This window comes from Actinokineospora sp. NBRC 105648 (assembly GCF_030269645.1).
GTDB lineage: Bacteria > Actinomycetota > Actinomycetes > Mycobacteriales > Pseudonocardiaceae > Actinokineospora.
In genome coordinates this window covers 1-57,344 of sequence record NZ_BSTR01000008.1, presented here as the reverse complement: position 1 = coordinate 57,344, position 57,344 = coordinate 1, and the positions used below count along the sequence as shown (strand labels likewise).

Sequence of the window (57,344 nt, the reverse complement as noted above, 5' to 3'; positions counted from 1 at the left end):
CTCGTGCTGGCCGCCCTCAGCGGTGGGCGCAGCACCGTGTCGGGCGCGCTGGAGGGCCGCGACGCCGATCTGATGACCGGCGCCCTGCGCGCGCTCGGCGTGCCGGTCGAGGTCGACGGTGCCACGGTCCGCGTCGGCGCCCACGGCGGCTTCCGCGGCCCGGCGGAGGTCGACTGCGGCCTGGCGGGCACGGTCATGCGGTTCGTGCCGCCCGCCGCCGTCCTCGCCGACGGCGAGATCCGGTTCGACGGCGACCCGCGGGCCCGCGAGCGGCCGATGGACACCGTCCTGGACGCCCTGCGCGCCGTCGGCGCGGTGGTCGACGGCGACGCGCTCCCGTTCACCCTGCACGGCACCGGCGGGATCGCGGGCGGCACGGTCACCATCGATGCCTCCGCGTCGTCGCAGTTCGTCTCGGGCCTGCTGCTCTCGGGTGCCCGCTACGACAAGGGGTTGACCGTCCACCACGACGGGAAACCCGTGCCGTCCATGCCGCACATCGAGATGACCGTGCAGATGCTGCGCGCAGCGGGCGTCGAGGTGGACGACGCCGAGCCGCACACCTGGCGGGTCGAGCCGGGCCCGGTCGCCGCGGTCGACTGGGTCGTCGAGCCGGACCTGTCCAACGCGACGCCGTTCCTGGCCGCCGCCGCGGTCACCGGCGGCGAGGTGACGGTCACCGGCTGGCCCTCGGCCACCACGCAGCCCGGCGACGCCATCCGCGACATCCTGTCCCGGATGGGCGCCGAGGTCACCCTCGTCGACGGCGCGCTCACCGTGCGCGGCCCGGCCCGGCTGTCCGGTGTGGACATCGACCTGCACGACGTCGGCGAGCTCACCCCCACCGTCGCCGCGCTGGCCGCCCTGGCCGAGGGGCCGTCCCGGCTGCGCGGCGTCGCGCACCTGCGCGGGCACGAGACCGACCGGCTCGCCGCGCTGGCCGCCGAGATCAGCGCGCTCGGCGGCGACGCGACCGAGACCGAGGACGGGCTGGCGATCCGCCCGGTGCCACTGCACGGCGGCCCGTGGCGCGCCTACGCCGACCACCGGATGGCCACCGCCGGCGCGATCATCGGCCTGGTCGTCGAGGGTGTGGCCGTCGACGACATCGGCACCACCGCCAAGACGATGCCCGACTTCCCCGCCCGGTGGGCCGACATGCTCACCGAGACGCGCTGACGTGGGCTCCCGGCGCGGCGACTGGAGCAGGCTCGACGAGGCCGACGTCCGGGTGCGCCCGGGCAAGGGCACCCGGCCACGCAGCAAGCGCCGCCCGGAGCACGCGGACGCGGTCACCGGCATGGTGGTCGGCAAGGACCGGGGCCGCTGGACCTGCGCGGTCGACCGGGACCCCGGGCACCTGGTGGTCGCCATGCGGGCCCGCGAGCTGGGCCGCACCCCGGTCGTCATCGGCGACCAGGTGGACATCGTCGGCGACACCAGCGGCGACCCGGACACCCTCGCCCGGATCGTGCGGGTGGCCGACCGCGCGAGCGTGCTGCGCCGCACCGCCGACGACACCGACGCCTTCGAGCGGGTCGTGGTCGCCAACGCCGAGCAGCTGATGATCGTCTGCGCGCTGGCCGACCCGCCGCCGCGCACCGGGTTCATCGACCGCTGCCTGGTCGCGGCGTTCGCGGGCGGGCTGGCGCCGGTGCTCTGCCTGACCAAGTCCGACCTCGCCGACCCGGCGCCGCTGCTGGCCAAGTACGCCGAGCTGGACCTGCCGGTGGTGGTCACCCGGCGCGACACCGAGCCCGACGAACTGCGCGCGCGGCTCACCGACCGGGTTTCCGCGCTGGTGGGCCACTCCGGCGTCGGGAAGTCCACTTTGGTCAACCGGCTGGTGCCCGACGCCTTCCGCGCGACGGCCGCGGTGAGCGGTGTCGGCAAGGGGCGGCACACCTCGACCTCGGCGGTCGCGCTGCCGCTGCCGGGCGGCGGCTGGGTGGTGGACACCCCGGGCATCCGCTCGTTCGGCCTGGCCCACATCAAGCCGAACGACATCGTCTCGGCGTTCGAGGAGTTCGTGGCCGCGGCCGAGGAGTGCCCGCCCGGCTGCGGGCACCAGGGGCCGCCGGAGGACCCGGACTGCTACCTGGACACCATGGTCGCCGAGGGCACCGCCACCCCGGGCAGGCTGGAGTCCCTGCGCCGGTTGTTGGCCTCGAAGGCGGGGACCGAGGACTGACATGATGCGCTCGTGGAGATCCTGAGATACACGGCCTTCAGCGCCGACCCGGCAGGCGGCAACCCGGCGGGCGTGGTCCTGGACGCGACCGGCGTCCCGGACGCCGAGCTGCTGGCCGCCGCGGCGGAGGTGGGCTACTCCGAGTCGGCGTTCCTGGTGCCCCGCCCCGACGGTGACCTGGACGTGCGGTACTTCAGCCCGCTGGCGGAGGTCCCGTTCTGCGGCCACGCCACGATCGCCGCCTCGATCGCGTACGCCACCGCGCACGGCGCGGGCCCGCTGCGCCTGCGCACCCGCGCGGGGCTGGTCGAGGTGAGCACTAGCGAGACCGAGGGCGGGATCTACACGGCGACACTGGTGAGCGTGCCGCCCAAGACCAAGCCGTTGGACGCTCTCGCGGACCTCTTGGCCGCGTTGGGCTGGTCGGCGACGGACTTGGACCCGGCGCTGCCTCCGCGCGTCGCGTACGCGGGCGCGTGGCACCCGATCATCGCCGCGGGTTCTCGGGAACGGTTGGCGGACTTGGACTACGACTTCCCGGTACTCCAAGAGCTGATGGCCGCCCAGGACTGGACGACGATCCAGCTGGTCTACCGCGAGTCCGACACGGTGATCCACTCCCGCAACCCGTTCCCGCCCGGCGGGGTCGTCGAGGACCCGGCGACCGGCGCCGCCGCGGCGGCGTTGGGCGGGTACCTGCGCGAGCTGGGGCTCGTGGAGTCGCCCGCGGCGTTGACCATCCACCAGGGTGACGACATGGGCAGGCCGGGCGTGATCACGGTGACCATCCCGTCGGACCCGGGCTCGGGCATCCACGTGAGCGGCACGGCCGTCCCCCTCTGAGCCTGCTCTCGCCGAAGCGCGGGCCGGGCACCGCCATCGAGGAGGGCCGGGGCCCGTCCTCGATGAGCGGCGTCCTGGCAGGCAGCTCCTACCGGCTGCCTGCTTGGCGGACCGGCCTCACCTCAGGTGCCGGGCGAAGAACCGGTTCCCCTCGTCCCCCTCGAACTGCGGGACGCCGGTGTGCCCGCCCATGTTGGCGTGCAACGTCTTCTCCTTGGTACCGAAGGCGTCGAACAGGTCCAGGGCCATCTGCCGGTCGTTCCCCTCGTCGTCCCACTGCAGCAGGACCTGCAGCGGGATGGTGACCTGCCGGGCCTCGTCGAACGTGGCGCGGGGCACGAAACTCCCGGCGAAGAGCACGGCGGCGGCGATGCGCGGCTCGACCACCGCCAGCCGGACGGCGATGGCGATCACCCCACCCGCGAACCCGACCGGGCCGCCGATCTCGGGCAGCGCGAGGAGGGCGTCCAGGGTGACCCGCCACTCCGGGACCGCCTTGTCGACGAGCGGGAGGACGAGCCGGTCGACGATGTCGTCGGTGACCGTCTCGCCTGCTGCCAGCGCCCGGCGCAGGTCGGCGCGGGCCTCGTCGGTGGCGGGCGAACGGGGCCGGTCACCGCTGCCGGGGAGCTCGATGGTGGCCGCGGCGTAGCCCTCCGCCGCGGCGTGCCGGGCCCGGGCCGACAGCCGGGGGTACATCTTGGACAGTCCGCCGGGGTGGCCGAGCAGGATCAGCGGGGCGGGCGCGGAACCGGGCGTCCACAGGATGCCGGGGACGTCGCCGAGGGTGAACCCGCGTTCGAGGACACCGTCGTCGAAGCGCTGTTCGGAGGTGAATTCCATGGTCGTGCCTTTCGGGAGTGCGCGTTGACGGCGCTCCCGGACGACCTACCGCCCGGCCGTGACCCCGTGGGGGAGCACCCATGTCGATACGTTCACGGGTACCACCTCCTCGGTCTCCAGCACGGCTGCCGGAAAAGTAGCAGTGGCCGTCGTGGTCCGCCAACGAGTTTTCGCGGAGCGGCGCGGGTCGTGGAGCGCTCCGAGGGTCAGCGGGCGGCGATGTCGGCCGTGCTGCCGCCGACCAGGGTGACCAGGTCGTCCGCCGCCAGTTCGATCTCCAGCCCGCGCCGCCCGCCGGAGCAGAACATCGTCGGGAAGGCCTGGGCCGAGGTGTCCACCACCGTCCGCAAGCGTTTGCGCTGACCCAGCGGCGAGATGCCGCCCGCCACGTACCCCGTGGTGCGCTCGGCCACCGCCACGTCCGCCATCCGCGCCTTCTTGCCGCCGACCGCGGCCGCCAGCGCCTTCAGGTCCAGCTGGGCGTCGACCGGGACCACGCCCACGGTCAACACCCCGTCGACCTCGGCGAGCAGCGTCTTGAACACCCGATCGGGGGTGACGCCGAGCGCGGCGGCGGCCTCCAGGCCGAACGGCTGCCGGGGGTCGTGGTCGTAGGAGTGCAGCGTGTGGGCGACTTTCTGCTTGGCCAGCAGTGCCGTCGCCGGGGTTCCTCGTCCTGCCACGGGGACAGGCTAGAGGGGGAATGCCGATCGCGTCCGCCGTGTTCAAGCCAGTGTGCTCACCCAGGAGATCACCGAGACGAAGCGGCCGAGTTCACGTCGTGCGGGTGGTTCGGCCAACAGCCTGCCGCGCCCGATCCGCGTAAGCTCGGTGAAGCCCTATGCGCACCTCGACACGGGTGCGCGCGCACCCGAAAGGAGCGCGGTGCCCCGCACCGAAGCCAAGAGTGCCGAGTCCGCCGCCGCGCGCGGGGAGCGGTTCGAGCGCGACGCCATGCCGCTGCTCGACCAGCTCTACTCCGCCGCGCTGCGGATGACCCGCAACCCCGCCGACGCCGAGGACCTGGTCCAGGAGACCTACCTCAAGGCGTTCGCCGCCTTCGCGTCCTTCTCCGCGGGCACCAACCTCAAGGCCTGGCTCTACCGCATCCTCACCAACACCTACATCAACGGCTACCGCAAGCGGCAGCGCCAGCCGCTGCAGTCGCCGACCGACGAGATCACCGACTGGCAGCTGGCCAAGGCCGAGAGCCACACCTCCAGCGGGCTGCGCTCGGCCGAGGTCGAGGCGATGGACCTGCTGCCCGACGACGACGTCAAGCGGGCGCTGCAGCAGCTGCCCGAGGAGTTCCGGCTGGCGGTCTACCTCGCCGACGTCGAGGGATTCGCCTACAAGGAGATCGCCGAGATCATGGGCACGCCGATCGGCACCGTGATGTCCCGCCTGCACCGCGGCAGGCGCCAGCTGCGCGACCTGCTCGCCGGGGTGGCCCGCGAGCGCGGGTTCGTCCGGGAGGTGGCGGGGTCGTGAGCTGCGGCAACCACCACGAGACCGACTGCGGCGACGTGCTCGGCGAGGTGTGGCTCTTCCTCGACCAGGAGTGCGACCTCACCCGCCGCGCGACGCTGCAGCGGCACCTGGACGAGTGCAGCCCGTGCCTGGAGCAGTACGGCATCGAGGAGCACCTCAAGGTCCTGCTCGCCCGCAAGTGCGGCGGCGACCAGGCGCCGGAGGAGTTCCGCGACCGGCTGCGCGCCTCGATCCGCAAGACGGTCATCGAGCACGGCGGGGTGAACATCGAGATCACCCGCACCACCGTCGAGCGCGACTGACCAGCACGCCAGCCAGCCAATACGCGAACAGGCCCCGGCACGGGTGTGCCGGGGCCTGTTCGCGTACGCGGAGCTGGTGCTCAGGCGTTGGGGCGCTTGCCGTGGTTCGCGCCACCCTTCTTGCGGTCGCGACGCTTGCGGGCGCGCTTCGACATCGGTGCCTCCTGCTGGCTTTGGCTTGAGCCGACGATTTTGCCACGTCGTGGTTAGGGGTTTTGCCAGGCCCCGGTCGTGGTTGGATTGGATCGGGCAGCACCAGGGCGAAAAGGGGCAGCGGATGGCGCAGGAGATCCACGCCGAGATGGTGGCCAACGTGCTCAACGTGGTCGCGCGCGAGGGTGAGCGGTTAGCCGAGGGTGACACCGTGGTGATCCTCGAGTCGATGAAGATGGAGATCCCGGTGCTCACCGAGGGCGGTGGCAGGCTGACCAGGCTGGCCGTCAAAGAGGGCGACGTCGTGCAGGAGCACGACCTGATCGCCGTGCTGGAGTAGTAGCCGAACCCCTGGGAGTCGCGTGTCCACGCTCTCTGACCTGCTCGCCGAGCACACCGGGCTCTCCGGCGGTGCCGTCGACCACCTGCAGACCGTGGTCGCGGAGTGGCAGCTGCTCTCCGACCTGTCCTTCGCCGACTTCCTGCTCTGGGTCCCCGAGACCGCGGGCCAGGACGGCACGCCGCTGCCCCCGCAGGACGCCGGGCGGCGCTACATCTGCGTGGCGCAGGCGCGGCCGACGACCGGGCCCACCGCGCACCCCGAGGACGTCGTCGCCAGCCACACCGACGTCGACGAGCACCCGCAGCTGCGCCGGGCCACCGCCGAGCGGCGGATCTGCCGCGAGGAGGACCCGCGCTGGTACCTGGGGGTGCCGGTGCGCCGCGAGGCCATCCCGGTCACCTCCGGCGGCGAGGTCGTCGCGGTGCTGTCCCGGGAGACGAACCTGGCGGTGCCCCGGGTGCCCAGCGCGCTGGAGATCGCCTACCTGGGGATCGCGGGGGACCTGTGCCAGATGGTCGCCGACGGCACCTTCCCGACCACCGAGCCGTCACCGGACGTGCACACCAGTCCACGGGTGGGTGACGGCCTGATCCGGCTCGACCCCGCGGGCGCGGTGGTCTTCGCCAGCCCGAACGCGCTCTCGGCCTACCACCGGATGGGCCACGCCTCCGACCTGGTCGGGGTCCGGCTCGCGCCGCTGACCCGGTCGCTGATCGGCGACCCGTTCGACGCGACCGAGGTGGCGCAGCGGATCCTGCTGGCGCTCGACGGCCAGCCGAGCATGCGCACCGAGGCCGAGTCGCGGCGCGGGGCGGCGGTGCTGTTCCGCGCGCTGCCGCTGCGGCCCGGTGGCAAGGCGGCGGGGGCGCTGGTGCTCTGCCGCGACGTCACCGAGGTGCGCAGGCGTGACCGCGCGTTGCTGTCCAAGGACGCGACGATCCGCGAGATCCACCACCGGGTGAAGAACAACCTGCAGACCGTGGCCGCGCTGCTGCGGTTGCAGTCGCGCCGGACGAACAGCCCGGAGGCCAAGGAGGCGCTGGCCGAGTCGGTGCGCCGGGTGGCCGCGATCGCCATGGTGCACGAGACGCTGTCCACCTCTGTGGACGAGCGGGTCGACCTGGATGCCTTGGTGGACAAGGTGATCCCGATAGTCGGTGACGTCGCGGTGGCCGAGAGCCACGTGAAGGTCCGCAAGAGCGGGCAGTTCGGCGTGGTGGCCGCCGAGACGGCGACGCCGCTGGTGATGGTGCTGACCGAGCTCACCCAGAACGCCGTCGAGCACGCCTACCCGCCGGGCAACTCCGGCGAGGTCGTGGTCACCGCGACCCGCTCGGCCCGGTGGCTCGACGTGGTCGTCGCCGACGACGGGCGCGGCCTGCCCGCCGGGTTCTCGCTGGAGCGGACCAACGGGTTGGGCCTGCAGATCGTGCGGACCCTGGTCGAGTCGGAGCTGCGCGGCACGCTGTCACTGCGCAGGCGCGACGCGGGCGGAACCGAAGCGGTGTTGCGCGTTCCGCTGTCGCACCGGCGGTAAGCGATTGGTAAACAGCCAATACCATTGGTAAACGCAGAAGCCCGGCACCGAATCAATTCGGTGCCGGGCTTCCGCGGTCTTTACGCGGTTTTTAAGCTCAGGCGTTGCTGCGTGCCCGAGTGCGGGCGTTGCGGCGCTTCAGCGCGCGACGCTCGTCCTCACTCATACCGCCCCAAACGCCAGCGTCCTGGCCGCTCTCGAGCGCCCATGACAGGCAGTTGGAGGCGACGGGGCAGCGGTGGCAAACGGCCTTCGCCTCGGAGACCTGCAGGATCGCCGGACCGCTTGTCCCCACGGGGAAGAACAGCTCCGGGTCCTCGTCACGGCAGGCCGCGCGGTGGCGCCAGTCCATTTCTGCTTGCTCCTCGCATCGGGCGCGCTTAGACGCGCCACTAGTCGTCATCCGGTCGTCGGGGTGCTTGTGAATGCTTTCACGAACTGCGCGGATGTCAAGGGTTGTTCTCCGCCCGGTGAGTGACCTCACCCGAAAGTGACAGGTCAGCGCCCCGTGGCTGCGGAGGGCAACGATTTGATCACGGCCCCGACTGGTCTGGACCGCCCGCCTGGGTGCAGTGCGCTCACCCGTTCGGAACTGCGGTGATCAGAGTGCCACGGTCAGCGCGTCCGCGACGGCCGAGAACTCCACCCGGGTGCGCTCACCGATCAGATCCCCGTCGCACTGCAGGCGAATCGGCTCGGAAGAAGTGACCGTGATCTGCGCAACATCGTCGCGGCGGACCAGGTTGCGGCCCCGCTGGCGGCCGCTGTCGCTCAGCGCCTGCCGGAAGTGCCGGAGCACGGTGGGCACGCCGAGGGTCCGCAGGCCGAACAGGCCCAGGCCCTTCTCGAAGGAGCAGCCCGGGTTGAGGTGGATCGGGCGGGCGCCCAGGTAGGTCCACGGGTCGGTGTTGGACACGAAGGCCAGCCGCAGCCCGGTGATCGGGTCCTCGCCGGGGATCTCGACGGTCAGGTCCGGCCTGCGGTAGCCCGGTCGGGCGTAGCGGGCGACCGCCACCCGGGCGTAGAGCGACGGGCCGGTTCGCTTGCCGCGCTTGCGGTCCACGTCGGCGACCACGTCGGCGTCCCAGCCCATGCCCGCGTTGAAGGTGAACCAGCGGTGCGCGGCCTGGCCGCCGGAGTCGACCCGGCCCAGCCCGACCCGCCTGCCGCGGCCCTCCTCGAGCGCGCGCAGCAGCAGGTGCGTCGCCTCGACCGGGTTGCGCGGCAGGCCGAGCGCGCGGGCGAAGACGTTGGCCGAGCCGCCGGGCACCACACCGAGCATCGGCGTGACCGCCGAGGGGCCGGTGGCCAGCAGGCCGTTGACCACCTCGTTGACCGTGCCGTCGCCGCCGTGCGCGACGACCAGGTCGGCGCCGTCCACCGCGGCCTGCGCGGCGGCGGCCAGCGCGTGCCCCCGGTAGTCGGTCTCGACCACCTCGAGCTTCACCTGGCTGGCCAGCGCGTGCGCCAGCACGTCGCGACCGGCCGGGGTGGTCGCGGTCGCCTGCGGGTTCACCACGAGGACAGCGCGCATTACCCGAGGGTAAGCCGGCCGGTGGGCGGCTCTCGCCGTCGCCCTCCCCGAACGGGGGTCATCCGGTCGTGCGGGTCGAACCGGTCGTGATCGAGTTCCCTTCGGTCGGCCCCATCACGACGAGTGCACCCAGACGACCGTCTGTCCCGTCGATCCGCGAGGAAGTGACACCGCCGATCATGCACCGCTCGGCGACGCCGCACGACCGGCCGTCCGGGTGGCATACCATCGGCGGTGTGCACGCAGGGTCATCGTGCGCTAGCCAGCCGCCTCTGACGAAGGGCCGTCGTGCGACTCTCCTCCACCGCCCCGCGCACCGTCCTCGGCGCGGGCGCCCTGGTCGGGCTGCAGGGCCTGACCGCGCTCGGGTTCACGGTGTTGTTGCTGGTCAGGGGATTGGCCGGGGACGCGGTCACCGGCGGGAACGTCTACGGCGAGGCCGCGTACTTCGCCGTGCTGACCGCCGGGGTGCTCGCGTGCGGCATCGGGCTGCTGCTCGGCAAGCACTGGGCGCGCAGTCCGTCGATCGTCTTGCAGGTCCTGCTGTTAGGGGTGTCCTGGTACGCGATCGGGCCCTCGGGGCGCCCGGAGATCGGCGCGCCGGTGGCGGTCGTGTGCCTGGTGGTCCTGGTGCTGCTGCTGCGCCCGGCGACCAACGCGTGGGCCCAGGGCGAGGACTACCGGGGCGAGTAGTGCTGATCCGCGAGGCGTCGGCGGCGGACTGGCCGTTGATCTGGCCGCTGTGGCACCGGGTGGTGGCCACCGGCGAGACCTACATGTGGGACCCGGCCACCGACCAGGACGCCGCTGAGCGGGCCTGGATGGCGGGCGCGGTGTTCGTCGTCGAGGACGGCGGCGTGGTCGTGGGCACCGCGCTGCTGAAGCCGAACCAGCCCGGCTTGGGCGACCACGTCGCCAACGCGGGGTTCATGGTCGACCCGGACCACGCCGGGCGCGGCATCGGGCGCGCGCTGGCCGGGCACGTCCTCGACGCCGCGCGGGCCGCCGGGTACACGGGCATGCAGTTCAACGCGGTCGTCTCGACCAACACCGGCGCGGTCCGGCTGTGGCGGTCGCTGGGGTTCGAGGTGGTCGCGACCATCCCCGGCGCCTTCCGGCACGCGACCCTGGGCCGCGTGCCGGTGCACGTCATGTACCGGGACCTGTAGCCAGACCTCTAGCCGAGGGCCTTGAGGGCGCCGTCGGTGAGGCGGTAGACGGTCCACTCGTCCATCGGGATGGCGCCGAGGGAGCGGTAGAAGCCGATGGCGGGCTCGTTCCAGTCCAGCACGGACCACTCGAGGCGCTGGTAGCCGCGCCGCGCGCACTCCTCGGCCAGTTCGAGCAGCAACGCCTTGCCCAGGCCCGATCCGCGCGCGGCCGGGCTGACGAAGAGGTCTTCGAGGTAGATGCCGTGCGTGCCGCGCCAGGTGGAGAAGTTCAGGAACCACAGGGCGCAGCCGACGACCTGCCCGTCGAGCTCGGCCACGTGCCCGAACAGCGCGGGACTGCCGCCGAAGAGCGCCGCGTGCAGCTGGTCGGCGCTCAGGTGGCACTCCTGCGGTGCGCGCTCGTAGTCGGCGAGCTCGTGCACCAGGCCGACCACGGCGTCCACATCGGACTCGGTGATGCGGCGGACTCGCTGGTCTGGCACGGTGTTCTCCTCTAGTGCTGGTTGAGTCGGACGATCTGGGGCACCCCGCGCTCGTCGCCGAGGGTGCTCACCCCGGCGGCTTCGAGTCCGAAGTGGACACCGAACTCGGCGGCCTGGCCGATCCAGGCGGCGATCAGCACCCGGCTGAAGTGGCCGTGGCCCACCAGGATCGCGTCGTCGGTGATGTTGGCGATCACCCGGTTGGCCCGCTCGGTGATCTGCCCGGCGGTCTCGCCACCGGGGCAGGGGTGGGTCCAGACGGTCCAGTCCGGCACGGTCTCCCGGATCGTGGTGGTCGTCAGGCCCTCGTAGTCGCCGTAGTCCCACTCGGCGAGGTCCTCGGTGACCTCGTCCACGGTGAGCCCGGCCAGCTCGGCCGTGCGCAGCGCCCGGGTCCGCGGGCTGGCGTAGACCCGGCCCCGCGCGCCGAGGGCCCGCAGCACCGCACCGGCCTGTCTGGCCTTGTCCTCGCCGTCGGCGGTCAGCGGGAGGTCGGTGCGTCCGGTGTGCCGACCGTTCTCCGACCACTCGGTGGGCCCGTGGCGCAGCAGGTAGACCGTCATGCGCCGATCCTAGGTCTCCGGCCCGGCGCCGCTGGGGGTGCCCGGCGGGGATGCTGGGGGCATGCGACGACTCACCGTGCTCGGCAGTTGCGGGGCCTATCCGGAACCCGGGCGTGCCTGTAGCGGGTTCCTGCTCGAGTGGGATGGCTTCCGGGTCGTGCTCGACCTGGGGTATTCGACGTTGCCCCGGCTCTTGGCGCACGGGGTGCCGGACGCCGTGGTGATCACGCACGAGCACCCTGATCACTGCATCGACCTGCACGGGCTGTTCCGGATGCGGCTCTACGGCGGGATGCGGGAGCCGCGGTTGCCGTTGTACTGCCCGCCCGGGGTGTTGGAGCGGTTGGGTGGGTTGGAGCCCGAGGTTGATTTGCGCGCGGTCTTCGACGTGCGGGAATTGCCGGGTGATTATCAGGTGGGGCCGTTCGCGCTGACCAGCGTTTTGCTGCCGCATTATGTGCCCAATGCGGGGGTGCGTCTTGTCGCCGATGGGGTGGTGGTCGCCTATACGGGGGATACCGGGCCCACGCCGCTGTTGGCGGAGTTGGGTCGTGGTGCGGACCTGTTCATCGTGGAGGCGACTGATCGGCCCGGGCGGCCCGACGGGCAGTTGATGACCGCGGTCGAGGCTGGTCGGGCGGCTTCGGCGGCTGGGGCTCAGCGGTTGATGCTGACGCACTTCTGGCCGGGGAATGATCGTGGGTTGGCTGTCGCTGCTGCGGGTGGGGAGTTTTCGGGGGTGGTGTTGGCTGCTGGTGAGGGGGTGGTGGTGTCGTTGTGATCCTTTCTTGGTGTCGCTTGGGGTGTTCTTTGGTGCCGCCTGGGTGTTGTTGTCTGGGTGTTGCCGTCTGGGTGTTGCCGTCTGGGTTTAGCGGCGGGGGCTTCCCTCTGGCCGCGAGTGTTTAACGCGGGCAGGGCGCTGTCAAGGGCGCCTTCGGCGTCGCTGCGCGATTCCGCTGCGCTCCACCCTTGACAGCGCCCTGCCCGCGTTAAAGGCGGCCGGTATTGAGGGAAGGGGGCGAGTGGGCGCCGATGTGGTTGGGGAGCGTTGTCGGGCGGCGGTTGGGCGGGGATTGAGGGAATGAAAGAATTGAGGGAATGAAAGAGGTGGGGGTGTGAAGGGATGGAGGGTGCTGGCTGGGAGGTGCGAGGGGGAATAAGGGCCCGGCCGAGAGGTGTGAGGGGTGAGTCGGGGGCGGACCGGGAGGTGTGAGGCGTGAGTTGGGGGGGGGCGACCGGGAGGTGCGAAGGGTGAGCGGGGGGCGAGTGGAGGTGTGCGGGGTAAAGAAAAGCGCCGACCGGCGGAGGGGTCCGCTGGTCGGCGCCGTTCAGGCGACTGGTGCTCAGGCCTTCTTGGTCTCCCAGAAGATCTTGTCGATCTCGGCGATCAGGTCCAGCAGGGCCTGGCCGGTGGCCGGGTCCATCGAGCCCTTGGTGCCGCTGGCCCCGGCCGCCTTGGTGGCGCGGTTGAACAGGTCGTGCAGGTCCGGGTACTTCTCGAAGTGCGGGGGCTTGAAGTAGTCGGTCCACAGGACCCAGAGGTGGTGCTTGACCAGGTCGCTGCGCTGCTCCGCGATCAGGATGGCGCGGGTGCGGAACTCCGGGTCCTCGTTGTCCTGGTACTTCTGCTGGACCGCCTTGACCGACTCGGCCTCGATGCGGGCCTGCGCGGGGTCGTAGACGCCGCAGGGGAGGTCGCAGTGTGCGGTGGCCTGCAGGCGCGGGGCGAGAAAGCGCGACAACAGTCGCATTGTTCCTCCATGGCAAAACGGGATGCTCCGACGTGGCCGACCCTACTCCGGGCATGCTGTGGTGGCAGGTGGAGGTGATCGTGAACGCAGGACGTCCGTTGGGCGGGATGCCGGTGCGCCGGGTGGTGGTGCGGGGGCCGTCGATGTCGCCGGCGCTGGCCGACGGGGACACCGTGCTGGCCAGTCGGGGGGTCCCCCGGGTGGGTGACATCGTGCTGGTCACCTGGGACGCGCGGCCGGGGCAGCTCTCGGTCAAGCGCGCGGTGCGGCCCGTCGGCGGGGGGTGGCACGTGGAGGGGGACAACCGGTTCGGCTCGACCGACTCGCGGACGTTGGGGCCCGCGCGGGTGCACGCGGTCGTGCGGTGGCGGCTGTGGCCGCGGCCCCGGCGGCTCCAGGGCCTGAGGCAGGGGCCTAAGGCTCTTTAAGAGCCTGCTCGTAGCTTCTCGTAGTGCGCGGTGCACTCGGCGTAGGTGGGGAGCAGGCCTGCCGCGCGGGCCTCGGCCAGGGTGGGGGCCTCCTCGTCCTTTTCGGACAGCAGGGGCTCCAGCTCCGGCGCCCAGGGCAGGGCCAGCTCCGGGTCGAGCGGGTTGATGCCGTGCTCGGCGCTCGGGTTGTAGCCGGTCGAGCAGAGGTAGGAGATCACCGTGTCGTCCTCCAGCGCGACGAAGCCGTGGCCGATGCCTTCCGGCACGTACACCGCCCGGAAGTCCACCGCGTCCAGCCGGACCACGTCCCACGCGCCGAAGGTGGGGGAGCCGACGCGGATGTCCACGACGAAGTCGAGCAGCGCCCCCTGCGGGCAGTAGACGTACTTGGCCTGTCCGGGTGGGACGTCGGCGAAGTGCAGGCCGCGGATGGAACCCCGGCGGGACCTGCTGTGGTTCGTCTGCGCCACCGGCATCGGGTGGCCGACCGCCTTGGTGAACGCCTCGCCCTGGAAGGGGGAGACGAACACGCCCCGGCTGTCGGGGAAGGTTCTGGGGGTGAACTCGAACGCGTCGGGGACGCGAAGCTCTCTCGCCTGCACGGGTCCAAGAGTAGGGGGCACCCCTGGGCGCGGTCAGCGCGACAGGGGCAGCGTTGCCGAGCTGTGCCCACTCGCGTCGTCACGCAGCGAAAACGTTAGCGAGCGCTAGCACGAGCCTAGAAAACCGGACGGACGTCTTGGGAAACCGGCTCTGACCTGCGGAAAAAGGTGTCCGGTATGTGATCCCCACCGCAGACACGCGCGCGCGGTTGCTGCCAGACTGTGCCCACCGCCGCCGCCGCGGCCGCGCCCCCGCCACCCCTGGGGACCGGTCCGCACCGCGCCAGGCCCGCAGCCCGGGCAGCCCCAAGACCACCACCCGCCAGTCGCCGCCAGTCGTCGGACACCACCGTGTCAGCACTCCTAGCTACCGTCCGGCGAGGTATCGCCCGGCCACGCCACAGCCCGCCTGCCCCAGCGCAGCGCGCGACCCAGGAGGGACGTCCATGACCGCCCTGAACGAGCACCCGAGGACCGCAGACGTGAGCACCGAGCCCGTCACCGACGAGGAGATCTTCGCCGCGCACGAGGGCGGCAAGCTCGGGATCGCCGTCACCAAGCCGCTGGCCGACCCCCGCTCGCTGGCGATCGCCTACACCCCCGGGGTGGCCAAGGTGAGCCGCGCGATCGCCGAGGACGCCTCGCTCGCGGCCCGCTACACCTGGGCCTCGCGGCTGGTCGCGGTCGTCTCCGACGGCACCGCGGTGCTCGGCCTCGGCGACATCGGCGCCAGCGCGTCGCTGCCGGTCATGGAGGGCAAGGCGGCGCTGTTCAAGACCTTCGGCGGCCTGGACTCGATCCCGCTGGTGCTCGACACCACCGATGTGGACGAGATCGTCGAGACCCTGGTGCGGCTGCGGCCCTCGTTCGGCGCGGTCAACCTGGAGGACGTCTCGGCGCCGCGCTGCTTCGAGCTGGAGGAGCGGCTGATCGAGGCGCTGGACTGCCCGGTCATGCACGACGACCAGCACGGCACCGCGATCGTCCTGCTGGCCGCGCTGCGCGGGGCGAACAAGGTGCTGGACAAGGACATCGCGGGCCAGCGCGTGGTCATCGCGGGCGCGGGCGCGGCGGGCATCGCCTGCGCGAAGATCCTGCTGGCCGCGGGCGCGGGTGACATCACCCTGCTGGACTCGCGCGGGATCATCCACTCCGGCCGGGACAACCTGAACCCGATCAAGGCGCGGCTGGCCGAGGTGACCAACACCAGCGGCCTGCGCGGCGGCCAGGCCGAGGCGCTGCGCGGCGCCGACGTGTTCGTCGGGCTCTCGGCGGGCACCGTCCCCGAGGAACTGGTCGCCACCATGGGTCCCGACGCCATCGTCTTCGCGCTGTCGAACCCGGACCCGGAGATCCACCCGGAGGTCGCCGCCCGGCACGCCGCGATCGTGGCCACCGGCCGCAGCGACTTCCCGAACCAGATCAACAACGTGCTCGCCTTCCCCGGTATCTTCCGCGGCGCGCTGGACTCCGGTGCCCGCCGGATCACCGAGCGGATGAAGCTCGCCGCCGCGGACGCGATCGTCGCGGTGGCCGAGGACGACCTCGCCGCCGACCGGATCGTGCCCAGTGCCCTGGACCCGCGGGTCGCCCCCGAGGTCGCGGCGGCTGTCGCGCGGGCCGCGAAGGAGGACGGGGTAGCCTGAGAGCCGGCGGGATGCTCGGCAGCGTTGCCCCACCCGCCTACTCGAGGGTGGAGGGAACGCGCCGTGGCCGAGCATGTCGTGCGCGCCGGGCTACCCCGGGTCGGGCTGCCGACCGGCGGGTTCGACGTCGACGCCGGTCGTGTCCTGGCTCCCGACCTGGCCGAGCCGGACGCGGTCGAGGACGACCCGGCGGCCGAGCGCGCCCTGCTCCTCGAGGCCCAGCGGATCGCCCGGATGGGCAGCTGGACCCTCGACGTGCGCACCGGCCAGGCATACCTGTCGGACGGTTTGCGCAGGCTCTGCGGTCTGCCCGCGCGCGCCGCGCTGCCCGACCTGCTCTCCCTGGTGCACCCCGAGGACATCCCGGTCCTGACCGACTTCCGACTCCGGCTGGGCAGGCAGCGGTCCTCGCAGCCGGTCGAGCTGGAAGTGCGCGACGACACCGGTGAGCGCACCTACCTGGTGCGCGCCCGGCCGGAGTTCGACCAGGGTGGACAGGTCGTGCGGGTGCACGGCACGGTGCAGGACTTCACCAAGTTCCGCGCCCTGGAACGGCAGCTGAGCCAGGACGGCAGGCTCTTCCGCGAGGCGCAGCGGGTGGCCCGGCTGGGCACCTGGGAGTGGAACACCGAGACCGGCGACTGCCTGTGGTCCTCGATGCTCTACGAGCTCGGCGGCCTGGAGCCCGGTTCCAAGATCACCTACAGCGACTACCTGCGGCTGGTCCACCCGGACGACCGCGGCTGGGTCGACCAGCGCTGGCAGGAGCTGGCGAGCACCCGGCGGCCGGTGGAGTGCGAGCACCGGGTCATCCGCCCGGACGGCAAGCGCCGGGTGTTCCGGGTGCGCGGCGAGGCGGCCGGGCTCGACGGCGACCTGCACATCATGATCGGCACCGCGCAGGACGTCACCGAGCAGCGCTCGACCGAGACCCGGATGCAGCGCTCCAGCAAGCGGTTCACCGACCTGGTGGCGATCACCCCGGTCGGCATCGCGCTCTTCGACGACGCCGAGCGGTTGGTCGACGCCAACGACGCGCTCTGCTCGCTGCTGGGCATGGACCTGGAGCGGCTGCGCGGGACGACCGCCGAGCAGCTGACCCACCCGGACGACCGCGAGCACCGCCGGGTCCGCGAGTCGCACTCGTTCCACAGCGGCCAGCGGGTGCTGGCCACGGCCGCGGGCAAGCCGGTCTACTGCGAGCTCAACGCGACGGTGTCGGTCGCCGACGACGGCCAGCGGTTCTGGCTGGTGGTCTTCGCCGACGTCACCGACCGCAGGCGTGCCGCTGAGCGGTTGCGCTACCAGGCCACCCACGACGAGCTCACCGGGCTGCCCGGCCGGGCGGCGGTCAAGGAGCTGCTGGGCAAGCTGCTCGGCGGCCGCGACTACGAGCGGATCGCGCTGCTGTTCTGCGATGTGGACAACTTCAAGCGGGTCAACGACTCGCTCGGCCACGATGTCGGCGACGAGCTGATCACCGCACTGGCCCGGCGCCTGGAGCGCGGCCTGCCGCCGAGCTGCACGGTGGCCCGGATGTCCGGCGACGAGTACGTGGTGATCTGCTCCGACGTCGAGGAGGCGGGCGGGGTCGAGGCCCTGGCCAACCAGGCGGCGAGCCTGCTGCGCACCGCGGTCCCGGTCCGCGACCAGCTGCTGCGGGTGTCGGCCTGCATCGGCGCGGCGGTGCCCAGCGGCCCGGAGACCAGCGGCGCCGACCTGCTGCGCTACGCCGACGCGGCCATGTTCGCGGCCAAGGCGCGCGGCACCGGGCGGGTCTCGCTGGCCAGCGACAAACTGATCGCCTCGGCCAACAGCCAGATGCTGCTGGAGGGCCAGCTCCGCGAGGCGATCATGAACGACCAGCTGGTGCTGCACTACCAGCCGGTGGTGGGCCCGGACGGGACAGTGCTCTCGGCCGAGGCCCTGGTGCGCTGGCCGCACCCCGAGCGCGGATTGCTGGCACCGGGCGACTTCCTCCCGGTCGCCGAACAGGGCGACCTGCTCGGCGAACTGGACCGCTGGGTGCTGCGCGCGGCCTTCACCGAGGCGGCCGAGTGGCCACAGCTGTGCGGCGGGGTCCTCGGCGCGAGCGTCGGCATCGCGGTCAACCTGGCGGGCTTGGTGCCGGGCGACCCGGAGTTCGTCGACGTCGTCTCGGCCTGCGTCGCGGCCACCGGTATCGCCTGGGACCGGGTCGTGCTGGAACTGGTGGAGACCAGCCTGATCGACCTGCCCTCCCGCAGCCGTGAGGCGATGGCCGAACTGGTGGAACGCGGCGTCCGGTTCGCCGTGGACGACTTCGGCACCGGCTACTCGTCGCTGGCCCGGCTGAAGGAACTACCGGCCCAGATCATCAAGATCGACCGCCGATTCGTCTCCGGGGTGGCCACCGACGCCTCGGACTTCGCGGTCGCCCGCGCCCTGGTGGACATGGCCCGGGCCATGGGCCGCAGCTGCGTGGCCGAAGGCGTGGAGAACGCCACCCAGTTCCACGTCCTGCGTGGCGTCGGAGTGGACGCCTACCAGGGCTGGCTGTTGTCGAAGCCGTTGCCCGCACGGGAGTTCCGGGAGATCTTGAAGCTGGGCCCGGTGCACATCCCCAGCGGGGCCTAGGTTCCGGCTTGCCGCTGGTCCGAGCCCCAGCGTGGCCGGGCGGGCAGTTGGCTCCGGTCGCTGAGCTCCAGCTCGGGGCTGCCCGAACTCCGGCTGGTTGACTTCCACCTCGGGGGCGGTTGGGTTCCTGCGCGGGTGGCCGAACCCCCAGGGTGGACTTGGCCGACCCGAGGCCCGAGTGCTGGATTGGGTGGAGTGGCTTTGTTTGGGGAGAAAAGAGGCGCTAGCCTGGCCCAGGCGGTGGGTATCCCTTTCCCACCCGCTCTACCCACGGCGCCTCTTTTCTTAGGGGCCCCAAACAAAGCCACTCCACCCAATCCGGCCATTCGCTGGTACCCGGCCTCCATCACAGGGGGCTTCCGCCCAATCCGGCCCCGCGCCGGAACCCGGCCACCACCACAGCGGGCTTCCAGCGGATGGCCGGATTGGGTGGACCTGTTTTGCCTGGGGCCCCTAAGAAAAGAGGCGCCGGGGTGAAGCGGGTGGGGAAGGGATCACCCACGCCGGAACCAGGCTAGCGCCTCTTTTCTCCCCAGACAAAACAGGTCCACCCAATCCGGCACTTGGCGGGTTCGCGAGTTCACTGCTTCACCCTTGCTCGCAGGTCCACCGGTTCACCCTTGAGCGTCGCCACCCGGTTGAATCTTGTCCACTGTGGACAGGACGGCTTGGATCCGGTGCAGGGGCAGGTCGATCAGCCGCAGGTCCAGGTCTTTCGCGTGCGGTGCCGCCGCGGCCACCTGTTCCCGGGCCTCCCGCTTCGTCAGCCCCGGTGTCGTGGCGATCAGTGCCTCTCGCCAGACGTTCTCCAGTTTGCCGTGGACGCGGGACAGGATGGTCCCCCGAACCCCGTTGGTAGTGGGCTGCGCGATGACCACCGTGTGCTTGCCGTCGCCCACGCTGCGGTGGAAGGTCAGCGTGTACTTGCCCGCCACCAGGGACTTCAGTGCCAGTTGTCCGCGCTGGTCGGCGACGTCCGGGTGGGTGTTGGTGACCAGCGCGCCGATCGGGAAGGCGGGGCCCGCCAGCAGGACTCGGGCGAGCCAGGGGCCCGGGTCGGCGGTCAGGTCGTAGGCCGTGGGGCCGTTTGCGCGGATCGGGTCTGTCCACGATGGACTCGACAGGGCCGTGGCCGTGCTGAGGCGCAACAGGTCCGCGATTGCGGTCGCGGGGATTGCGCCGGACTCCACTGACTGGGGGCCGTGGGTGTAGATGCCCGCCACCACTTCGCGGACGGCTGCCTCGGCCAGGCGGGAGGAGCGGGCCGTTTGCTGCAGCACGTACAGGTCGCTGGCGCTGCCGACGGCCTGGGCGCCCAGGTATCTGTTGAAGCCGGGTAGCACGGCCTCGAACACCAGGCCCAGGCGCAGGATCTCCTGCTGGGTCTTCAGGCCCAGCACGGGATTGCGCTCGCTGTAGCCGTAGGCCACGGCGATGCGGCCGTCCGGGTCGCGCAGGGATTCCACGGCGCGGGCCAGGAACAGGCGCATGCCCTCCGGTGTGTAGGGCGGGTCGGTGAACACCAGGTCGGCGCTGCCGACCGCCGCCGGTGGCAGGCCGAAGCGGAAGTCCGCGTGCAGGCAGCGAATGTCCAGACCTTTTGCCTTCGCCTGGGCGTCGATGTAGGCCAACAGCCGGTCGTCCACGTCGACCACCGTCGCCGACAGGCCGGGGCGCCGGGTGCAGGCCGCCAGCGCGGTCAGGTCGTGGTCGCCGAGGCAGAGGAGGTGGGCGCCGGGGAGGTGGTAGGTCTCGTCGAGCCAGCGGGCGCGACGGAGCATGGTGTCGACGTCGGCCTGGACGTGGTCCAACGCGCGCGCCGGGCTGGGGACACCGGCGAGATAGGACTCGAAGACCGGTCGCAGGGTGTCGTCGGGGACCTCCGCGGGCGGGGTCGCCAGGTTCCGATATCCGTTCACCTTGGACGGCGCGACCCGCCACGAACCGCGGTCGCGCTCGATGTCCTGGCCGAACGACGCGAGCAGCTCCTCGACCGTCCTGCGCGGCACAGCGGACACCCTGACCAGCTCGTCGAGTGGTTGCCAGCCCGTGCAGAGCAATCCGACCAGGGTGCGCAGCGGTCGGGAGCGCGCCCGGCGGGCGGTGAGGAATTCTGTCACGGAGTCGGCCACAACCCAGGGAGCGTAGGCAGGGCAGTCGACCTGGTGGGCTCAGGGGTGCGCGCGGACGATATTCCGCCGGCCAGGTGAGCACGGTGGTGGCCGCACGCCCGATTCCGCACCGGTCAAAACCGCTCTGCCACGCGGTTCACCGGTGTGAGCGTTCGCACAACCGGGGTGTACCCCTGGTCAGCACCCGGTCATATGGTGGAACAGCCTGCCGGTGTCAGTCGTTCGGGCTAAGGTCGGGCGATCAACGGCTGGCAAGGAGCCGTCTCGACCCGGGGGGCCCGAGTGATCGAGTTCCAGGCCGTGACCAAGCGTTACGACGATGGCACGGTGGCGGTGGACCACCTCGACCTCACCATCGAGGACGGGCGCGTGACCGTTCTCGTCGGCCCGTCGGGGTGCGGCAAGACGACGTCCCTGCGCATGATCAACCGGATGGTCGAGGCCAGTTCCGGCACGATCCTGCTCGACGGCAAGGACATCCGCGACCAGCCCGCCGCGGCGCTGCGGCGCGGCATCGGCTACGTCATCCAGAACGCCGGGCTGTTCCCGCACCGCTCCGTGCTGGACAACGTGGCCACCGTGCCGATCCTGCTGGGCACCAAGAAGGCGGCCGCGCGCAAGCGGGCCGCCGAGCTGCTCGAGACGGTCGGACTGCCCGCCGAGATGGGCAAGCGCTATCCCGGGCAGCTCTCCGGCGGGCAGCAGCAGCGCGTCGGCGTGGCCCGGGCGCTCGCCGCCGACCCGCCGGTGCTGCTGATGGACGAGCCGTTCAGCGCCGTCGACCCGATCGTGCGCGACGACCTGCAGGACGAGCTGCTGCGGCTGCAGTCCGAGCTGGGCAAGACCATCGTGTTCGTCACCCACGACATCGACGAGGCGATCAAGCTCGGCGACAAGGTGGCGGTGCTGCGGGTCGGCGGGCAGCTGGCCCAGTACGACTCGCCCTCGGCGCTGCTGGCCAAGCCGGTCGACGACTTCGTCGCCTCCTTCGTCGGCCGCGACCGCGGCTACCGCGCGCTCGGATTCCTGTCCGCGCACGGGATCGAGGTCAAGCCGGTGGCCGCGGTCGCCCTCGGCGCCACAGTGGACGAAGCGCGCCGCGCCCTGGAAGGCGGCTGGGCGGTGGTGGTCGACGACACCCGCAGGCCGGTCGGCTGGGTGTCCGAAGTGTCCTTGTCCACTGTGGAGGGCCAGGTCCGGCGCGAGTGGCTGGTCTCCGGTGGCTCGCTCTACGTGGCCGACGCCGAGGGCAAGGCGGGCTCGCTGCGCACCGCGCTGGACGCGGCGCTGAGCTCGCCCGCCGCGCTGGGCATCACCGTCGACGGCGAGGGCGCGCTGGTCGGCGCGGTCACCGCCGAGTCGGTGCTCGCGGCGCTGGCGAAGGCCCGGCAGGCGGGCGAGGTGCCGCTGTGAACTGGGTCGCCGACCACGCCGACGAGCTGTTCACGGTGAGCCTGGAGCACCTGCGGCTGGCGCTGCTGCCGGTGCTCGTCGGGCTGCTGCTCTCGCTGCCGCTGGGCTGGGCCGCCAACCGCTGGCGGATCGCCCGGCTGGTCCTGGTGCCGGTGTCCGGGCTGCTCTACACGATCCCGTCGCTGGCGCTGTTCGTGATGATGCCGCTGCTCATCGGCACCCAGATCCTCGACCCGCTCAACGTGCAGGTCGCGCTGACCGTCTACACCGTGGCGCTGCTGGTGCGCTCGATCGCCGACGCGCTGGCCGCGGTGCCGGAGCCGGTCATCGCCGCCGCCACCGCGATGGGCTACCGCGCGGTGGGCCGGTTCTTCGCCGTCGAGCTGCCGCTGGCCATCCCGGTCATGGTCGCCGGGCTGCGGGTGGCCGCGGTGTCCAACATCAGCCTGGTGGCCGTCGGGCAGATCATCGGCGTCGGCGGCCTGGGCTACTTCCTGCTGCACGGCGCGCAGTCGCCGCCGAACTACCCGGAGATCATCTCCGGCATCGTGCTGATCGTCGTGCTCGCGCTGCTGGTCGACCTGCTGCTCGCGCTCGCGGGCCGGGCGCTGACACCGTGGGCGCGCTCGCGGCCGGGGGGCAGCCGATGAGCAACGTGTTCACCCAGGTCGTCGACTGGCTGACCGACCCGGACCACTGGAAGACCACGCTCGGCATCGCGGGCATCCCGCAGCGCCTCGGCGAGCACCTGCAGTACACCGGGCTCGCCGTCCTGGTCTCGGCGCTGGTCGCCATCCCGCTGGGCGCCTACATCGGGCACACCGGCCGCGGCGGCACCGTGGTCGTCGGCATCGTCAACTCCTTCCGCGCGCTGCCCGAACTGGGGCTGCTGATCCTGCTGGTGCTGGCGATGGGCGTGCTGCTGGCGGTGCAGGCGCTGACGATCGCGCTGGTGTCGATGGCCGTCCCGGTCCTGCTCGCGGGCACCTACGCCGGGGTCCGCAACGTCGACCGAGCGGTGGTCGACGCCGCCCGCGGCATGGGCATGCGCGAGTGGGAGATCCTGTGGAAGGTGGAGCTGCCCAACGCGCTGCCGCTGATCCTGGGCTCGATCCGGGCCGCCACCCTGCAGGTCATCGCCACCGCGAGCATCGCGGCCGCGGTGTCGCTGGGCGGGCTGGGCCGGTTCGTGGTCGACGGCAACGCCTTCCGGGAATACGACCAGATGGCCGCGGGCGCGGTGCTCATCGCCGGGCTGGCCATCGTGGTGGAACTGGTGCTCTCCGGCGTGCAGTGGCTCGTCGTCTCGCCGGGGCTGCGCAAACCCAAGACGCGCGGGCGTTCCCGTGCTAGCTGAGAGATCGACCGACCCAAGGAGACACCCTCGATGAAGCGCGTACTCGCCGGCGTGGCGACCGCGGTGGCGGCCACGCTGACCCTGACGGCGTGCGGGGGTTCGTCGGACCCGCTGGCCAACAACCAGACCTCGGGCGCGGCGACCGGATCACCCGCGCCCACCGGCACCATCGTCGTCGGCTCGGCGAACTTCCCGGAGAGCACGCTGATCGCCGAGATCTACGCGGCCGCCCTGGAGAAGACCGGCGTCAAGGTCACCAAGAAGCTCAACATCGGCAGCCGGGAGACCTACTACCCGGGCCTGCAGGACGGGTCCATCGACCTGATCCCGGAGTACACCGGCACCCTGCTCACCTACATCGACAAGACCGCCAAGCAGACCGCCGAGGACGAGGTCTACCAGGCGCTGCAGGGCAAGCTGCCCGCGCAGCTGACCGTGCTGGAGAAGTCGGCGGCCGAGGACAAGGACGCGGTGGTCGTCACCAAGGAGACCGCAGGCAAGCTCAGCCTCAAGACGATCGAGGACCTGGCCAAGACCGGCTCGGTCGTCTTCGGCGGCCCGCCGGAGTTCCAGAAGCGCGCCGACGGCCTCCCGGGCCTCAAGGAGAGCTACAACCTCGAGGTCAAGGAGTACAAGTCGCTCGACGTCGGCGGCCCGCTGACCGTCGACGCGCTCAAGACCGGGGCGGTGCAGGCGGCCGACCTGTTCACCACCGACCCGTCGATCAAGGCGAACGACTTCGTGGTGCTCGACGACCCGAAGTCCAACTTCGCCGCGCAGAACGTGGTGCCGCTGGTGAACAAGGCCAAGGCCGACGACACGGTCAAGAAGGTGCTCAACGCCATCTCGGCCAAGCTCACCACCGAGGTGCTGATCGAGCTCAACGGCAAGCTCAGCGCGCCGGACAAGCCGGACGCCTCGAAGGTCGCCAAGGACTGGCTGACCTCGGCAGGCATCTGAGCCGCACGGCTCACCGGGCCCGCGCCACCACCCGGTGGCGCGGGCCCCGCCATGTCCAGGGGTGGTGTGGACCACTGTGCGGCAGGTGGGCGACAGCGCGCCGAACCGCCCTCGGCCGCGGATGATCACTGGTAGGACTGGGTCCCTGGTTCGCGGGAACGGGGGCGTGGGTGGACAAGCGCGTGGACGGGGTCGTCGAGGTCGACCTCACCGGCGGTACGCAGTGGGCCAAGGCGCACCTGTTCGGCAAGGGGCCGCTCGAGCCCGCGCACTACCTCGCCTCGCTGCGGGTGGACATGGGGGCCTACCGGGACTTCCTGCGCCGACTCGGGGTGCTGCCCGGCCAGGCGTCCCGAGTCGCGGTGCGGTTGTTCCGGGAGGTGGGGGAGGGCGTCGTCCACCGCCACCAGGTGCACGGGGAGACCTTGCAGATCTACCTGGGCGCCGCCCTGGTCCGGTTGTCCGAGGCCCGTGGCGCCGATCCGGGGCTCACCGAGTCGGCCGGGGCCGCGCTGCTCGCCCGCGACCTGTCCGACGCGATGATCCACCTCGGCGGTCACCTCAGCGGCCGGGAGGCCTCGACCGAGGAGCTGGCGAAGCCGCAGAGGATCTTGTCCAGGGCGCTCGGGACCATCGGGGCGGTCATCGGCTTCGCGATCTTCACCCCGTTGCTGGGCGAGCTGAGCCTGGTCGGCCTGCTCACCTACGGCTACGCCTACTTCGCCGTGCTCATGGGCTACGGGCTGGGTGCGTCCTTGGGGCACCTGCTCCAGCTCCGAGCGCAGTCCGAGAGCGGGGAACTGCGCACGGTGCACGAGAGGTGGCCGGACCAGGTGAGCGCGGAGTACGCCGACGAGCCCCCGTTCGTGACCGTCGAGCTGACTCCCTTCGACACCTGGCCCCGTCAGCACTGACCCGGTCCCGCTGGAGTGGAGGCGTGCGTGGACAAGCGTGTCGACGAGGTCGTGGAGGTCGACCTGACCGGCCGTGCGGAGTCGGCCGAGGTGCACCTGTTCGGTGGTGGCCACCTCGACCCGCGCGCCTACATCGCCTCGCTGCGGGTGGACATGGGCGCCTACCGCGACTTCCTGCGCCGGGTCGGGGCGGGACGCTGGAAGGCGTCGGGGGTCTCGGTGCGGCTCCTCCGGCGGGTGGGGACCGGAGCCGTCCAGAACCACACCGTGATCGAGGGGACGCTGTGGGTCTACCTGGGCGCCGCCCTGGTCAAGGTGTTCGACGCCCGGCGCGATGATCCGGCACTCACCGAACAGGCCGCGGCGGAGCTGCTCGCCCGCCACCTGACCGACGCCATGGTCCACCTCGGCGGCCACGTCGCCGACGCGGACCTGGCCGACGCCGAACTCGGCAAGCCCCAGGAGGTGTGGGCCAAGGTGTACGGGATCGTGGGGCTGGCGATCCCCCTCACGCTCTTCGTCCCGATGGCGGTGGAGGGGCCGTCGAACCCGTTCACGTACCTGTACGGCTTCGCCAGCGCCTGGATCTGCTACTGGACGGGCTCCTACCTCGGCTCGTCGGGCAAGCGGCGTAGGCAGGAGGAGAGCGGGGAAGCCACCGCCGTGCGCGAACGGCGGCCCGACCGCATCAGCGCGGACTTCGCCGACGAACCCCCCTTCGTGACCGTCGAGCTCACTCCGTTCGACACGTGGCCCAGCTAGGGCGGGTTCTGCCCGCTGATCGGGGAGTTCGCGGGCGGGTGCCGGTCAGGCGATCGCCTCGGCACACGCCGAGCAGGGCGCCGGCTGCGGCGACTGGCGGCCGAGTTGCGCCGCCTGAGCGCGACGACGGACCTGAGCCGGGAAGACGTCGCCGAGCAGACCGGGATCAACAACGTCACGCTCTACCGGATCGAGACGGCCCGGGCCAAGCCGCAGATGCGCACGCTGATGTCGCTGCTGAACCTCTACGGCACCCAGGGCGAGCAACGGACCCAGTTGGTGGAGCTGTCCAAGGACGCCACCAAGCAGGGCTGGCTGCGGCCGTTCCACACGGACCTGCCCGAGGAGTACACCGCCTACATCAGCTTCGAGGCCGAAGCGCATTCTCTGCGCAACTACCAGTCACTGTTCGTCCCCGGCCTTCTGCAAACGGAAGCCTACGCCCGGCCGGTCGTCCAGGGCGTGCTGCCGCAGGCCGGCGCCCAGGATGTGGAAGATCGAGTGCAGGCGCGAATGGAACGCCAGAGGCTCCTCGTCGGTGACTTGCCCCTGCGACTGTGGGCGATCATCGACGAGGCCGCCCTGCACCGGCTCGTCGGTGGGCCGAGCGTGATGCGCGACCAGCTCAATCGGCTGATCGAGGTGAGCGCGCAGCCCAATGTCACCCTGCAGGTGATCGATTACGCTGCTGGTGCGCACGCAGGCATGCCAGGGTCGTTCGCGCTCATGGATTTCGACGACCCGATGGACACCGACTTGATCTACATCGACAGCATGGCCGGTGACCTGTTCCTGGAATCTGATGCCGACGTGCGCCGATACACGACGATCTTCGATCACCTGCGGGCGGTCGCCAGGAGTCCTGCGGGCTCGACAAGCCTGCTGGCCGAGTTGGCGCACCGCGTGGAGTGAGGAGGAAGCAGACATGACCAACTTCGACTTGTCTCAGGCTGTTTGGCGCAAGAGTTCCAAGAGCAGCGGCAATGGTGAGTGTGTTGAGGTGGCGCTTCTGGCGGGCGCTGCCGCGGTTCGGGATTCCAAGATCCCGGATGGTGAGCCGGTCCTGTTGTCCCGGCCCGGGTTCGCGGCCTTGGTCGCGCACGTGGCCACTGGGCCTAGGGGCCAGTCATGATTGATTTCTCCCAGGCTGTTTGGCGCAAGAGCTCCAAGAGCAGCGCCAACGGCCAGTGCGTGGAGGTGGCGCTGGTCGGTGGCGTCGCTGGGGTGCGGGACTCCAAGTTCCCCGCCGGGCAGCCGGTGGCGGTGTCCGCCGCCGGGTTCGCGGCGCTCGTCGCGCACGTCAAGTCCTAGTCGCGCAGTCAAGTCGTAGTCGCACAACGGAAGCCCTCGCCTCGGTGGCGGGGGCTTCCGGTTATTTCTGGCCGCCGATCCGGCCGCTCAGCTCCACCGCCGCCCGGCGGGTCTCCTCGGCCAGGTCTGGCCAGTGCTCCCCGCATTCCACCTCGGTCGGGCACGTGTGCCGGAACGTCGTGCTGATCGCGGCCACCGGGTGACCGGTGTGGTCCAGCACCGCCGCCGCCACCGAGGCGAAACCCGGGGTCACGTAGCCGTCCTCGACGGCCCAGCCGCGACGGCGTTCCACCGTCAGGACGCCGCGCAGGGCGGGTAGGTGGGTCGGGCCCCGGCCTGTTCTGTCCACAAAGGACGACCTGGCCGGGAACAGGGCCCGCACCTGGGCGGCGGGCAAGTGCGCCAGCATCGCCCGGCCGGACGCGGGCAGGTGTGCGGGTAGCCGCACCCCGACGTCCGTCACCACCGTGTGCGGGTGGGCCGGTTGTTCGCGCAGCAGGTACAACGCTTCGCGTCCGTGCAGGACACCCAAATGGGCTGTGTGACCCGTTCGGGCGATCAGCCGGGACAGGACTGGTCGGGCCAGGCGTTCCAGCGGGTCGTGCCGGAGGTAGGCCGAGCCGAGTTCGAACGCCGCCACGCCCAATGCGTAGCGGCGGTCTTCGGGCAGGTGTGTCACGAAGCCCGCGTCGACGAGCTCTCCCAGCAGGTGGTAGGTCGTCGAACGGGGCAGGCCGAGTTCGCGCGCCACCGCTGCCGCCGCCACCGGGCCTGCTCGGCCTGCCAGCAGGCGCAGCACGGCCAGCCCCCGCCGCAGCGCGGGTACGTCGCTGCTGTCACCCATATGCCGCAGCCTACGACTCAACAACCAGCGGCCCCCGCGCGTTGGAGGACGAAGACAGGGGACGACGCGGTGGACACTTTCGAGGCCTTCCTCGCCGAGCGGCTCGATCCGCTGCTGCGCTACGCGACCACGCTGACCTGCGACCCGCACCAGGCGCAGGACATCGTGCAGGAGGTGGTGTTGCGCGCGCAGCAGCGGTGGGACCGGATCTCGCGGGTCGACCTGCCCGCCGCCTACGTCAAGCGCATGGTCACCAACGAGTTCCTGTCCTGGCGGCGGCGCACCCGTGACCTGGTGTTCCCCAGCACCGCCATCGCCGAGCTGACCCCGGCGGTGGCCGATCCCACCGGCGGGGTGGACGACCGCGAGGTGCTCTTGGCCGGCATCGCCCGGCTGCCGCGCAAGCAGCGGGCCGCGGTGGTCCTGCGCTACTACGACAACCGCACCGACGCCGAGATCGCCGAAGAGCTGCGCTGCTCGGCGGTCACCGTGCGCAGCCACATCTCGCGCGCCGTGGCCACTTTGCGCGCCCAGTTCACCGCGACGTGTGCCATGGAGGCGCTGTGAAGACCGAGGAGTTCGACGGCCTCCTGCGCGAGAGCCTCCGCCTGATGGCGACCCGCGCGCCCGCTGCCGGGGCTGTTCGCCTCGCGGGGGGGAACCAGGCGCGGCGGCGCGTGCTGATCGGCGTCGCGCTGGCCATCGTGGTGCTGCCGGTGGTCCTGTGGGTGGGCTGGCCGCGGCCAGTGCTTCCCCCAGGCGACACCGGTCCGACCGCCGACCGCCTCGACACCCCCATGACGAGTGGCCCCACCTGGCTGCCGCCGGAGTTCACCGAGCGCTCCCGCGGGCGGAAGTTCGACGGCAGCCAGTACCGGACCTTCGCCCGGACGGGTGAAGCACCGGACAGCGGGCAGCTGCTGACCTTCTCCTACCTGCTCGGCGACCCGGGGCCGAACACCCCGCCCGGTGCCCCGGTGGCGAACGTAGAGGTCAACGGGCATCCCGCGTGGCTGTCCGGGGACGGCACGGACGTGGTCATCCTGGGCTGGTCGGCCGACTCCCGCCAGTACCAGCTCGACGCCCAGTCCACCGGCCTCGCGGGCGGCGAACTGCTGAGGGTCGCCGAGTCGGTGTCGGCCGGCCGGTCCGACCTGCTGTCCACCGCCCTGGTGCCGCCCGCCGGGTTCGAGCTGCGCGACATCGCCGTGCACGGCACCACGGCGGCCGACGCGGCGATGTCGATGACCCTGCGGGGGCCGTTCACGGTCGTGCTGGACGTCGTGCCCGCGCCACTGCCCGAGCGCTACGGCGACCCGGTCACCGTACGGGGCAGACCCGCGCAGGTTTTCTCGTTGGCGCCGCCCGTCTTCGGCGGGCACGACGTCAAGCTGTTCGTGGACCTCGGCGGTGACCGCTGGCTGGTCGCGCGCGCCCAGGACGAGCGGTCGGCCTCGACACTCGGGCCCGAGGATCTCATCCGAGTCGCGGAGACGGTGGGAATCGGCGACACGCCGCCCGCGCCGTGGATGGGACTTAGGCCATAAGACTCCACATTCCGCACTCTTGCGGCGTTGTCTGCGCGAGAGGGGGCCGAGTGTCGAGCAGCTTCGAGGAGTTCGTGCGCGACCGGACCGGTGTTCTGCTGCGGTACGCGACGGCGTTGACCTGCGATCCCCACCAGGCCCAGGACATCGTGCAGAACGTGCTGCTGCGCGCGCAGCAGCGGTGGCCGCGGATCGTCACCCTCGACTCGCCGGTCGCCTACGTCAACCGCATGGTCACCAACGAGTTCCTCTCCTGGCGACGGCGCCGCGCCGCCTCGGACGTGATGGTCCCGCACGGGGGCATGGACGCCTTCAGCCCGCCGCTGGACGACCCGACGGACGCGGTCGACGAGCGGCAGGCCGTGTTCGCCGGGATCGCCCGGCTGCCCCGCAAGCAGCGCGCGGCCGTCGTGCTGCGCTACTACGCCAACCGGTCGTTCGCCGAGATCGCGAGCGAGCTGGGCTGCTCGGAGGCCACCGCCCGCAGCCACGTCTCGCGCGCCCTGGCCGCCCTGCGCGCCGCGGCCACCCAGGTCGACCGCGTCATGGAGGCACTGTGAAGACCGAGGAGCTCGAGGCGCTGATCCGCGACGCCGTCGCCGACCACGCCGACCGGGCCCCCGACCCGGCGGCCACGGTGGCCGCGGTGTTGTGGCTCGCGCGGTTGCCCAGGCTGTCCGACCAACCTCGCCTGGTGGGCGGTCGGCGTTGGCGTGCCGTGTTCCAGTTCCGCCTGGTGAGCGGTGGTTTGTCGCGCCAGACTGACCGGTGCCGCGTGCGCGGCTTGTCCCGTCTTGCCGCCCGGGTTCGCGTGTCCGCCCGGTCTTCCCCGACCGTTGGGCATCAGCCCGACTCGGCATGCGATATCGGGGACACCAGCCACTTTGACGGCGACGGTGGGCGTGGGGGCCGGGTGCGGTTCATTGTCGACCGGTTTCGCGTGTCGGCCCGGTCCTGCCCGGCCAACCCGACCGCTGGGCACCAGCCCGTACCGGCAGGCGACAGCAGTCACCTAGGCGGCGATGGTGGGCGTGGGGGCCGGGTGCGGTTCATTGTCGACCGGTTCCGGGAGTCTGGCCGGTCCTGCCCGCTCGACCCGACCGCTGGGCACCAGCCCGACTCGGCAGGCGATGTCGGGGACAGCAGTCACCGCGACTGTGGGCGCGGGGCTCGGGTGCGGCTGACCTGGCCAGGTCAGCCGGTGGAGCACAGCCCCAAACCGCCCCTGGTGGTCGCCCTTGCCGTGGCGGTGTTGCTGCTGGTCACGCCGTTCTTCCTCCAGCTCCCCCGCGCCGACCGGGCGAGCTTCACCGGGATGGGTGCCGCGACGTTGTCCGCGCCGGTGCGGGTCATGTCGGTCCTGGGTGTCCGCTGGCTGCCCGACGGCTTCACCGAGCAGGTCCGCGAGGTCACCGCCGAGGGCACCGCGGTGCGCCGGGTGTGGGCGCGCCAGTCGGCGCGGGCGGGGCAGGAGTCGATCACCCTGCTGGCCGAGCCCGCCGGCCAGGCGACGTCGCCGTGGCGGGTCGCGGTCGAGCACCCAGTCACCACCGAGGTCAACGGCATGCCCGGCCGCGTGGGTCAGGACGCCACCGGCCGCGCCACCGTCCTGACCTACCCCCTCGACTCGATCACCACCGTCCAGTTGCAGGTGCGCGGTCTCCCGGACGGACCGGATACCGCCCTGCGCATCGGGCGGTCGGTGAGTCGGGACCGATCCGACCCGCTGGTGGTCGCCGCCCGGTTCGGGTTCCTGCCCGCCGGAATGCGCCCGCTCGTCCTGGGGGTCGAGCGGGCCGCCACCGGGCCGTTGGCGAGCATCACCGCCAACCGCCCCGGTGCGGCGGACTACCTGCGGGTCGAGTTGGCCCCCCGGCACGAAGAACTGCCGGGGGGCCAACCGCTGACCGTGCTTGGTAGGCCCGCACAGCTGTCCCAGCAGCCGGGGTACACCAGCGAACTCCGAGTCGACCTGGGCCGGTGGTCACTGACGGTGCACTACGTGGGCACCAACGCCGACGACCCAACCACCCGGGCCGACATCGTGAGAATCGCCGAGACGGTCCGGATCGGCCTGCGCACCGCGACCTGGCTGAACCACTGACCAAGGGCAAGGCGCTCTCGCCCCTTGCCATTACCCACGTCTCCTTTGCCCTTGTCCTCGCCCATTTCCCCCTCGCACCAGACCTCGCGCACTTCGCCTTACCCTTGCCGCTATTTCCATGCTCGTTCTTTGCTATACCGCCCACCCCCACCAACTGCCCCCGGCAGCCACAACGCCCCCCGGCAACCACTCCCGCCCCTGCATCCCATACGCAGCCCAAAACACGGGCTTGTCGTGCTTGTCAAGGCATCTTTCCCGCCTTGACAAGCACGACAAGCCCGTTGTCACACTTGGCGTAGGGGAAGCAGGGACCCCGGGGGCGCCCGCGCCCAGCCCCTACGTGAGGCACGTTCGGCCGCAGCTATCCCCGTGGCGTCTAGGTGTCCGCAGGCGGCCAAGGCGAGCATTGATCCACCCGAGCAGCCCCCATTTCCACACTACGACAGCGCACCGACAAGAGCGCCGCCTTGCGGGCAAGTTGTCCACAGGCGGGGCCAGCTGTACCCAGGCGCGGAGGACCAACGCCCAGGCCCGAGGACCAGCGCCCAAGTCCGGAGGACCAGCGCAGCTCCGCCGCCTCAGTCTGGGATACCAGACAGTGTCACCCGATCCCGGGTCGTGCGCCGCGCCCCCGGGCGCTGTGATGGGGGCATGCAGGAACGAGTTCGGATCGACGGCGGCCCGTTGACCAGGGACCAGGTCGTCGCCGTCGCGCGGGGCGGGGTCGGGGTGGTGCTGACCGAGTCGGCGCTGGCCGGGGTGGCGCGGGCGCGGGCGCACATCGAGCGGTTGGCCGACGCGGTCGAGCCGACCTACGGGGTGTCGACCGGGTTCGGGGCACTCGCCGTGCGGCACATCCCGGTTGAGCGGCGGGCGGCGTTGCAGCGGTCGTTGATCCGCTCGCACGCGGCCGGGGCCGGTCCCGAGGTGGAGCCGGAGGTGGTGCGCGCGCTGATGCTGCTGCGCCTGCGCACCCTGGCCAGCGGTCACACCGGCGTTCGTCAGTCCACAGTGGAATCCTATGCCGGCCTGCTGAACGCCGGGATCCTGCCGGTGGTGCACGAGTACGGCTCGCTCGGTTGCTCCGGTGACCTCGCCCCGCTCTCCGCGGTCGCCCTGGCGCTGATGGGCGAGGGGCAGGTGCGGGTGGGCGGCGAACTCCGCCCGGCCGCCGACGCGCTGGCCCAGGCCGGGCTGGAACCCGTTGCGCTGGCTGAGAAAGAGGGCCTGGCGCTGATCAACGGCACCGACGGCATGCTCGGCATGCTGGCGCTGGCGATCACCGACCTGCGCGCCCTGTTCGACGTCGCCGACCTCACCGCGGCGATGAGTGTCGAGGCGCTGCTGGGCACCGACCGGGTGTTCGCCGCCGACCTGCACGCCCTGCGCCCGCACCCCGGGCAGGGGCACTCCGCCGCGCGGATGGCCGCCTACCTCGAGGGCTCGCCGATCGTCGCGAGCCACCGCGGGCCGGACTGCACCCGCGTGCAGGACGCCTACTCGCTGCGCTGCTCGCCGCAGGTGCACGGCGCCGCGCGGGACACCGTGGCCTACGCCGAGATCGTCGCCGACCGGGAGTTCGCCTCCGTTGTGGACAACCCGGTCGTGCTGGCCGACGGCCGGGTCGAGTCCAACGGCAACTTCCACGGCGCGCCGGTCGCCTACGCGCTGGACTTCCTGGCCATCCCGCTGGCCGACGTGGCGAGCATGGCCGAGCGGCGCACCGACCGGATGCTCGACGTGGCCCGCTCGCACGGCCTGCCGCCGTTCCTGGCGCACGACCCGGGCGTCGACTCCGGTCACATGATCGCCCAGTACACCCAGGCCGCGGTGGTCGCCGAGCTCAAGCGGCTGGCCGCGCCCGCCTCGGTCGACTCCATCCCCAGCTCGGCGATGCAGGAGGACCACGTGTCGCTGGGCTGGTCGTCGGCACGCAAGCTGCGCCGGGCGGTCGACGGGCTGGGCACCGTGCTGGCGATCGAACTGCTGACCGCCGCCCGCGCGCTGGACCTGCGCGCCCCGCTGACCCCGGCCCCGGCCACCGCCGCCGCGGTGGCGCTGCTGCGCGAGCGCGTCCCCGGGCCCGGCCCGGACCGCCACCTCGCGCCCGAGATCGCCGCCGCTGAAGAGCTCGTCCGTTCCGGCGCCCTGTTGGCCGCCGTCGATGGGAGGACCGCGTGACCAACCCCGGACCCCGACCCGTGCGCGCCGCGCGCGGCAACACCCTCACCGCGCGCGGCTGGCAGACCGAGGCCGCGCTGCGCATGTTCCACAACAACCTCGACCCCGAGGTGGCCGAGCGCCCGGACGACCTCGTCGTCTACGGCGGCACCGGCAAGGCGGCGCGCAACTGGGCCAGCTTCGAGGCGATCAGCCGCGAACTGACCACTTTGGACCTGGACGAGACCCTGCTGGTCCAGTCCGGCAAGCCGGTCGGCGTCATGCGCACGCACGAGTGGGCGCCGCGGGTGCTGATCGCGAACTCCAACCTGGTGGGCGACTGGGCGACCTGGCCCGAGTTCCGCCGCCTGGAGGCCGCTGGCCTGACCATGTACGGGCAGATGACCGCCGGGTCGTGGATCTACATCGGTACCCAGGGAATCCTGCAAGGCACCTACGAGACGTTCGCGGCCGTGGCGGCGAAGCGGTTCGGCGGCACGCTGCGCGGGACGCTCACGCTCACCGCGGGGCTGGGCGGCATGGGCGGCGCGCAACCCCTCGCGGTGACGATGAACGACGGCGTCGCGCTGGTGGTCGAGGCCGACCCGGAACGCGCCCGGCGGCGGGTGCAGCACCGCTACCTCGACGAGCTCGCGCTCGACCTCGACGACGCGGTCGCCCGGGTCGAGCGCGCCAAGCGCGAGGGGGAGGCGCTCTCGGTCGGCGTGATCGGCAACGCCGCCGAGGTGCTGCCGGAGCTGCTGCGCCGCGGGGTCGAGGTCGACATCGTCACCGACCAGACCTCCGCGCACGACCCGCTGGCGTACCTGCCACGCGGCGTGGACCTCGACGACTGGCCCGACTACGCGGCGAAGAAGCCCGACGAGTTCACCGAGCGCGCCCGCGAGTCGATGGCCGACCACGTCGAGGCGATGGTCGGTTTCCTCGACGGCGGCGCGGAGGTCTTCGACTACGGCAACTCGATCCGCGGCGAGGCCAAGCTCGGCGGCTACGACCGGGCCTTCGACTTCCCCGGCTTCGTGCCCGCCTACATCCGCCCGCTGTTCTGCGAGGGGCGCGGCCCGTTCCGCTGGGCGGCGCTGTCCGGCGAACCGGACGACATCGCCGCCACCGACCGGGCGATCCTGGACCTGTTCCCGGAGAACGAGTCGCTGGCCCGCTGGATCCGGATGGCCCGGGAACGCGTTGCCTTCCAAGGGCTCCCGGCCCGGATCTGCTGGCTCGGCTACGGCGAGCGCCACCTCGCGGGCCTGCGCTTCAACGAGATGGTCGCCTCCGGCGAGCTGTCCGCGCCGGTGGTGATCGGCCGCGACCACCTCGACTGCGGCTCGGTGGCCTCGCCCTACCGCGAGACCGAGTCGATGGCCGACGGCTCCGACGCGATCGCCGACTGGCCGCTGCTCAACGCCCTGGTGAACACCGCCTCGGGGGCCAGCTGGGTGTCGATCCACCACGGTGGCGGGGTCGGGATCGGCCGGTCGATCCACGCGGGTCAGGTCACCGTCGCCGACGGGACCGCGCTGGCGGGCCAGAAGATCGAGCGGGTGCTGACCAACGACCCGGCGATGGGCGTGATCCGGCACGTGGACGCCGGTTACGACCGGGCCGACGAGGTCGCCGCCGAGCGCGGGGTCGCCATCCCGATGGCCCGCCCGTGACCGGGCTCGCCGACCTCGAGGACATCGGCGTCGACGCGCGCCGCGGCGGGTTCTCCCGGCACGGCTACGACCTGGCCGAGCTGGAGCTGCGCGCCTGGTTCACCGCCGAGGCGCAGGCCCGCGGGCTCGCCGTGGAGTGCGACCGCAACGGCAACCTGTGGGCGTGGTGGGGTGCCCCGGGCGACGGCGCGGTCGTCACCGGCAGCCACCTCGACTCGGTGCCCGGCGGCGGTGCGTTCGACGGGCCGCTCGGTGTCGTGTCGGCGCTGGCTGCCGTGGATGTCTTGCGGGGCCGGGGTTTCACGCCTGGGAAGCCCTTCGCGGTGGTCGTTTTCGCCGAGGAGGAGGGCGGGCGGTTCGGGGTCGCCTGCCTCGGGTCACGGCTGCTGGCCGGGGCCATCGAGCCCGCGGCGGCCCTGCGGCTGTCCGATCCGGACGGTGTGACGCTGGCCGAGGCGATGCGCTCGGCCGGGTTGGACCCCGCCCGGGTGGGGCGTGATCCCGAGGCGCTGAAGCGGATCGGGACCTTCGTCGAGCTGCACGTCGAGCAGGGGCGCGGGCTGGTCGACCTGGGCGTCCCGGTCGGGGTGGCGAGCTCGATCCTGGCGCACGGTCGTTGGCGCGTCACGGTTTCCGGTGAGGGCAACCACGCGGGTGCCACGCTGATGGTGGACCGGCGCGACCCGATGGTGGCGGCCGCCCAGGTGGTGCTGGCCGTTCGCCGGTCGGCCCTGGCGGTCGAGGGCGCGCGGGCCACCGTCGGTCGGTTGGTGCCGAACCCGGGTGGCACGAACGTCATCCCGTCCAGTGTGGACCTCTGGCTGGACGCGCGGGCCGACGACGACGCGCGGACCCGGGCGGTGGTCGCCGAGATCGCCGCCGCGGCCGAGTCCGCCGCGGCGGAGGAGGGCTGCGTGGTGACGATGACTGAAGAGTCCTATGGGGACACTGTGGTGTTCGACCCGGTGTTGCGCGACTCATTGGCCGGTGTGCTCGGCGGTGTGCCGGCGCTGCCCACCGGTGCGGGCCACGACGCGGGGATCCTCGCCGCGCACGTGCCCACTGCGATGCTCTTCGTGCGCAACCCGACCGGGATCAGCCACGCGCCCGCCGAGTTCGCCGAGGACGCCGACTGCGCCGCCGGGGTGACGGCGCTCGCCGACGTGCTGGAGTCGCTGGCCCGATGACCGCCTACTGGTGCGCTTCCGCCTGGCTGCCCGATGGAGTCGTCAACGGGGTCTTGGTCACCGAGTCGTCCGGCAAGATCACCTCGGTGTCCGTTGTGGATAGAGCGCCTGCTGGCGCGGTCGTTCTGCCGGGCCTGGTGTTCCCCGGCTTCGCCAACGCGCACTCACATGCCTTCCACCGGGCGTTACGCGGTCGCACCCACGGCGGTGGCGGCACGTTCTGGACCTGGCGTGACCGGATGTACGAGCTGGCCGGGCGGCTGGACCCGGATTCGTACCTGGAGCTGGCCCGAGCGGCGTACGCGGAGATGGCGTTGGCGGGCGTGACCTGTGTCGGCGAGTTCCACTACGTGCACCACGCCCCTGGCGGTGCCCGTTATGACAACCCGAATGCCATGGGCCATGCGTTGGCCCAGGCCGCGCGGGACGCGGGGATCCGGATCACGTTGCTCGACACCTGTTACCTGGCAGGCGGAATCGGCGAGCCGATATCGTCTGACCAGCAACGTTTCTCTGACGGCGACGCCGATGCGTGGGCCTCCCGGGTCGCCGAACTACGCCCGGACGACGGCTTCCGCATCGGGGCGGCCATCCACTCCGTGCGCGCCGTGCCCCGCGCCGAGTTGTCCACTGTGGCTGCTTTCGACGGGCCGCTGCACGTCCACCTCTCCGAGCAGCCCGCCGAGAACGAGGCTTGCCTCGCGGCCTACAGCCTCTCGCCCACCCAACTCCTCGCCGAGGCCGGAGCGCTGGGACCGCGTACGACCGCCGTGCACGCAACTCACCTGACACCCCAGGACATCGCGCTACTCGGTGGTTCCGGTACGGGCGCGTGCTTCTGCCCCACCACCGAGGCCGACCTGGCCGACGGGATCGGCCCGGCCCGCGAACTCGTGGACGCGGGCTCACCCTTGTCGCTGGGAAGTGACCAGCACGCCGTGGTCGACCCCCTCGCGGAGGCACGGGCGCTGGAACACGGCGAACGCCTCCGCACCGGCAAACGCGGTCGGTTCGCCCCCGCGGAATTGGTGGCCGCGTTGACCGCGCACCGCGCTCTCGGTTGGCCCGAGGCGGGCCGGATCGAGGTCGGTGCACCCGCGGACCTCGTCGCCGTGCGCACGGACACGGTTCGAACAGCGGGAAGCTTGGCAGAGCAGATAGTGCTGACCGCATCGGCATCCGATGTGGACACTGTGGTCGTGGGCGGCCGGGTGGTCGTCCGCTCGGGCGAGCACGTGCTGGGCGATGTCGGCGGCCTGCTGACCAAGGCGATCGAGAGGGCGTGGGCATGAGCACCCTGATCACGAACATCGGCGAGCTGACCACCAACGACGAGCGCGGCACGGTGTCCAACGCCGCCGTCGTCCTCGACCGCGACCGAGTCGCCTGGGTCGGCCCGGCGGCGAAGGCCCCAGACGCCGACACCCTGGTCGACGCGGCTGGTCGCGCCGCCCTGCCCGGCTGGGTCGACAGCCACACGCACCTGGTCTTCGCAGGTGACCGCACTGCTGAGTTCGCCGCCCGGATGGCCGGAAAGCCCTACACCGCAGGCGGAATCGCCACAACCGTCAACGCCACCCGGGCCGCGACGGACGACGAGCTGCGCGCGGTCCTGCGCAGGCACGTCGACGAGGCCGTGTCGCAGGGCACCACCTACCTGGAGACCAAGACCGGCTACGGGCTGACCGTCGAGGACGAGGTCCGCTCGGCCCGCATCGCCGCCGAGTACGTCGACGAGGTCACCTACCTCGGCGCCCACCTGGTCCCGCCGGGGGCCGACGCGGAGTCCTATGTGGAGCTGGCGGCGGGTCCGATGCTCGACGCCGTGGCCCCGTACGTGCGCTGGGCCGACGTGTTCTGCGAGACCGGCGCCTTCGACGAGTCCCAGTCCCGCCGTGTCCTCCAGGCCGCCACCGCGCACGACCTGGGCCTGCGCGTGCACGGCAACCAGCTCGGCGCCGGGCCGGGGGTGCGGCTGGCCGTGGAACTGGGCGCCGCCAGCGTCGACCACTGCACCCACCTGACCAAGTCCGATGTGGACGCGCTGGCCGGCTTCGACACCGTGGCCACCCTGCTCCCGGCCTGCGACCTGTCCACCCGCCAACCACTGCCCGACGCCCGAGCCCTGCTCGACGCCGGTGCCACCGTCGCGTTGGCCACCAACTGCAACCCCGGCTCGTCCTACACCTCGTCGATGGCGTTCTGCGTCGCCACGGCGGTGCTCCAGATGCGCATGTCCGTCGAAGAAGCCGTCCGAGCCGCCACGCTCGGAGGCGCGAAAGCGCTGCGCCGCAACGACATCGGTGTCATCCGACCGGGCGCCCGCGCCGACCTGCACGTGCTCGACGCGCCCTCGGCCACCCACCTCGCCTACCGCCCCGGCGTCCCCCTCACCTGGGCGGTCTGGCGCTCAGGCCTTCTGGTGCGTCCGCCGCGATGACCAGGGTGGGCATGGGCGTCGCGCCCGCCCACCGCCGTTCCAGCAGCGTGATGCCCACGGCGATCTTCATCAGGTAGCCCTGCAGCACCTCGCGCGTGGTCTCCCGCGCCAGCGCGACCGCGAGCAGTCGGATCTTCGCGGCCACGTCGGCGTCCACCAGCCCGCCGGCGAACGGCCCACGGGCCAAGGCGTTCAGCCGCAGGCCGGCCGTCCTGGCCCAGTCGTGGTCCGCCTGTTCGAGGAAGGTCCGGTGGACGGCGGTCAGTATCGCGGGCAGGTGTGCCAGGTCCACGCCCTCGGGCGTCCAGTCGATCAGCCAGGCCCCGGTGGCGAACTCACTCGCCACCCGGTCGTGGAAACCCGCGCGGTGCCTGTTCGGCTCGCCCAACACGGCGCTCGTGAGCGCGATACCCCAACACTCCAGGAACCCCGAGCGCACCAACGCCTTCGGTACACAAAGGACCGATCCGCGGTCGCAGTTGACCAGGTCGGCGGCGGTCGGCTCCGCGCCGAACACCGTGAGCTCCGTACTCGCCGAGATGACCGTGTTCGTCACGGCGGAGTCGTAGAGCAGTCCCCACGCCTCCTGGGCCGCCGCCCCGCCGCGGTTCCACGGCAGCCGGTCGGAGACCCTCGGCCGTGGTGGTTCCGGCAGGCCGTACCAGCACGTCGCCAGGACTCGGGCGAGCACGCCCGAGTCGAAATCCTCGCGGAGGGTGTCGATGAACTCGCCGGTGGACACGCTGTCCGGGTCGACACCCGGTGGTTTCCACAGGACGACCTCTGCCGAGGCGTGCGCCCGCGACCAAGCCAGGTGCGTTGTGCCCCAACGGTCAGCGCTCGTCTCGACCTCCGCCGCGGTGGGCAGCCGCAGCCCGGTCACCCCGGTGAGCTCGGCCAACCACGCCAGGAACCCCGCCACCTCGGCGCGGGGCACCACCGCGGCGTCCGCCCGCGAGAGCACCGGGGTCCCGCCTCGCCCGGCGTCGACCAGGTAGAGGCGGTACAGCATCTCCGGCGCCGGCTCGCGCCCGACCCGGGTACCACCACTGGTGGTCACCATGTCGTGCAGGTGGCGGCTCGCCATGGCGGCGGCCACCATGCGGCGCTGCGCCCGGTCGCCCAAACCATCCACTGAGGACTGGATGAGCTCCGCCAGTGAGACGCGCAGCCCCTCGGCCATCTCCGTGCCCGCCCCGAGGCACTCGAACGCCAGCGACAGTGCGGTCGGGGAGCGCGATCCCAGGCACGCCCGGATGATCGGGTCGGCGTCCGAGGCGGCCGTGTAGAGCAGGATGGTCTCCCGCCACCAGATGTCGTCCACCGCGCAGGCGAGGACGTCCACCAGCCCCTTCTCCCGGACCTGCGCCGCCGCCAGGTACTCCTGGAAGGTCAGGTGGGCGAAGGCGAACTGCCCGTTCTCCCACTCCACCAGCAGCCCGTCGGAGACGATCTCGGCCAGGTACTCCTCGGCGTTCATCCCGGTCGACAACCTGCGCAACAACTGGCTGAACTCGGTGGTCAGCTCCGCCCGGGACAGCTGGCGCACGCCCGCGTCCATCATCCGCCAGGCGAGCGCCCGCAGCAGGGTCAGCTTGTGTGTGCTGGCCAGACCGGTCGGCAGGTTCTTCGCCTTCTGCCGGTGCCACAGCATGACCTCGCAGATCTCGCGGTACAGGTCCGCGCGCGTGCCGGGCAGCGCGCCGCGGAAGCGGTGCACGGTGGCGATCATGGTGAGCAGCAGCGGGTTGACCGTGAGGTCCGCCAGTGCCGGTGCGGCGTCCAACCGGGTCAGCAGGTCCTCGGCGTCGGCCGCCGACCGTTCCAATGCCCGGTCCAAGCTCTCCCCGGACCCGGGCGCGGCCACCACCCGGTACCAACCCCGGACGAACGCGCGCACCTGCTCGGCGGTGAACGGCAGCACCTGCAGCACCTTGGCCCCGGCGACCGGCGCGTCGAGGAAGCCCTGCCTGCGCGAGGTCAGCACGAAGTCGTTGTCCGGGTACTGCTGCACCTGCCGCTCCACCCACGCCGACACCGACGTGCGGTCCTCCTGCCGGGCGACCTCGTCCAAGCCGTCGAACATGACCACGCACTCGCCCGCGACCAGCTTGTCGTCGAGCCAGCGCGCGGGCTCGTCCGCGGCGTGCCGGTCCAGCCGGGTGCGGACCAGCTCCGGCATCGTCGCGCCCGCCACGATCGCCCGGGTGTGGTCGCGCAGGTAGAGCAAGACCGGTACCCGGGCACCCAGGCAGACCTGGCGCGCGGTCATCCGGAGCAGTGTGGTCTTGCCGCTGCCCGGGCCGCCGAGCACCGCGAGCACCTGGTGCCCGGGCTGGTCAAGGAACCACTCGATCCGGGCCCGTTCCGACCCGGTCGCGGGCAGCGGTCCCAGGACGGCGGTGCCCACCAGCTGGGGTGCCTGGGGCACCAGGCTGACGTCGACGTACACCTTGTCCAGCTCGAGCCCGGTGTGGCTGAGGGTCTGCAGTCCCTTGAGGTCGACGTAGCGCAGCGTCTCCAGCACGAACCGGCGGTACTGGTCCCCGAACGGGTCCACCGGCCTGCGCGCCCGGGTCTTCAGACGGAGGCGGACCCCGCGCCACAGCATCGCCAGGCTCAAGGCCAAGCCGACCACCGACGCCAGGACGGCCGACGCGTCGGACCACCACTCCACTCGCCGCTCCCCCTGTTCGTCGTGCGCAGTACGACTGTCGGTGTTCCCACCCGACCCGTTTCACCCCGGAGCTGGAGCTGCTCCGGGGTTAGGTTGGGACCATGGAGTACACCCACCTCGGCCGCAGTGGCCTCTCGGTTTCCCGGCTGGTGCTGGGCACGATGAACTTCGGCCCGCAGACCACCGAGGCCGACAGCCACACGATCATGGACCGCGCGCACGAGCACGGCATCAACTTCTTCGACACCGCCAACGTCTACGGGTGGCAGAAGGGCGAGGGGATCACCGAGAACATCATCGGGCGCTGGTTCGCCCAGGGCGGCGGGCGGCGCGAGAAGACCGTGCTGGCCACCAAGCTCTACGGCAGCATGGGCGACTGGCCCAACGAGACCTTCCTGTCCGCGCTGAACATCCGGCGGGCCGCCGACGCCTCGCTCAAGCGCCTGCGGACCGACTACATCGACCTCTACCAGATGCACCACGTCGACCGGGACACGCCGTGGGAGGAGGTCTGGGAGGCCTTCAGCGTCCTGCGCCAGCAGGGCAAGGTGCTCTACTTCGGCTCGTCGAACTTCGCCGGCTGGCAGCTGGCCCAGGCCCAGGAGGCGGCCCGGACCCGGCACTTCCTCGGGCTGGTGTCCGAGCAGTCGATCTACAACCTGCTCACCCGGTGGGTCGAGCTCGAGGTGCTGCCCGCGGCCAAGCACTACGGCCTGGGCGTGATCCCGTGGTCGCCGCTGCACGGCGGCCTGCTCGGCGGTGTGCTGCGCAAGCAGCGCGAGGGCGGCGCGGTGCGCGGCGTGCAGGGCCGGTCCAAGGAGGGCCTGGAGGAGCACCGCGAGGTCATCGAGGCCTACGAGAAGCTCTGCGCCGACCTCGGTGAGGACCCGGCGCACGTCGGGCTGGCCTGGCTGCTGGCCCAGGACGGGGTCACCGGCCCGATCATCGGCCCGCGCTCGGCCGAGCAGCTCGACGGCTCGCTGCGCGCGCTGGAGATCACCCTCGACGAGGAGTTCCTCGGCAAGCTCGACGAGCTCTTCCCAGCACCTGGACCCAATGGCGCGAAGCCCGCGCCGGAGGCCTACGCCTGGTAGGAGTCCCGCGATCCGCGAACGGCCCCCGGTGCGACGCGCCGGGGGCCGTGCTAATTCGGCAAAAAGGACATAGCCACCCGGCAGGTCCACGTGGTATGTCACTTTGTGTTTAAATGCGAATACTTTCCCCTTGACGGCGGTTCCACGCGCCCGAGATGATCGATAAGTCCTGGATCGCCACCGACGGCGAATTCTGTGAATCATCACCAGTCATCCGGGCTTTCCATTTCTGGGGAGGGGTGTCATGCGCGCGCTCGCCGTTGTTCTCGTCGCGCTGGCACTCCTCGGCGCCCCGCTGCCCGGCCACGCGCACGCGCGGTGCGCGCCTGTCGAGGAATCCGCGGAGTACGCCTTACGGGCGGTGAATTCCCCGGTAATCGAGCAAGATCTTGACAATACCGTCGACCTTGTGCCGCCCTCCGGCAGCGAAACCCCTTGCCACGGCCGGTTCCTGGCCGCCACCGGACCCCGGCCGATCCCGGCCGAGGTGCCCGGGGCGGCCTGGGCCGCGCGCGGGCCGCCGCGCCGCGACTGATCCTCCGCCGAGCACGGGCCCCGACCGAAAAATCTGTCGGGGTGGTCCTGTCGCGCCCGAAACAAGGATGAGTCGATGTCCGAACAAATTGCCAAGCCGCTTTCCGATGTCACCGACCCGCCGCCAAGACGTTTCCCCGTCGGTGATCTGAAGTCCGGTTTCCTGGTCTCGCTGATCGCACTTCCGCTGTGCCTCGGTATTGCCCTGGCCAGCGGTTTCCCGCCGATCGCCGGGGTGCTCACCGCCATTGTTGGCGGAATTCTGGGCGGACTGCTCGGCGGTGCGCCGCTGACCATCAAGGGACCCGCTGCCGGACTCATCGTGATCGCCGTCGGGGCCGTGCACGACCTGGGCCAGGGCGACCTGGTCGCGGGCTACCGGCGCGCGCTGGCCGTCGGGGTGGTCGCCGCGCTGCTGCAGATCCTGTTCGCCGCGGTGCGCGCCGCGGGTATCGGCGTGGCCATGTCGCCGTCGGTGGTGCACGGCATGCTGGCCGCGATCGGCGTGATCATCATCGCCAAGCAGGCGCACGTGGTGCTCGGGGTCAAGCCCACCGCGGACACCCCACTCGGGCTGCTCGCCGAGATCCCGCACAGCGTCGCGCACGCCAACCCCTACATCGTGCTGATCGGCGTGCTGGCGCTGCTGATCCTGTTCGGGCTGCCGTTCGTGCGCGCCCGCTGGAGCAAGGTCGTGCCCGCGCCGCTGATCGTGCTGGCCGTGGCCATCCCGATCGGGCTGGCGCTGCACCTGTCCAGCGCGCACGACTACCGGTTCGCCGATTCCTCCTTCCACCTCGGCCCGGAGTTCCTGGTCCGGCTGCCCGCCTCGCTGCTCGACGCGATCACCTTCCCGGACTTCTCCCAGGTGTTCAGCGGCACCTCGGTGCAGTACGTGGTCATGTTCGCGCTCATCGGGTCGATCGAGTCCACGCTGACCGTGCTCGCCGTCGACGCGATGGACCCGGCCAAGCGCCCCTCGGACCTCAACCGCGACCTGCTCGCCATCGGCGTCGGCAACCTGACCTCGGCGTTCATCGGCGGCCTGCCGATGATCTCGGAGATCGTGCGCAGCAAGGCCAACCTGGACTCCGGCGCCAAGTCGCGCTGGTCGAACGTCTGCCACGGCGCGATCCTGCTGCTGTTCGTCGCGCTGATCCCGGGCCTGGTGCAGACGATCCCGCTCGCCGCGCTGGCCGCCATGCTGGTCTACACCGGCTTCCGGCTGGCCTCGCCGCGCGAGTTCGTGCACGTCGGCAAGATCGGTTGGGACCAGCTGCTGCTGTTCCTGACCACGCTGATCGTCACCCTGGCCACCGACCTGCTCGTCGGCGTCGGGACCGGCCTGGCGCTCAAGATCGTGCTGCACCTGGCGCGCGGCGTGCCGCTGCCCGCGTTCTTCCGCCCGCGCCCGCAGGTCAGCCGGGACGGTTCCGTGCTGCGCGTCCGGGTGCCCGGCGCGGCGGTCTTCCCCGCGCTGCTGCCGCTGCGCAAGCAGATCGCCAAGGCGGACGAGGGGGTCACCGAGATCGTCGTCGACGTGCGCGACGCGGCCGTGGTCGACCACACCTTCCTGGCCCGCCTCGACGAGCTGGCCAAGGAACTGCCGGGCGCGACGCTGACCGTCACCGGGCTCGACGAGCTGGAGCCGGTCTCCGCGCACCCGCAGGCGCTGCGCCGCAGGCGCCGGTCATGAGCGGGCTGATCGGCCCGCTGGTCGAGCGGGCCGCCGGGCTGCTGCCCGAGCAGGGACCGCTGCAGGCCTTCGTGCACCACAACACGCTGCACGCCTTCGAGCACCTGCCGTTCGCCGACGCCGTGGTGCGCGCGGGGGAGCTGTTCGGCACCGAGCCGTTCCCGGCTGAGGCCGAACTGCACGGGCACGTGCGCTCCGGTCGGATCACCCACGCCGACATCGACGCCGTGGTGGCCGCCGAGGTCGCCGACGACGGCGCGCCGATCATGCCCGGCGGCCCGACCCGCCGGGAGTTCCACGCACTCCGGCTGCGCCACCTCGTCGACGTTCCGCGTGGTGCCGCGCTTTCCTGGCTGCTGGCGGAATCCGCGGATCTGGGCGTGACGTGGGACTGCCTGCGCGAGGCCGCGCCACGGGTGGTGCCGGTGGCCGGTCCCATGCCGCGCCCGCGTGATCGCGTGCTGGCGGCGACCGGCGTGGACCCCGATCAACTGGCCCACCCGGTGCTCATCCGGCTCACCGCGGCGTTCCTGGACCAAGGCGTCGCCTACTGGCCGATGCCCGGGCGCGACGGCGGGCTCCTCGCGGCTTTCGTTGCCCTGTATGGGAAGCCGGGTGGTCCGCCGGACCGGTTCCTGCGCGGTCTGCCCGCGTGCCTTCGGGCGCACCGGGACTGGGACGCCGAGCGCACCATCGCCTGGGCGCTGACCGAGCTGGAGGTGCCGGAGCCGGAGTGGGGCGAGGCCGTCCTGGCCACCCTGCTGTCGCTGCGCGGGTGGGCGGGCATGGTGCGCCACCTGGAACTGCGCCCCGACCGCGCGCCGGTGGCCGCGCCACCCGCGCGGCTGGTGGACTACCTGGCGGTGCAGCTCGTCCTCGACGTGTTCGCCGCCAGGCACGTTCTGGCGACGACTGACCCGCACCTGGTCGTCGAGGTGACCGCGCGGCCGGACCTGGAGCTGGCCTATGAGGCGTTCGTGCTCGCCGAGATCCTCGGCGTCGAGCCGACCGACCCGACGGCCTGGCTGACCGTGGTGGGCGGCTGCGACGGCATCGAGCGCAGGCGCCTGCTGCACGCCGCCTACGAGCGCAGGCACCGCGTCGGGGTGCTCGACGGGCTCGCCGCCCACCAGGCACTGTCCACTCAGGTCACCGAGGCACCCGCGTTCCAGGCTGTCTTCTGCATTGACGAGCGCGAGGAGTCGTTGCGCAGGCACCTGGAGGAGAACAGCCCCTCGGTGGAGACCTTCGGCTACGCGGGCTTCTTCGGCGTGGCGATGAACTACCGGGGTGCGCACGACATCAAGTCCACTCCACTGTGCCCGGTGGTGATCACCCCCACGCACGACGTGGTGGAGCGGCCGATCGGCTCGACGCGCGCGTTCACCCGGCGCGCCCGGGCGGGCTGGACCCACCTGGTCTCGGTGGGCAGCCGCACCCTGGCCCGCGGTGGCGTGCTGAGCCTGGCCATGGGCGTGGCGGGTTTCTGCTCGCTGGTCAGCCGTTGCCTGTTCCCGCGCCAGGCCCAGCACTGGGCGCACCGGTTCGACGGCAAGCCGCCCGCGACCCGGCTCGACCTCGGCTTCACAGTGGCCGAGATGACCGCCATCGTGGCGAACGTGCTGCGCACCACCGGCGTTCTCGCCGCACCCGCACCGATAGTCCTGCTGGTGGGCCACGGGTCCTCGAGCATGAACAACCCGCACGAGTCCGCCCACGACTGCGGCGCGACCGGCGGCGGTCGGGGCGGGCCGAACGCGCGGGCGTTCGCCGCGATGGCCAACCACCCGGACGTCCGAAGTGGACTGGGCCTGCCCGACGGCACCTGGTTCGTCGGCGCGTACCACAACACCTGTGACGACTCGGTGACCTACTTCGATGAGGACCTGGTCCCGTCCAGCCACCTGGAACCTCTGGCAGCGGCCAAGTTCGCCCTCGCCGAGGCATGCGTGCTCGCCGCGCACGAGCGCTGCCGCCGGTTCGAGACCGCGCCGACCGACCTGGCCCTCGCCGACGCGCTCGCGCACGCGGAGACCCACGCGGTCGACCTCGGCCAGCCCCGGCCGGAGTACGGCCACGCCACCAACGCCGTGTGCGTCGTCGGCCGCCGCTCCCGCACCCGCGGTCTCTACCTCGACCGCCGCGCTTTCCTGGTCTCCTACGACCCCGCCGCCGACACCGACGACGCGCTGCTCACCGGGCTGCTGCTCGCGGTCGGACCGGTCTGCGCGGGCATCAACCTGGAGTACTACTTCAGCTACATCGACCCGGCGGGCTACGGCTGCGGGACCAAGCTGCCGCACAACATCACCGGGCTGATCGGGGTGATGGACGGGCACGCGTCCGACCTGCGCACCGGGTTGCCCTGGCAGATGGTCGAGATCCACGAACCGGTGCGACTGCTGCTGGTCGTCGAGGCATCGCCCGCGCGGCTGCTGGCGATCCTCGCCGCGCACGCGAACCTGGGCAGGCTGGTCGGCAACGGCTGGGTCCAGCTGGTCTCGTGGGACTCCGACGGCCAGATGAACGTCTTCCAGGACGGCGCCTTCCAGCCCTACACGCCGGAAACCGGGCACTTCCCGGTCGTCGAGCGCTCCGCGGACGTCTACGCGGGCAAGCGCGAGCACCTCGGTTGCGCGCACGTCATGGCCGCCATCGAGCTACCGGTGCCGGTCTTCGCCGCCACGCAGGACGCGTTGTGAGCGGGCAGGTGTTGCTCGTCGCCGCCGTGGCCGTGCCGCTGGTGACGGTCTTCGTGCTGGCACTGGTGTTGTGGTCGGGAAGGCCGTTGGGCGAGCGCGCGGTGTCGAACCTGGTGATCCTCGCCGCGGCGGTGTCCGCGGTGTCGGGACTCGGGATGGCGGTTGTGTCCCTTGTGGATGGACCGATCGCGGTGTCGTTGGGCACCTGGTTCGCCGACTTCCCGCTGCGGCTGCGCGCTGACTGGCTGTCGATCCCGGTGGCGACGATGGCGGCCCTGCTCGGGTGCCTCATCGGCGCGTTCTCGCAGCGCTACCTGCACCGCGACCCCGGGTTCCGCCGCTTCTACCTGCTGCTGGCGCTGTTCGTCGCGGCCGTCGAGCTCGTGGTGCTGGCGGGGACGCTCGACCTGCTCATCGTGGGTTGGGAGCTCGCGGGCCTGGCGTCCGCGCTGCTGATCGCGTTCTTCCACCACCGCAACGGTCCAGTCGCACACGGCTTGCGCGCGTTCATCACCTACCGGGTCAGCGACATCGGCCTGGTCGGCGCCGCGGTCGTGGAGCACCGAGGCGGCAGCCACACGGCTGTCGGACTCCTGTTGCTGTGGGCGGTGATCGGCAAGTCCGCGCAGTTCCCGCTCGGCGGCTGGCTGCCCCGCGCGATGGAGGGCCCGACCCCGTCCAGCGCGATCTGCTACGGCGCCATCTCGGTGAGCCTGGGACCATACCTGTTGCTGCGCAACGGGATCAATGGCTCAGCGGTCGTCGCGGTCGGCGTGGTCACGGCCGTGTTCGCGACGCTCGTCGGGCGCGCGCAGACCGACATCAAGAGCACGTTGGCGTACGCGTCAATGACGCAGATCGCCTTGGTGCTCGTAGAGATCGGCCTCGGGCTCGAGGTCCTCGCCCTGGTCCACCTGCTGGCCCACGCCGCGCTGCGCAGCGCGCAGATCCTCCGCTCGCCGAGCCTGCTGCACGACCACCACCACCTCGAACAGGCCCTCAACGCCCCACTTCCCCGCACCGGCAAGCACTTCGACTGGCTGCTGCCGCGCGGCGCCCAAGCGTGGCTGTACCGCTTCGCCCTCGAACGCGGTTACGTCGACGCCTTCCTGGTGGACCGGGTGGTCGGCGGTCTGGTCCGCGCGGTGCGCGGCCTCGACGCCGCGGGCGAACGCTGGGTCCGGCGGTCCAGCACGCGACCGCCTGCCCACCCGGCGGTGTCCCGGTGATCGCCCTGGCCCCGCTGGCCGTGGTCGTGGTGTGGTTGGTGGCGGCGGAGGTCGTCGCCCGGGTTCCCGACCCCGGGTCCGCCCGCCGAGTCGCGACCTGGTGCGCGGCGGCTGCCGTCGGCTTGTCGCTGCTGTCGATCGCCCTCCCGACCGAGCGGGTGGCCGACGTCGTGGGCTTGGCGGTGAGCCCGGGTGCCGGCGCCCAGGCGTGCACGGCGATCAGCCTGGCGGGCCTGCTCATCGCCGCGATGAGTCCACTTGCGACACACATACCCGCTGTCTTGGCCCGCGCCCTGCGGCTGGTGGCGGTCTCGTGCGCGCTGCTGGCAGTGCGGCACAACGGTTTCGACGCTGCCCTGATCGCCGTCTCGACGTGGCTGACGTGGTCTGGTCTGCGCGGGAGATCGGATGGCCTGGACCGGCTGTTCGCGCTGTACCAGGTCCCGGCCGTCGTGCTGTTCCTGGTGGGCGCCGTCATGCCGGGGTTGGCAGGCGAGATCGCTCTCCTGCTCGGCGCGGCCATCCGACTCGCGATCATCCCGGCCCACGCGTGGTTCCCGCGCTTCGTCGACCGCGCGCCGATCGGGATCGTCGTGGCCTACCTCAGCACACCGGTGATCCTGCTTTCCCCTACTGGCAACACATCCGCCGTCATCGGGGTGCTGTCGGTCGCGATCGCCGCGATCTTCGCCGTGGTCCAGACTGACGCTCACCGAGCCCTCGCGTATCTCGTGATAGCCGCCAACGGCCTGGCACTGGCAGGCGCCGCTTGGCCGACGGCCTTGGTCGCCACCGCTGGCCTGGCGATGACAACGGGCGTGCTCGCCGCCCGCCGAGGCACCCTCTCCTACACCACCCCGAGCGGCGACCTGTCCAACACCCCGCGACTAGCAGTGGCCTACGTGCTCTTCGCCTTGGCCCTAGCGGGTTTCCCGCTACTGCCGGGCTTCGCCGACGACCACGCCCTACTGGCCGAGATCGCGCTCCCGCTGGCCCTCATCGCCGTACTGGCGATGGCGGTCAACGGGATGACGGCACTACGCGGCTTCCTCGGCCTGTTCACCCGCCTCCGAACCCCCACCGGCGAACGAGACCTCACCAGACTGGAGAACTGCGCCGTAGCCATAACGCTAGCCACCCTGGTGATCTGCGGCGTCGTCCCCGGTATCACCAGCTCAGCGGCCCAACCCGTCTCCACCCACCGCTGACCAACGAAACGGTGCAGCGGCCGACACCGATGACAACGGAGAGCATTCGATCTGTCACGGGAGGCCGTCATCACGGGTCTGGAGAGCGCGGCTCTGAAAGTCGGCGCGTCGGTCGCGACGCACGGCGCGAAGTGGTGGATGCGGCGCCGGACCAAGCGGGCGGAGCAGCGGTCGACGCTGGTGGAGCTGGTGGACGCCGAGCTCGCCAGCCCACTCCAGCGGGTCAGGGTGACCAGCCTGGTCGACCGCATCGGCCACCAGGTCGCCGAACAACTGGCCCCGACCCTGGCCCTACCTTCAGAACTTCGAGAGCTTGGATCTATCCCCGCTGACCAAAATTGCAAGGTTGGGCGTCATTCGCTTCTATAATGCACCTAACAACTTCGATCTCGCCAATTTGTCTGGTTGGCGAGGCTCCCTTTGGCTTCGGCGTAATTCGGTCTATCGAGGCATTGAAAAGCTTGGCCCAGGAGTCGATGTCAAATATAGGTAGACCTCACTCGTCGATCTCGTCGTCGTCGCGTGCCAGGAAGGTGGCGAAGCGTTCCACCGGGGTCTCGAACTCCGGGTTGTTGTCGACGAAAGCCCGCATCCGATCAGCCAGCCACGCCAGGGTCACCTCCTCCTCCCCGCGCCGCTGTTCCAGTTCCTCGATCCCGCGATCGGTGAAGTACACCCGAGACTCCTCCAAAAAGGCCGGGGCCGCTGGTAACCCCAGCGGCCCCGGAAATCCTGCAACGACTAGTCGAACGCCTTCTCGATCAGTGCCCGCTGCTCCAGCTCGTGCACCTTGCTCGACCCCGCCGACGGGGCCGACATCGGGCGCCGCGACACCCGGGTGATCCGGGTGAGGCGGTCGGCGAACAGCTCCGGCAGGGCCAGGCCGTAGAACGGCCAGGAGCCCTGGTTCGCCGGCTCCTCCTGGACCCACCGGACGTCGTTGGCGTTCGGGTAGCGGTCGAAGATCTTGCCCATCTTCCGCTGCGGCACCGGGTAGAGCTGTTCGATGCGCACGATCGCCGTGTCCTGGGCGCCGCGCTTCTCCTTCTCCGCCGCCAGCTCGTAGTAGAGCTTGCCGGAGACGAACAGGATCTTGCGCACGCCCTCGGGCGCGGGGCTGCTCGGGTCGTCGATCACCGACTCGAACCTGGTGTCGGTGAGGAAGTCCTCGACCGGGCTGGTGGCCGCCTTGTTGCGCAGCATGGACTTCGGCGTGAACACCACCAGTGGGCGCTGCACACCGTCGAGGGCGTGCCTGCGCAGCAGGTGGAAGTAGTTCGCCGGGGTGGACGGCACGGCCACCGTCATCGAGCCCTCGGCGCACAGCTGCAGCCAGCGCTCGATGCGGCCCGAGGTGTGGTCCGGGCCCTGGCCCTCGTGCCCGTGCGGCAGCAGCACGACCACGTCGGACACCTGGCCCCACTTGGCCTCGCTGGAGGAGATGTACTCGTCGATCACCGACTGGGCGCCGTTGACGAAGTCGCCGAACTGGGCCTCCCACAGCACGAGCGCGTCGGGGTTGGCGACCGAGTAGCCGTACTCGAAGCCGAGTGCGGCGTACTCCGAGAGGGCCGAGTCGTAGACCATGAACTTGCCCTGGTCGTCGGACAGGTTCTGCAGCGGCAGGTACTCCCGGCCGGACTTGCGGTCGATGATCGCCGCGTGCCGCTGGGTGAACGTGCCGCGGCGCGAGTCCTGGCCTGCCAGGCGGACCATGCGGCCCTCCAGGGTCAGCGACCCGAACGCCAGCAGCTCGCCGTAGGCCCAGTCGATGCCGCCCTCGCGGACCATCTTCTCGCGCCGCTCCAGCACCGGCTTGACCCGCGGGTGCACGGTGAAGCCGTCGGGCAGCGAGACGTGCGCGTCGGCGATCCGCTCGAGCACCGAGCGGTCGACGCCGGTGGCCAGCTTGGTCGGCACCTGCTGCTCGGACTCCACCGACGGGCTCGGCGAGATCGGGTGCTTCTCCAGCTCCCGCACCTCGTTGAACACGTGCTCGAGCTGGCTGGAGAAGTCGCGCAGCGCCTTCTCGGCCTCCTCGACGGAGATGTCGCCGCGGCCGATCAGCGCCTCGGTGTATCCCTTTCGGACACTGCGCTTGGTGTCGATGATGTCGTACATGCCCGGCTGGGTCATCGACGGGTCGTCGCCCTCGTTGTGCCCGCGGCGGCGGTAGCAGACCAGGTCGACCACGACGTCCTTGTTGAACGTCTGCCGGTAGTCCATCGCCAGCCGCGCCACCCAGTAGCAGGCCTCCGGGTCGTCGCCGTTCACGTGGAACACCGGCGCCTGGATCATCTTCGCCACGTCGGTCGCGTACTGCGAGGAGCGCGAGTGCTCCGGCGCGGTGGTGAAGCCGACCTGGTTGTTGATCACGACGTGCACCGTGCCGCCGGTGCGGTAACCGCGCAGCAGGGCCAGGTTGAGCGTCTCGGCGACCACACCCTGGCCCGCGAAGGCCGCGTCGCCGTGCAGCGCGACCGGCAGCACGGAGAACCCGATGCCGCTGGCGTCGCCCTTGTTCAGCAGGTCCTGCTTGGCCCGCACGATGCCCTCGAGCACCGGGTCGACGGTCTCCAGGTGCGAGGGGTTGGCGGTCAGCGACACCCTGGTCTCGCCGTCGCCGAACATCCGGAAGTACTTGCCCTCGGCGCCCAGGTGGTACTTCACGTCGCCGGAGCCGTGCGCCTGGCCCGGGTCGAGGTTGCCCTCGAACTCCTGGAAGATCTGCGAGATCGGCTTGCCGACGATGTTGGCCAGCACGTTGAGCCGACCGCGGTGCGGCATGCCGATGACGACCTCGTCGAGCTCGTACTCGGCCGCCTTGTCCAGCAGCGTGTCCAGCAGCGGGATGACCGACTCGCCGCCCTCGAGCGAGAACCGCTTCTGCCCGACGTACTTGGTCTGCAGGAACGTCTCGAACGCCTCGGCGGCGTTGAGCTTGGACAGCACGTACTTCTGCACGGCCGCCGGGGGCTTCTCGTGCGCGACCTCGACCCGGTCCTGGATCCAGCGCCGCTCGGCCGGGTCGAGGATGTAGGTGTACTCCACGCCGACGGTGCGGCAGTAGGAGTCGCGCAGGACGCCGAGGACGTCGCGCAGCTTCATCCGCTCCTTGCCCGCGAAGCCGCCGACCGGGAACTCCCGGTCGAGGTCCCACAGGGTCAGCCCGTGCGAGAGGACGTCGAGGTCCTCGTGCTTGCGCTGCCGGTAGTTCAGCGGGTCGGTGTCGGCCATCAGGTGCCCGCGGGTGCGGTAGGCGTCGATCAGGCCGATCACCCGGGCGGTCTTGTCGACCGGGCCCTCGGCGAAGTCCTCCATCCAGCGGATCGGCTCGTACGGGATCCGCAGGGAGGTGAAGATGTCGTCGTAGAAGCCCTCCTCACCCAGCAGCAGGTGGTGGATCTCGCGCAGGAACTCGCCGGACTCGGCGCCCTGGATGATCCGGTGGTCGTAGGTGGACGTCAGCGTGATGATCTTGCTGATGCCCATCTCGATCAGGGTCTTCTCGCTGGCGCCCTGGAACGGCGCCGGGTACTCCATCGCGCCGACGCCCAGGATCGCGCCCTGGCCGACCGACAGGCGCGGCACCGAGTGGTTGGTGCCGATGCCGCCGGGGTTGGTCAGCGAGATGGTGGTGCCCGCGAAGTCGTCGTTGGTCAGCGAGCCGCCGCGGGCCTTGCGGATCAGGTCCTCGTAGGCCTGCCAGAACTGCTGGAAGGACATCCCCTCGCAGCCCTTGATCGAGGCCACGACCAGGTTGCGCGAGCCGTCCTTGCCCGGCAGGTCGATCGCCAGGCCCAGGTTGACGTGCTCGGGGGTGACCGCGAACGCCTTGTTCTCGGCCTCGGCGTAGTGCCGGTTCATGTTCGGGTACGCCTCGAGCGCCCGGACCATGGCGTAGCCGATGAGGTGGGTGAAGGAGACCTTGCCGCCGCGGGTCCGCTTCAGGTGGTTGTTGATCACGATGCGGTTGTCCGCGAGCAGCTTCGCGGGCACCGCGCGCACGCTGGTGGCGGTGGGCAGCCCCAGCGAGGCGTTCATGTTCTTCGCGATCGCCGCGGCCGCGCCGCGCAGCGGCTTGCGCTCCTCGCCACCGGACTTGGCCGGGGTGGCGGGCGTGGCGGGCGCCTTGTTGTTCGGCGGCGCGGGCGCCTCGGCCGACTTCGCGGGCGCGGCGGGGGCGGTGGCCGTGGTGGTCTTGGCGACGGCGGGTGCCGGGGGGTTCTTCACCGCGGGTGCCTGGCCGTTGCTGGTCATGCCGCCTGCCTGTCCACTACCCGCCTGTCCGCCCGGCCTGCTCGGGCTCGTCTTGGTCTCCGGCGGAGCGCCGCTCTTGGTCGCGGTCGACCTCGTCGAGGTGTCGCCCGCGGCCGCCGTCTTGGCCTTGGCCGCACCCTGGGTCGCCGCCCGGGGTGTTGGCTTGTAGTCCGCGAAGAAGTCGTGCCATGCGGGGTCTACTGACGACGGGTCCGCGAGGAACTGCTCGTACATCTCCTCGACGAGCCACTCGTTCGCACCGAACTGTGACGCAGGACTACTGGACACGGCTGGCTCTCGCCTCTATCCATCTCGATCTCGTATTGAACGCACTCCCCGGTCAGGCTAGTCCCCCGGTCAGGGCGGTGGTGACCCAACCAACCAGCCGTGAGACACCTCATGGGTGGTCCTGCGCACTGTATCGATTGAGGTACCGATCATGTGCGCTAAGTCCGGCCCGCGGACAGCCGCCGGACGACCTTGGTAGGGCCGGAGTTCGACTGGATTTCACCCGACCGAGTGATCGCCGAACGGTCGCCGAATGGTCGCCGACGAGCAGCCTGCCGCCGAGGAGCGGAAGCCGAGTGGTCACCGGCGTCCGGACGGCGCACAACCGGCCGCACCCGGCTGGACCCGGCCCCCGGGACGGAGTCGCCCGTGGTGGCGCACCCGTCGGGAGGCCGGGTAGCCGCGGGCGCCGCCCAGTTCACCCTGGTTCGACGACCATCGAACTGTGGCTCGCCGACCCCGCGACGCGTGGTGGACCCGAAGCGCACTGACACCGGGCCCCGGTCGACCGACCCGCACCAGCCGCCGAGCGCCGTCACGAGCGCGGTGGCTCTGGACCCGGTCGTTCACGTCCGGTCCGGCCAGTACTTGGCGTGGTGGTGGCCGACATGGCCTCGCGCGCGGTGCCGCTGCTCAGACCCGCCCCACGAGCTGGAACATCCGGGCGGTGTGCGGGTAGGGGAATCGGTTGGTGACGGCCAGCTCCAGCTTCTCGAGCTCGGCGAAGAAGTCGGGGTCGTGCTTGCGGTCGTCGTCGGTGATGTAGTCGCAGAAGCTGCGGATCCCGTAGTGCGCGAGGACCGTGCCCCCGAGTCCACTGAGCGCGGCCCCGATGCCTTCGGCGGTGTGCAGGGTGATCCCGGTGCCGAACGTCGCTGTCCGGGCCTGATCGGTCCCCAACGCCGCCAGCGCGGCACCCAGGTCCAACTCGCGAACCGCGAGGGCCAACGGCGCAGAGTGCTGGTTGATGGCCATCACCGAGAAGATCCCACCCGCCCGCAACGGCGCCAGCACGGCAGCGAGAGTCGCGACGGTGTCGTCCACGTACTGCACCAGGTTGTGGCAGAGCACCACGTCGAACTGCCCCTCGACTATCTCCCGAGGCATCTCGGACACATCAGCCTCGACAAAGGCGACCCGCTCCGAAACACCGGCCCGAGCCGCCCGCTCAATCCCGGCCGAGATCATCGCCGAGGAATAGTCGACAACCGTGACGTGATGCCCTCGCTCGGCCAGCCGCACCGCGTCACCGCCATCGCCGCCACCCAGGTCCAACACTCGAGAAGCGTCGGCACCGAGGTGTCGCCCTAGATTCACCTCCGCCAACGTATAACGCAGTCGCCCCCAAGGGCTTTCCTGCCACGCCCGCCACCCGGTCAATGCCGCGTCAAACACCCCAGTGTCATCACTCACCAAGCCACACTACCCACCCAAGCCCCCTCGATTCGTAGTCAAAATTCAGGTGACCCGCTCGCGAAGGCCGGCGGCCAGCCCCGCGACGGTCAAGAGGTCGAAGAGTCCGCCGCCGTACTCCACCAGCCACCGCCGCCGGACACCACCGATCCGCAGTCGCAAGTGGACTCTCGTGGCCTGGCCCGCCCGCGCGGTCAACAGGATCACCCAACTGAACCGGACCCGACCCCGAACCGACCAGTACACGATCACCCCCGGCGCCTCATGCCTGACCACCTCGAAAGTCGCACCAGCACCACCCCAGTCGTCGATCACGTCACCGGGCACGAGCACCTGCAGAGCGGGATCGATCCGACGAAGGGCACGACGGCGCACGGGCAACACAGCCTCAACCCAGCGGGGGAGGTACCAACCGGCCCGGTTCTTGCCGAGCTGCGCGAACCACGGCCAGGCGCTCGTGGGTGGCACGGGAAGGGTGAACCCCCGATCCATCACCACGTCAGCATCGACGACCAACTCGTCCCCCGGCACAACCGCACCGATCTCAACGGCCTCAGCCCGAACACCGAAGTCGAACATCGACCGCTCCAACCCCACCGCCCCGATCTTGAATGCTCTCAATCCTTGAATGCTCTTAATCTCTACAACCACTCTCGCTGGTACGCAAGTCCCGCTACGGATGCTCGATCTAGTGGACTCGCTTCGTGTGGGGGAGGAGTGCCGCTAAACTTGCCGTGTGGTGGGGATACCCTTCACCCGCCCTTTTTTCGCCACCGCGGTGCTCTAGGGGCCCTTGACCTCAAGGGCCCCTAGGGCCTGTATCGAAGTGGGTCAGAGCCATTCGTTGATGGCAGCGATGTGGACGGTGGCCTCGTAGCGGACGGCGAGTTTGTCGTAGCGGGTGGCCACCCCACGGTGACGTTTGAGCCGGTTGAT

54 protein-coding genes (1 of these 54 running past the window's edge) are annotated in these 57,344 nt (G+C 71.2%); 38 read left to right on the top strand and 16 right to left on the bottom strand.

The genetic code is table 11. The features are described 5' to 3' along the window. The 3 genes in view from aroA to QSK30_RS10205 are tightly spaced (at most 12 nt apart) and all read left to right on the top strand, a layout consistent with a single transcriptional unit that may run on beyond the window. A protein-coding gene (gene aroA / locus QSK30_RS10215; RefSeq protein ID WP_285501708.1) for a 3-phosphoshikimate 1-carboxyvinyltransferase crosses the window boundary here: on the top strand, positions 1-1,179 show its 3' portion. 90 nt of this gene lie to the left of the window's left edge; only the last 1,179 of its 1,269 coding nucleotides appear in the window; its start codon lies beyond the left edge, outside the window; its stop codon occupies positions 1,177-1,179. 1 nt (position 1,180) lies between these two features. Next, positions 1,181-2,191 (top strand): ribosome small subunit-dependent GTPase A, encoded by a 1,011-nt coding sequence (rsgA, locus tag QSK30_RS10210; protein ID WP_285501707.1) that lies wholly within the window; start codon positions 1,181-1,183, stop codon positions 2,189-2,191. 12 nt (positions 2,192-2,203) lie between these two features. Beyond that, positions 2,204-3,034, top strand: a complete 831-nt coding sequence (locus QSK30_RS10205; RefSeq protein ID WP_285501706.1) for a PhzF family phenazine biosynthesis protein — start codon at positions 2,204-2,206, stop codon at positions 3,032-3,034. A 117-nt stretch (positions 3,035-3,151) separates the two neighbouring features. Here the strand turns inward: QSK30_RS10205 and QSK30_RS10200 are convergent, their stop codons facing one another. Together QSK30_RS10200 and ybaK are read right to left on the bottom strand one after the other, a co-directional pair. Next, a complete protein-coding gene (locus tag QSK30_RS10200; protein ID WP_285501705.1) occupies positions 3,152-3,877 on the bottom strand; it encodes a dienelactone hydrolase family protein in 726 nt (241 codons plus the stop codon). A 206-nt stretch (positions 3,878-4,083) separates the two neighbouring features. Beyond that, positions 4,084-4,560, bottom strand: coding sequence for a Cys-tRNA(Pro) deacylase (gene ybaK / locus QSK30_RS10195; protein ID WP_285501703.1), 477 nt, complete (start codon positions 4,558-4,560; stop codon positions 4,084-4,086). A 202-nt stretch (positions 4,561-4,762) separates the two neighbouring features. Between ybaK and QSK30_RS10190 the strand changes: the two genes are divergently transcribed. Together QSK30_RS10190 and rsrA are read left to right on the top strand one after the other, a co-directional pair. Beyond that, the gene (locus QSK30_RS10190) at positions 4,763-5,368 is read left to right on the top strand and encodes a sigma-70 family RNA polymerase sigma factor (RefSeq protein ID WP_285501701.1); all 606 of its coding nucleotides are present in this window, start codon (positions 4,763-4,765) and stop codon (positions 5,366-5,368) included. After that, on the top strand, positions 5,365-5,670 hold the full coding sequence (gene rsrA, locus QSK30_RS10185; RefSeq protein WP_285501699.1) for a mycothiol system anti-sigma-R factor: 306 nt from the start codon (positions 5,365-5,367) through the stop codon (positions 5,668-5,670). The genes QSK30_RS10190 and rsrA overlap by 4 nt, the downstream gene beginning before the upstream one ends. A gap of 80 nt (positions 5,671-5,750) precedes the next feature. On the opposite strand, the gene QSK30_RS37145 is transcribed toward rsrA, so the two are convergent. Continuing rightward, the gene (locus tag QSK30_RS37145) at positions 5,751-5,825 is read right to left on the bottom strand and encodes a 50S ribosomal protein bL37 (protein ID WP_096498094.1); all 75 of its coding nucleotides are present in this window, start codon (positions 5,823-5,825) and stop codon (positions 5,751-5,753) included. 122 nt (positions 5,826-5,947) lie between these two features. On the opposite strand from QSK30_RS37145, the gene QSK30_RS10180 reads away from it, so the two are divergent. Both QSK30_RS10180 and QSK30_RS10175 read left to right on the top strand, forming a co-directional pair. After that, positions 5,948-6,163 carry a biotin/lipoyl-binding carrier protein gene (locus tag QSK30_RS10180; protein ID WP_285501697.1) on the top strand — a complete coding sequence of 72 codons (216 nt, stop codon included), beginning with the start codon at positions 5,948-5,950 and terminating at the stop codon, positions 6,161-6,163. Between the two features lie 22 nt (positions 6,164-6,185). After that, positions 6,186-7,703, top strand: coding sequence for a sensor histidine kinase (locus QSK30_RS10175; RefSeq protein ID WP_285501696.1), 1,518 nt, complete (start codon positions 6,186-6,188; stop codon positions 7,701-7,703). Between the two features lie 97 nt (positions 7,704-7,800). On the opposite strand, the gene QSK30_RS10170 is transcribed toward QSK30_RS10175, so the two are convergent. Together QSK30_RS10170 and QSK30_RS10165 are read right to left on the bottom strand one after the other, a co-directional pair. Next, positions 7,801-8,055, bottom strand: a complete 255-nt coding sequence (locus QSK30_RS10170) for a WhiB family transcriptional regulator (protein ID WP_054051690.1) — start codon at positions 8,053-8,055, stop codon at positions 7,801-7,803. A 249-nt stretch (positions 8,056-8,304) separates the two neighbouring features. Beyond that, positions 8,305-9,237, bottom strand: a complete 933-nt coding sequence (locus tag QSK30_RS10165) for a diacylglycerol/lipid kinase family protein (RefSeq protein WP_285501695.1) — start codon at positions 9,235-9,237, stop codon at positions 8,305-8,307. A gap of 288 nt (positions 9,238-9,525) precedes the next feature. Here QSK30_RS10165 and QSK30_RS10160 point away from each other — a divergent pair, with 288 nt between their 5' ends. Both QSK30_RS10160 and QSK30_RS10155 read left to right on the top strand, forming a co-directional pair. Then, complete coding sequence (locus QSK30_RS10160; protein WP_285501694.1) at positions 9,526-9,930, top strand: hypothetical protein; 405 nt, start codon at positions 9,526-9,528, stop codon at positions 9,928-9,930. After that, the gene (locus QSK30_RS10155) at positions 9,930-10,406 is read left to right on the top strand and encodes a GNAT family N-acetyltransferase (RefSeq protein ID WP_285501691.1); all 477 of its coding nucleotides are present in this window, start codon (positions 9,930-9,932) and stop codon (positions 10,404-10,406) included. The genes QSK30_RS10160 and QSK30_RS10155 overlap by 1 nt, the downstream gene beginning before the upstream one ends. 8 nt (positions 10,407-10,414) lie before the next feature. Here the strand turns inward: QSK30_RS10155 and QSK30_RS10150 are convergent, their stop codons facing one another. Both QSK30_RS10150 and QSK30_RS10145 read right to left on the bottom strand, forming a co-directional pair. Next, positions 10,415-10,891 carry a GNAT family N-acetyltransferase gene (locus tag QSK30_RS10150; protein ID WP_285501689.1) on the bottom strand — a complete coding sequence of 159 codons (477 nt, stop codon included), beginning with the start codon at positions 10,889-10,891 and terminating at the stop codon, positions 10,415-10,417. A gap of 11 nt (positions 10,892-10,902) precedes the next feature. Continuing rightward, a complete protein-coding gene (locus QSK30_RS10145; protein WP_285501688.1) occupies positions 10,903-11,454 on the bottom strand; it encodes a histidine phosphatase family protein in 552 nt (183 codons plus the stop codon). 61 nt (positions 11,455-11,515) lie between these two features. On the opposite strand from QSK30_RS10145, the gene QSK30_RS10140 reads away from it, so the two are divergent. Continuing rightward, on the top strand, positions 11,516-12,235 hold the full coding sequence (locus QSK30_RS10140) for an MBL fold metallo-hydrolase (RefSeq protein ID WP_285501687.1): 720 nt from the start codon (positions 11,516-11,518) through the stop codon (positions 12,233-12,235). 562 nt (positions 12,236-12,797) lie between these two features. Here the strand turns inward: QSK30_RS10140 and sodN are convergent. Beyond that, on the bottom strand, positions 12,798-13,205 hold the full coding sequence (gene sodN, locus QSK30_RS10135; RefSeq protein WP_285501685.1) for a superoxide dismutase, Ni: 408 nt from the start codon (positions 13,203-13,205) through the stop codon (positions 12,798-12,800). 80 nt (positions 13,206-13,285) lie between these two features. Here sodN and QSK30_RS10130 point away from each other — a divergent pair, with 80 nt between their 5' ends. Next, positions 13,286-13,633 carry a S26 family signal peptidase gene (locus QSK30_RS10130; RefSeq protein WP_285501683.1) on the top strand — a complete coding sequence of 116 codons (348 nt, stop codon included), beginning with the start codon at positions 13,286-13,288 and terminating at the stop codon, positions 13,631-13,633. On the opposite strand, the gene QSK30_RS10125 is transcribed toward QSK30_RS10130, so the two are convergent. Further along, positions 13,630-14,235 carry a dTDP-4-dehydrorhamnose 3,5-epimerase family protein gene (locus QSK30_RS10125; RefSeq protein ID WP_285501682.1) on the bottom strand — a complete coding sequence of 202 codons (606 nt, stop codon included), beginning with the start codon at positions 14,233-14,235 and terminating at the stop codon, positions 13,630-13,632. The two genes, QSK30_RS10130 and QSK30_RS10125, sit on opposite strands and share 4 nt — an antisense overlap. 446 nt (positions 14,236-14,681) lie before the next feature. Here QSK30_RS10125 and QSK30_RS10120 point away from each other — a divergent pair, with 446 nt between their 5' ends. Next, positions 14,682-15,881: an NAD(P)-dependent malic enzyme gene (locus QSK30_RS10120; protein WP_285501680.1), complete on the top strand. Its 1,200-nt coding sequence runs from the start codon at positions 14,682-14,684 to the stop codon at positions 15,879-15,881. A 63-nt stretch (positions 15,882-15,944) separates the two neighbouring features. After that, on the top strand, positions 15,945-18,497 hold the full coding sequence (locus tag QSK30_RS10115; RefSeq protein WP_285501678.1) for an EAL domain-containing protein: 2,553 nt from the start codon (positions 15,945-15,947) through the stop codon (positions 18,495-18,497). A gap of 614 nt (positions 18,498-19,111) precedes the next feature. On the opposite strand, the gene QSK30_RS10110 is transcribed toward QSK30_RS10115, so the two are convergent. Further along, entirely contained in the window at positions 19,112-20,629 is a 1,518-nt protein-coding gene (locus QSK30_RS10110) for a bis-aminopropyl spermidine synthase family protein (protein ID WP_285501677.1), read from the bottom strand. Positions 20,630-20,911: 282 nt separating this feature from the next. Here QSK30_RS10110 and QSK30_RS10105 point away from each other — a divergent pair, with 282 nt between their 5' ends. From QSK30_RS10105 to QSK30_RS10065, 9 genes are all read left to right on the top strand, one after another. Continuing rightward, positions 20,912-22,042, top strand: a complete 1,131-nt coding sequence (locus QSK30_RS10105) for an ATP-binding cassette domain-containing protein (protein WP_285501676.1) — start codon at positions 20,912-20,914, stop codon at positions 22,040-22,042. Next, positions 22,039-22,692: an ABC transporter permease gene (locus QSK30_RS10100; RefSeq protein ID WP_285501673.1), complete on the top strand. Its 654-nt coding sequence runs from the start codon at positions 22,039-22,041 to the stop codon at positions 22,690-22,692. Before QSK30_RS10105 ends, QSK30_RS10100 begins: the two co-directional genes overlap by 4 nt. Continuing rightward, positions 22,689-23,399 carry an ABC transporter permease gene (locus tag QSK30_RS10095; RefSeq protein ID WP_285501672.1) on the top strand — a complete coding sequence of 237 codons (711 nt, stop codon included), beginning with the start codon at positions 22,689-22,691 and terminating at the stop codon, positions 23,397-23,399. The genes QSK30_RS10100 and QSK30_RS10095 overlap by 4 nt, the downstream gene beginning before the upstream one ends. 30 nt (positions 23,400-23,429) lie before the next feature. Beyond that, entirely contained in the window at positions 23,430-24,359 is a 930-nt protein-coding gene (locus QSK30_RS10090) for an ABC transporter substrate-binding protein (protein WP_285501671.1), read from the top strand. Between the two features lie 170 nt (positions 24,360-24,529). After that, positions 24,530-25,273, top strand: coding sequence for a hypothetical protein (locus tag QSK30_RS10085; RefSeq protein WP_285501669.1), 744 nt, complete (start codon positions 24,530-24,532; stop codon positions 25,271-25,273). Positions 25,274-25,300: 27 nt separating this feature from the next. Continuing rightward, complete coding sequence (locus QSK30_RS10080) at positions 25,301-26,035, top strand: hypothetical protein (protein ID WP_285501667.1); 735 nt, start codon at positions 25,301-25,303, stop codon at positions 26,033-26,035. Positions 26,036-26,119: 84 nt separating this feature from the next. Then, on the top strand, positions 26,120-26,947 hold the full coding sequence (locus QSK30_RS10075) for a helix-turn-helix domain-containing protein (protein WP_285501915.1): 828 nt from the start codon (positions 26,120-26,122) through the stop codon (positions 26,945-26,947). Beyond that, the gene (locus tag QSK30_RS37140; protein WP_502871817.1) at positions 26,838-27,167 is read left to right on the top strand and encodes a DUF397 domain-containing protein; all 330 of its coding nucleotides are present in this window, start codon (positions 26,838-26,840) and stop codon (positions 27,165-27,167) included. The genes QSK30_RS10075 and QSK30_RS37140 overlap by 110 nt, the downstream gene beginning before the upstream one ends. After that, the gene (locus QSK30_RS10065; protein WP_285501664.1) at positions 27,164-27,346 is read left to right on the top strand and encodes a DUF397 domain-containing protein; all 183 of its coding nucleotides are present in this window, start codon (positions 27,164-27,166) and stop codon (positions 27,344-27,346) included. Before QSK30_RS37140 ends, QSK30_RS10065 begins: the two co-directional genes overlap by 4 nt. 61 nt (positions 27,347-27,407) lie before the next feature. Here the strand turns inward: QSK30_RS10065 and QSK30_RS10060 are convergent, their stop codons facing one another. After that, positions 27,408-28,190 carry an IclR family transcriptional regulator gene (locus tag QSK30_RS10060; RefSeq protein ID WP_285501662.1) on the bottom strand — a complete coding sequence of 261 codons (783 nt, stop codon included), beginning with the start codon at positions 28,188-28,190 and terminating at the stop codon, positions 27,408-27,410. 69 nt (positions 28,191-28,259) lie between these two features. Here QSK30_RS10060 and QSK30_RS10055 point away from each other — a divergent pair, with 69 nt between their 5' ends. The 9 genes from QSK30_RS10055 (at position 28,260) to hutI (ending at position 39,307) form a co-directional block, all read left to right on the top strand. Next, the gene (locus QSK30_RS10055) at positions 28,260-28,757 is read left to right on the top strand and encodes a SigE family RNA polymerase sigma factor (RefSeq protein WP_285501661.1); all 498 of its coding nucleotides are present in this window, start codon (positions 28,260-28,262) and stop codon (positions 28,755-28,757) included. Next, on the top strand, positions 28,754-29,737 hold the full coding sequence (locus QSK30_RS10050; RefSeq protein ID WP_285501659.1) for a hypothetical protein: 984 nt from the start codon (positions 28,754-28,756) through the stop codon (positions 29,735-29,737). The genes QSK30_RS10055 and QSK30_RS10050 overlap by 4 nt, the downstream gene beginning before the upstream one ends. Positions 29,738-29,787: 50 nt before the next feature. Beyond that, complete coding sequence (locus tag QSK30_RS10045) at positions 29,788-30,297, top strand: SigE family RNA polymerase sigma factor (RefSeq protein WP_285501657.1); 510 nt, start codon at positions 29,788-29,790, stop codon at positions 30,295-30,297. A gap of 641 nt (positions 30,298-30,938) precedes the next feature. After that, entirely contained in the window at positions 30,939-31,841 is a 903-nt protein-coding gene (locus QSK30_RS10040) for a hypothetical protein (protein WP_285501656.1), read from the top strand. Positions 31,842-32,492: 651 nt separating this feature from the next. After that, positions 32,493-34,022, top strand: coding sequence for a histidine ammonia-lyase (hutH, locus tag QSK30_RS10035; RefSeq protein ID WP_285501655.1), 1,530 nt, complete (start codon positions 32,493-32,495; stop codon positions 34,020-34,022). After that, positions 34,019-35,680: a urocanate hydratase gene (hutU, locus tag QSK30_RS10030; RefSeq protein ID WP_285501653.1), complete on the top strand. Its 1,662-nt coding sequence runs from the start codon at positions 34,019-34,021 to the stop codon at positions 35,678-35,680. Before hutH ends, hutU begins: the two co-directional genes overlap by 4 nt. After that, on the top strand, positions 35,677-36,867 hold the full coding sequence (locus QSK30_RS10025) for an allantoate amidohydrolase (protein WP_285501651.1): 1,191 nt from the start codon (positions 35,677-35,679) through the stop codon (positions 36,865-36,867). The genes hutU and QSK30_RS10025 overlap by 4 nt, the downstream gene beginning before the upstream one ends. Then, the gene (locus tag QSK30_RS10020) at positions 36,864-38,159 is read left to right on the top strand and encodes a formimidoylglutamate deiminase (RefSeq protein WP_285501648.1); all 1,296 of its coding nucleotides are present in this window, start codon (positions 36,864-36,866) and stop codon (positions 38,157-38,159) included. The genes QSK30_RS10025 and QSK30_RS10020 overlap by 4 nt, the downstream gene beginning before the upstream one ends. Continuing rightward, positions 38,156-39,307 (top strand): imidazolonepropionase, encoded by a 1,152-nt coding sequence (gene hutI / locus QSK30_RS10015; protein WP_285501646.1) that lies wholly within the window; start codon positions 38,156-38,158, stop codon positions 39,305-39,307. Before QSK30_RS10020 ends, hutI begins: the two co-directional genes overlap by 4 nt. Here hutI and QSK30_RS10010 read toward each other — a convergent pair. After that, on the bottom strand, positions 39,258-41,984 hold the full coding sequence (locus QSK30_RS10010; RefSeq protein ID WP_285501644.1) for an NACHT domain-containing protein: 2,727 nt from the start codon (positions 41,982-41,984) through the stop codon (positions 39,258-39,260). The two genes, hutI and QSK30_RS10010, sit on opposite strands and share 50 nt — an antisense overlap. Positions 41,985-42,085: 101 nt before the next feature. On the opposite strand from QSK30_RS10010, the gene QSK30_RS10005 reads away from it, so the two are divergent. The 7 genes from QSK30_RS10005 to QSK30_RS37135 all read left to right on the top strand — a co-directional run bounded on the left by QSK30_RS10005 (position 42,086) and on the right by QSK30_RS37135 (position 50,816). After that, complete coding sequence (locus QSK30_RS10005) at positions 42,086-43,078, top strand: aldo/keto reductase (protein ID WP_285501642.1); 993 nt, start codon at positions 42,086-42,088, stop codon at positions 43,076-43,078. A gap of 244 nt (positions 43,079-43,322) precedes the next feature. Next, on the top strand, positions 43,323-43,613 hold the full coding sequence (locus tag QSK30_RS10000) for a hypothetical protein (RefSeq protein ID WP_285501639.1): 291 nt from the start codon (positions 43,323-43,325) through the stop codon (positions 43,611-43,613). 75 nt (positions 43,614-43,688) lie between these two features. Next, positions 43,689-45,308, top strand: a complete 1,620-nt coding sequence (locus tag QSK30_RS09995) for a SulP family inorganic anion transporter (protein WP_285501638.1) — start codon at positions 43,689-43,691, stop codon at positions 45,306-45,308. Then, complete coding sequence (locus tag QSK30_RS09990) at positions 45,305-48,010, top strand: YbcC family protein (RefSeq protein ID WP_285501636.1); 2,706 nt, start codon at positions 45,305-45,307, stop codon at positions 48,008-48,010. The genes QSK30_RS09995 and QSK30_RS09990 overlap by 4 nt, the downstream gene beginning before the upstream one ends. Then, complete coding sequence (locus tag QSK30_RS09985; protein WP_285501634.1) at positions 48,007-49,239, top strand: proton-conducting transporter transmembrane domain-containing protein; 1,233 nt, start codon at positions 48,007-48,009, stop codon at positions 49,237-49,239. Before QSK30_RS09990 ends, QSK30_RS09985 begins: the two co-directional genes overlap by 4 nt. Continuing rightward, positions 49,236-50,447: a hypothetical protein gene (locus QSK30_RS09980; protein ID WP_285501632.1), complete on the top strand. Its 1,212-nt coding sequence runs from the start codon at positions 49,236-49,238 to the stop codon at positions 50,445-50,447. Before QSK30_RS09985 ends, QSK30_RS09980 begins: the two co-directional genes overlap by 4 nt. Before the next feature lie 51 nt (positions 50,448-50,498). Further along, positions 50,499-50,816, top strand: coding sequence for an NACHT N-terminal Helical domain 1-containing protein (locus QSK30_RS37135; RefSeq protein WP_502871821.1), 318 nt, complete (start codon positions 50,499-50,501; stop codon positions 50,814-50,816). Positions 50,817-50,943: 127 nt separating this feature from the next. On the opposite strand, the gene QSK30_RS09975 is transcribed toward QSK30_RS37135, so the two are convergent. From QSK30_RS09975 to QSK30_RS09960, 4 genes are all read right to left on the bottom strand, one after another. Next, entirely contained in the window at positions 50,944-51,123 is a 180-nt protein-coding gene (locus QSK30_RS09975; RefSeq protein WP_285501630.1) for a DUF6104 family protein, read from the bottom strand. 65 nt (positions 51,124-51,188) lie between these two features. Beyond that, the gene (locus tag QSK30_RS09970; protein ID WP_502871820.1) at positions 51,189-54,941 is read right to left on the bottom strand and encodes a multifunctional oxoglutarate decarboxylase/oxoglutarate dehydrogenase thiamine pyrophosphate-binding subunit/dihydrolipoyllysine-residue succinyltransferase subunit; all 3,753 of its coding nucleotides are present in this window, start codon (positions 54,939-54,941) and stop codon (positions 51,189-51,191) included. A 687-nt stretch (positions 54,942-55,628) separates the two neighbouring features. Continuing rightward, the gene (locus QSK30_RS09965) at positions 55,629-56,312 is read right to left on the bottom strand and encodes a methyltransferase domain-containing protein (protein ID WP_285501626.1); all 684 of its coding nucleotides are present in this window, start codon (positions 56,310-56,312) and stop codon (positions 55,629-55,631) included. Between the two features lie 141 nt (positions 56,313-56,453). After that, positions 56,454-57,029, bottom strand: a complete 576-nt coding sequence (locus QSK30_RS09960) for a hypothetical protein (protein ID WP_285501625.1) — start codon at positions 57,027-57,029, stop codon at positions 56,454-56,456. Between the last annotated feature and the right edge of the window lie 315 nt (positions 57,030-57,344).

Excerpts from the sequence above, each read along its gene's own strand:
- QSK30_RS10200 (WP_285501705.1), bottom strand. The coding sequence starts at position 3,877 with ATGGAATTCACCTCCGAACAGCGCTTCGACGACGGTGTCCTCGAACGC.
- QSK30_RS10180 (WP_285501697.1), top strand. The coding sequence starts at position 5,948 with ATGGCGCAGGAGATCCACGCCGAGATGGTGGCCAACGTGCTCAACGTG.
- QSK30_RS10170 (WP_054051690.1), bottom strand. The coding sequence starts at position 8,055 with ATGGACTGGCGCCACCGCGCGGCCTGCCGTGACGAGGACCCGGAGCTG.
- QSK30_RS10165 (WP_285501695.1), bottom strand. The coding sequence starts at position 9,237 with ATGCGCGCTGTCCTCGTGGTGAACCCGCAGGCGACCGCGACCACCCCG.
- QSK30_RS10145 (WP_285501688.1), bottom strand. The coding sequence starts at position 11,454 with ATGACGGTCTACCTGCTGCGCCACGGGCCCACCGAGTGGTCGGAGAAC.
- QSK30_RS10140 (WP_285501687.1), top strand. The coding sequence starts at position 11,516 with ATGCGACGACTCACCGTGCTCGGCAGTTGCGGGGCCTATCCGGAACCC.
- sodN (WP_285501685.1), bottom strand. The coding sequence starts at position 13,205 with ATGCGACTGTTGTCGCGCTTTCTCGCCCCGCGCCTGCAGGCCACCGCA.
- QSK30_RS10120 (WP_285501680.1), top strand. The coding sequence starts at position 14,682 with ATGACCGCCCTGAACGAGCACCCGAGGACCGCAGACGTGAGCACCGAG.
- QSK30_RS10095 (WP_285501672.1), top strand. The coding sequence starts at position 22,689 with ATGAGCAACGTGTTCACCCAGGTCGTCGACTGGCTGACCGACCCGGAC.
- QSK30_RS10090 (WP_285501671.1), top strand. The coding sequence starts at position 23,430 with ATGAAGCGCGTACTCGCCGGCGTGGCGACCGCGGTGGCGGCCACGCTG.
- QSK30_RS37140 (WP_502871817.1), top strand. The coding sequence starts at position 26,838 with ATGCCGACGTGCGCCGATACACGACGATCTTCGATCACCTGCGGGCGG.
- QSK30_RS10065 (WP_285501664.1), top strand. The coding sequence starts at position 27,164 with ATGATTGATTTCTCCCAGGCTGTTTGGCGCAAGAGCTCCAAGAGCAGC.
- QSK30_RS10060 (WP_285501662.1), bottom strand. The coding sequence starts at position 28,190 with ATGGGTGACAGCAGCGACGTACCCGCGCTGCGGCGGGGGCTGGCCGTG.
- hutH (WP_285501655.1), top strand. The coding sequence starts at position 32,493 with ATGCAGGAACGAGTTCGGATCGACGGCGGCCCGTTGACCAGGGACCAG.
- QSK30_RS10020 (WP_285501648.1), top strand. The coding sequence starts at position 36,864 with ATGACCGCCTACTGGTGCGCTTCCGCCTGGCTGCCCGATGGAGTCGTC.
- hutI (WP_285501646.1), top strand. The coding sequence starts at position 38,156 with ATGAGCACCCTGATCACGAACATCGGCGAGCTGACCACCAACGACGAG.
- QSK30_RS10005 (WP_285501642.1), top strand. The coding sequence starts at position 42,086 with ATGGAGTACACCCACCTCGGCCGCAGTGGCCTCTCGGTTTCCCGGCTG.
- QSK30_RS10000 (WP_285501639.1), top strand. The coding sequence starts at position 43,323 with ATGCGCGCGCTCGCCGTTGTTCTCGTCGCGCTGGCACTCCTCGGCGCC.
- QSK30_RS09995 (WP_285501638.1), top strand. The coding sequence starts at position 43,689 with ATGTCCGAACAAATTGCCAAGCCGCTTTCCGATGTCACCGACCCGCCG.
- QSK30_RS09990 (WP_285501636.1), top strand. The coding sequence starts at position 45,305 with ATGAGCGGGCTGATCGGCCCGCTGGTCGAGCGGGCCGCCGGGCTGCTG.
- QSK30_RS09970 (WP_502871820.1), bottom strand. The coding sequence starts at position 54,941 with ATGTACGAGCAGTTCCTCGCGGACCCGTCGTCAGTAGACCCCGCATGG.